The sequence below is a fragment of the Cellulophaga sp. 3_MG-2023 genome (genome assembly GCF_030546975.1).
GTDB lineage: Bacteria > Bacteroidota > Bacteroidia > Flavobacteriales > Flavobacteriaceae > Cellulophaga.
Genome location: NZ_JAUOPS010000001.1, coordinates 865,072 through 922,742, shown reverse-complemented (window position 1 = coordinate 922,742; position 57,671 = coordinate 865,072). Strand labels below are relative to the sequence as shown.

Annotated in this window: 46 protein-coding genes and 1 tRNA gene (2 of these 47 only partly in view); 15 read left to right on the top strand and 32 right to left on the bottom strand. The window is 31.7% G+C overall.

All coding sequences use genetic code 11. The features are described 5' to 3' along the window. Positions 1-693: the 3' portion of a DUF2911 domain-containing protein gene (locus Q4487_RS03820; RefSeq protein WP_100895741.1), read on the top strand. It extends 153 nt beyond the left edge of the window; only the last 693 of its 846 coding nucleotides appear in the window; the start codon falls outside the window, past its left edge; the stop codon is at positions 691-693. Positions 694-767: 74 nt separating this feature from the next. Here Q4487_RS03820 and Q4487_RS03815 read toward each other — a convergent pair whose 3' ends face one another. The 9 genes from Q4487_RS03815 to Q4487_RS03775 form a co-directional block, all read right to left on the bottom strand. Beyond that, on the bottom strand, positions 768-2,477 hold the full coding sequence (locus Q4487_RS03815) for a sodium:solute symporter (RefSeq protein WP_303541612.1): 1,710 nt from the start codon (positions 2,475-2,477) through the stop codon (positions 768-770). Positions 2,478-2,586: 109 nt separating this feature from the next. Beyond that, positions 2,587-5,085, bottom strand: coding sequence for a PIG-L family deacetylase (locus Q4487_RS03810; protein ID WP_303541614.1), 2,499 nt, complete (start codon positions 5,083-5,085; stop codon positions 2,587-2,589). A 124-nt stretch (positions 5,086-5,209) separates the two neighbouring features. Beyond that, complete coding sequence (locus Q4487_RS03805) at positions 5,210-6,250, bottom strand: magnesium and cobalt transport protein CorA (RefSeq protein WP_303541616.1); 1,041 nt, start codon at positions 6,248-6,250, stop codon at positions 5,210-5,212. A gap of 11 nt (positions 6,251-6,261) precedes the next feature. Then, positions 6,262-6,804, bottom strand: a complete 543-nt coding sequence (locus Q4487_RS03800; protein ID WP_303541617.1) for a mechanosensitive ion channel domain-containing protein — start codon at positions 6,802-6,804, stop codon at positions 6,262-6,264. Continuing rightward, entirely contained in the window at positions 6,801-7,736 is a 936-nt protein-coding gene (locus tag Q4487_RS03795) for a septum formation inhibitor Maf (protein ID WP_303541619.1), read from the bottom strand. Before Q4487_RS03795 ends, Q4487_RS03800 begins: the two co-directional genes overlap by 4 nt. Before the next feature lie 34 nt (positions 7,737-7,770). Continuing rightward, positions 7,771-8,361, bottom strand: a complete 591-nt coding sequence (locus Q4487_RS03790; RefSeq protein WP_100895747.1) for a Maf-like protein — start codon at positions 8,359-8,361, stop codon at positions 7,771-7,773. Next, positions 8,362-8,889 carry an HAD family hydrolase gene (locus Q4487_RS03785; protein WP_100895748.1) on the bottom strand — a complete coding sequence of 176 codons (528 nt, stop codon included), beginning with the start codon at positions 8,887-8,889 and terminating at the stop codon, positions 8,362-8,364. It abuts the gene before it with no gap. Beyond that, entirely contained in the window at positions 8,873-9,637 is a 765-nt protein-coding gene (locus tag Q4487_RS03780) for a Rossmann-like and DUF2520 domain-containing protein (protein WP_303541624.1), read from the bottom strand. Before Q4487_RS03780 ends, Q4487_RS03785 begins: the two co-directional genes overlap by 17 nt. Positions 9,638-9,670: 33 nt before the next feature. Next, on the bottom strand, positions 9,671-10,045 hold the full coding sequence (locus tag Q4487_RS03775; RefSeq protein WP_303541626.1) for a hypothetical protein: 375 nt from the start codon (positions 10,043-10,045) through the stop codon (positions 9,671-9,673). Between the two features lie 98 nt (positions 10,046-10,143). Here Q4487_RS03775 and Q4487_RS03770 point away from each other — a divergent pair, with 98 nt between their 5' ends. After that, positions 10,144-10,542, top strand: coding sequence for a group III truncated hemoglobin (locus Q4487_RS03770; RefSeq protein ID WP_303541628.1), 399 nt, complete (start codon positions 10,144-10,146; stop codon positions 10,540-10,542). Positions 10,543-10,652: 110 nt separating this feature from the next. After that, the gene (gene ccsA, locus Q4487_RS03765; RefSeq protein WP_303541629.1) at positions 10,653-13,850 is read left to right on the top strand and encodes a cytochrome c biogenesis protein CcsA; all 3,198 of its coding nucleotides are present in this window, start codon (positions 10,653-10,655) and stop codon (positions 13,848-13,850) included. Between the two features lies 1 nt (position 13,851). Here ccsA and Q4487_RS03760 read toward each other — a convergent pair whose 3' ends face one another. Continuing rightward, on the bottom strand, positions 13,852-14,652 hold the full coding sequence (locus Q4487_RS03760; RefSeq protein WP_303541631.1) for a membrane metalloprotease: 801 nt from the start codon (positions 14,650-14,652) through the stop codon (positions 13,852-13,854). A 138-nt stretch (positions 14,653-14,790) separates the two neighbouring features. On the opposite strand from Q4487_RS03760, the gene Q4487_RS03755 reads away from it, so the two are divergent. Both Q4487_RS03755 and bshB1 read left to right on the top strand, forming a co-directional pair. Continuing rightward, the gene (locus tag Q4487_RS03755) at positions 14,791-15,942 is read left to right on the top strand and encodes a PLP-dependent aspartate aminotransferase family protein (RefSeq protein ID WP_303541632.1); all 1,152 of its coding nucleotides are present in this window, start codon (positions 14,791-14,793) and stop codon (positions 15,940-15,942) included. Between the two features lie 11 nt (positions 15,943-15,953). After that, entirely contained in the window at positions 15,954-16,670 is a 717-nt protein-coding gene (bshB1, locus tag Q4487_RS03750) for a bacillithiol biosynthesis deacetylase BshB1 (protein WP_100895753.1), read from the top strand. Between the two features lie 4 nt (positions 16,671-16,674). On the opposite strand, the gene Q4487_RS03745 is transcribed toward bshB1, so the two are convergent. Further along, a complete protein-coding gene (locus Q4487_RS03745) occupies positions 16,675-18,729 on the bottom strand; it encodes a HAMP domain-containing sensor histidine kinase (RefSeq protein ID WP_303541635.1) in 2,055 nt (684 codons plus the stop codon). Between the two features lie 135 nt (positions 18,730-18,864). After that, positions 18,865-20,931, bottom strand: a complete 2,067-nt coding sequence (locus Q4487_RS03740; RefSeq protein ID WP_100895755.1) for an ATP-binding protein — start codon at positions 20,929-20,931, stop codon at positions 18,865-18,867. A gap of 275 nt (positions 20,932-21,206) precedes the next feature. Here Q4487_RS03740 and Q4487_RS03735 point away from each other — a divergent pair. After that, positions 21,207-21,282: transfer RNA gene (locus Q4487_RS03735), tRNA-His, on the top strand. 124 nt (positions 21,283-21,406) lie between these two features. Here the strand turns inward: Q4487_RS03735 and Q4487_RS03730 are convergent. Continuing rightward, positions 21,407-22,969, bottom strand: coding sequence for a M28 family peptidase (locus tag Q4487_RS03730; protein ID WP_303541637.1), 1,563 nt, complete (start codon positions 22,967-22,969; stop codon positions 21,407-21,409). A 592-nt stretch (positions 22,970-23,561) separates the two neighbouring features. On the opposite strand from Q4487_RS03730, the gene Q4487_RS03725 reads away from it, so the two are divergent. Continuing rightward, complete coding sequence (locus tag Q4487_RS03725; RefSeq protein WP_303541639.1) at positions 23,562-25,499, top strand: hypothetical protein; 1,938 nt, start codon at positions 23,562-23,564, stop codon at positions 25,497-25,499. 73 nt (positions 25,500-25,572) lie between these two features. Here Q4487_RS03725 and Q4487_RS03720 read toward each other — a convergent pair whose 3' ends face one another. Continuing rightward, a complete protein-coding gene (locus Q4487_RS03720; RefSeq protein WP_100895758.1) occupies positions 25,573-26,712 on the bottom strand; it encodes a sodium:calcium antiporter in 1,140 nt (379 codons plus the stop codon). A 150-nt stretch (positions 26,713-26,862) separates the two neighbouring features. Here Q4487_RS03720 and Q4487_RS03715 point away from each other — a divergent pair, with 150 nt between their 5' ends. Continuing rightward, positions 26,863-27,744, top strand: a complete 882-nt coding sequence (locus tag Q4487_RS03715; protein ID WP_303541642.1) for a sterol desaturase family protein — start codon at positions 26,863-26,865, stop codon at positions 27,742-27,744. Between the two features lie 112 nt (positions 27,745-27,856). Here the strand turns inward: Q4487_RS03715 and Q4487_RS03710 are convergent, their stop codons facing one another. From Q4487_RS03710 to Q4487_RS03655, 12 genes are all read right to left on the bottom strand, one after another. Beyond that, positions 27,857-28,795, bottom strand: coding sequence for an L-histidine N(alpha)-methyltransferase (locus tag Q4487_RS03710; RefSeq protein ID WP_303541644.1), 939 nt, complete (start codon positions 28,793-28,795; stop codon positions 27,857-27,859). A gap of 3 nt (positions 28,796-28,798) precedes the next feature. Continuing rightward, a complete protein-coding gene (gene egtB, locus Q4487_RS03705) occupies positions 28,799-29,947 on the bottom strand; it encodes an ergothioneine biosynthesis protein EgtB (RefSeq protein ID WP_303541646.1) in 1,149 nt (382 codons plus the stop codon). After that, positions 29,940-31,160 (bottom strand): bifunctional alpha/beta hydrolase/OsmC family protein, encoded by a 1,221-nt coding sequence (locus Q4487_RS03700; protein WP_303541648.1) that lies wholly within the window; start codon positions 31,158-31,160, stop codon positions 29,940-29,942. The genes egtB and Q4487_RS03700 overlap by 8 nt, the downstream gene beginning before the upstream one ends. A 511-nt stretch (positions 31,161-31,671) precedes the next feature. Beyond that, positions 31,672-31,953, bottom strand: coding sequence for a DUF427 domain-containing protein (locus Q4487_RS03695; protein ID WP_100895762.1), 282 nt, complete (start codon positions 31,951-31,953; stop codon positions 31,672-31,674). Between the two features lie 107 nt (positions 31,954-32,060). Then, positions 32,061-32,795, bottom strand: coding sequence for a flavodoxin family protein (locus Q4487_RS03690; protein ID WP_303541650.1), 735 nt, complete (start codon positions 32,793-32,795; stop codon positions 32,061-32,063). A 29-nt stretch (positions 32,796-32,824) separates the two neighbouring features. Then, entirely contained in the window at positions 32,825-34,387 is a 1,563-nt protein-coding gene (locus Q4487_RS03685; RefSeq protein WP_303541652.1) for a YdiU family protein, read from the bottom strand. Positions 34,388-34,390: 3 nt separating this feature from the next. Further along, positions 34,391-34,666 carry a GNAT family N-acetyltransferase gene (locus Q4487_RS03680; protein ID WP_303541654.1) on the bottom strand — a complete coding sequence of 92 codons (276 nt, stop codon included), beginning with the start codon at positions 34,664-34,666 and terminating at the stop codon, positions 34,391-34,393. 59 nt (positions 34,667-34,725) lie between these two features. Then, positions 34,726-35,277 (bottom strand): peptide-methionine (S)-S-oxide reductase MsrA, encoded by a 552-nt coding sequence (gene msrA / locus Q4487_RS03675; protein WP_100895766.1) that lies wholly within the window; start codon positions 35,275-35,277, stop codon positions 34,726-34,728. Then, the gene (gene msrB / locus Q4487_RS03670; RefSeq protein WP_100895767.1) at positions 35,274-35,735 is read right to left on the bottom strand and encodes a peptide-methionine (R)-S-oxide reductase MsrB; all 462 of its coding nucleotides are present in this window, start codon (positions 35,733-35,735) and stop codon (positions 35,274-35,276) included. The genes msrA and msrB overlap by 4 nt, the downstream gene beginning before the upstream one ends. Positions 35,736-35,897: 162 nt before the next feature. Further along, entirely contained in the window at positions 35,898-36,323 is a 426-nt protein-coding gene (locus tag Q4487_RS03665; protein WP_303541658.1) for a 3D domain-containing protein, read from the bottom strand. A 113-nt stretch (positions 36,324-36,436) separates the two neighbouring features. Next, a complete protein-coding gene (locus Q4487_RS03660) occupies positions 36,437-38,668 on the bottom strand; it encodes a TonB-dependent receptor plug domain-containing protein (RefSeq protein ID WP_303541660.1) in 2,232 nt (743 codons plus the stop codon). 164 nt (positions 38,669-38,832) lie between these two features. Next, positions 38,833-39,264 (bottom strand): hypothetical protein, encoded by a 432-nt coding sequence (locus tag Q4487_RS03655; RefSeq protein ID WP_303541661.1) that lies wholly within the window; start codon positions 39,262-39,264, stop codon positions 38,833-38,835. 187 nt (positions 39,265-39,451) lie between these two features. Between Q4487_RS03655 and Q4487_RS03650 the strand changes: the two genes are divergently transcribed. Beyond that, positions 39,452-39,607, top strand: coding sequence for a hypothetical protein (locus tag Q4487_RS03650; RefSeq protein WP_198519433.1), 156 nt, complete (start codon positions 39,452-39,454; stop codon positions 39,605-39,607). Positions 39,608-39,726: 119 nt separating this feature from the next. Here the strand turns inward: Q4487_RS03650 and Q4487_RS03645 are convergent, their stop codons facing one another. Beyond that, the gene (locus Q4487_RS03645; RefSeq protein ID WP_303541664.1) at positions 39,727-41,283 is read right to left on the bottom strand and encodes an NAD(P)/FAD-dependent oxidoreductase; all 1,557 of its coding nucleotides are present in this window, start codon (positions 41,281-41,283) and stop codon (positions 39,727-39,729) included. 259 nt (positions 41,284-41,542) lie between these two features. Between Q4487_RS03645 and Q4487_RS03640 the strand changes: the two genes are divergently transcribed. The 3 genes from Q4487_RS03640 to Q4487_RS03630 are packed head-to-tail and all read left to right on the top strand — an operon-like array spanning position 41,543 to position 43,606. Beyond that, positions 41,543-42,145: a SatD family protein gene (locus Q4487_RS03640; protein WP_303541665.1), complete on the top strand. Its 603-nt coding sequence runs from the start codon at positions 41,543-41,545 to the stop codon at positions 42,143-42,145. Continuing rightward, positions 42,139-42,858, top strand: coding sequence for a DUF3307 domain-containing protein (locus tag Q4487_RS03635; protein ID WP_303541667.1), 720 nt, complete (start codon positions 42,139-42,141; stop codon positions 42,856-42,858). The genes Q4487_RS03640 and Q4487_RS03635 overlap by 7 nt, the downstream gene beginning before the upstream one ends. Before the next feature lie 7 nt (positions 42,859-42,865). Further along, positions 42,866-43,606 carry a hypothetical protein gene (locus Q4487_RS03630; RefSeq protein ID WP_303541670.1) on the top strand — a complete coding sequence of 247 codons (741 nt, stop codon included), beginning with the start codon at positions 42,866-42,868 and terminating at the stop codon, positions 43,604-43,606. A gap of 149 nt (positions 43,607-43,755) precedes the next feature. Here the strand turns inward: Q4487_RS03630 and Q4487_RS03625 are convergent, their stop codons facing one another. The 5 genes from Q4487_RS03625 to Q4487_RS03605 form a co-directional block, all read right to left on the bottom strand. After that, positions 43,756-44,385 carry a response regulator transcription factor gene (locus Q4487_RS03625; protein ID WP_100895775.1) on the bottom strand — a complete coding sequence of 210 codons (630 nt, stop codon included), beginning with the start codon at positions 44,383-44,385 and terminating at the stop codon, positions 43,756-43,758. Positions 44,386-45,266: 881 nt separating this feature from the next. Continuing rightward, positions 45,267-47,279, bottom strand: a complete 2,013-nt coding sequence (locus Q4487_RS03620; protein ID WP_303541672.1) for a type IX secretion system membrane protein PorP/SprF — start codon at positions 47,277-47,279, stop codon at positions 45,267-45,269. A 109-nt stretch (positions 47,280-47,388) separates the two neighbouring features. Further along, on the bottom strand, positions 47,389-48,606 hold the full coding sequence (locus tag Q4487_RS03615; protein WP_303541674.1) for a cell envelope biogenesis protein OmpA: 1,218 nt from the start codon (positions 48,604-48,606) through the stop codon (positions 47,389-47,391). Between the two features lie 138 nt (positions 48,607-48,744). After that, the gene (locus tag Q4487_RS03610; RefSeq protein WP_100895778.1) at positions 48,745-49,125 is read right to left on the bottom strand and encodes a response regulator; all 381 of its coding nucleotides are present in this window, start codon (positions 49,123-49,125) and stop codon (positions 48,745-48,747) included. A gap of 3 nt (positions 49,126-49,128) precedes the next feature. Then, a complete protein-coding gene (locus tag Q4487_RS03605) occupies positions 49,129-50,580 on the bottom strand; it encodes a sensor histidine kinase (protein WP_303541678.1) in 1,452 nt (483 codons plus the stop codon). A 1,076-nt stretch (positions 50,581-51,656) separates the two neighbouring features. On the opposite strand from Q4487_RS03605, the gene Q4487_RS03600 reads away from it, so the two are divergent. The 3 genes in view from Q4487_RS03600 to Q4487_RS03590 are tightly spaced (at most 57 nt apart) and all read left to right on the top strand, a layout consistent with a single transcriptional unit that may run on beyond the window. Beyond that, positions 51,657-55,268, top strand: coding sequence for a carbohydrate-binding protein (locus tag Q4487_RS03600; RefSeq protein ID WP_303541680.1), 3,612 nt, complete (start codon positions 51,657-51,659; stop codon positions 55,266-55,268). Between the two features lie 57 nt (positions 55,269-55,325). Beyond that, positions 55,326-57,263: a T9SS type A sorting domain-containing protein gene (locus Q4487_RS03595; protein WP_303541682.1), complete on the top strand. Its 1,938-nt coding sequence runs from the start codon at positions 55,326-55,328 to the stop codon at positions 57,261-57,263. A 53-nt stretch (positions 57,264-57,316) separates the two neighbouring features. Beyond that, positions 57,317-57,671, top strand: partial view of a right-handed parallel beta-helix repeat-containing protein gene (locus Q4487_RS03590; protein ID WP_303541684.1) — the beginning only. It continues 2,384 nt past the right edge of the window; the window shows 355 of its 2,739 coding nt (coding positions 1-355); it begins with the start codon at positions 57,317-57,319; the stop codon falls past the right edge of the window.

Genomic DNA, 57,671 nt, shown 5'->3' with positions numbered 1-57,671 from the left:
GGTAGAGAAGTTTTTGGTAATCTAGTACCTTTTTCTAAATTATGGAGAACGGGAGCTAATAAAAATACTGTTATTACATTTAGTAATAATGTAACTATTGGTGGTAAAGAAGTAAAAGCTGGTTCTTACGCTATATTTACTAAGCCAGGAGAAACTTCTTGGGAAGTAATATTTTACGCAGATACAAATAACTGGGGAACACCAAGAGAGTGGGACCAGTCTAAAGTTGCTGCTACAATTAAAGCAGATGTTGTAAAAATGCCAATGAAAATAGAAACTTTTACAATGACTTTTGATGATTTAACTTCTGGTTCTGCTGTATTGGGTATTTTATGGGAAGATGTATATGTAGGTGCTAAATTTGAAGTTCCTACGGATAAAACTGTTTCTGCTGCTATTGCAAAAACTATGAATGGTCCTAGCGCACAAGATTATTATGCAGCTGCTGTATATTACAAAGAATCTGGTAAAGATATTAACCAAGCAAAAACTTGGATGGAAAAAGCTATGAGTATGATGGAGAAACCTGCATTTTACCAATTAAGACAATTATCTTTAATTTACGCTAAAGCAGGAGATAAGAAAAAAGCTATTGAGACAGCTAAAAAATCTTTAGTTGGTTCTAAAGCGGCTGGTAACGCAGACTACGTTAAAATGAATGAAGATTCTTTAAAAGAGTGGGGAGCAAAATAAGCTCTGTTTTTAAAATAGTAAAAGCCCGTAAAACAATTGTTTTACGGGCTTTTTTTATATCGTCTAGTTGTTTGTTATATTTTCATTTCATTTTCGGTTTTCATCATTCTGTCAAAACCTTCTAAAAGCATAGCAATAGATACAACTAAAGCACAGCCAAAAGCATTTAACCATAGGTAAGACATCCAGTCTAACCACCAGCCAATAATTACTATTACTTGAGTTATAATTGCAGCAACAAATACAGCATTACCCTTAACATATTTAAAAAAGAATGCCAGTAAAAATATTCCTAATACATTGCCGTAGAATATAGATCCTATAATGTTTACTAGCTGTATTAAATTATCAAACAAGCTAGCAACACAGGCAATTAAAATGGCTATAATACCCCAAATTAGAGTAAGTACTTTAGAGGCTTTAACGTAGTGTTCTTCTGTTTGTCCTTGTTTAATACTTCTTTTATAAATATCTAAGGCGCTTATGGTGCCTAAAGCATTTAATTCTGATGCAGTAGAAGACATAGCAGCAGATAATATTACCGCTAACAAAAGACCAATAATACCTTGTGGTAGGTAGTTTAGTATAAAATGAATAAAGACATAATCTGTATCATTAGTTTCTACAGAGGCATCTGCTTGTGTAATTAATGTTTTTGCGGCATCTCTGCCTAGTTTTTCTTTAGCATTTAAAGCAATAATTTTGTTTTTAGCATTAGCTTGCGCTGCTGTATTGTTATTGTCTAATGCTTCAGATAATTTGTTTTGTATAATTACTCTTTGTTCTGCAATTACCTTATGTTCTTTTTCTAATAGTTTGTAATCTTCTGCGTAAACAGAATTTTCTACTTTAGAAGTAGCTGCAGGATTAAAGTTTAAAGGTGATGAGTTGTATTGATAAAAAACAAAAACCATTACACCAACCAATAAAATAAAGAATTGCATTGGTATTTTTAAAATACCATTAAAAATTAAGCCAAGTTGACTCTCTCTTACAGATTTACCAGACAAGTAACGCTGTACCTGACTTTGGTCTGTACCAAAGTAAGACATAAACAAGAAAAATCCGCCTGTTAGTCCGCTCCAAACAGTATATCTACTTTGAGTGTCTAAACTAAAATCTAAAATATTTAATTTATCACTTGCACTAGCAACTTTTAAGGCTTTGCTAAACGTAATATCATCTGGTAGGTAATCTAAAATAAAGTAAAATGCAACAAACATTCCCAGCATTATTATAAACATTTGTTGTTTTTGGGTAACACTTACTGCTTTTGTACCACCAGAAACAGTGTATATAATTACCAAAATACCAATTAAAATATTTAATATTCTTAAATCCCAACCAAGTACAGCAGATAATATTATAGACGGAGCATAAATGGTAATACCAGCGGCCAAACCACGCTGAATTAAAAATAAAAATGCTGCTAACGTTCTAGTTTTAACATCAAACCTGTTTTCTAGAAACTCATAAGCTGTATAAACTTTTAATTTGTGGTATAATGGTACAAATACCATGCATATAACCACCATAGCTAAAGGCAAACCAAAGTAAAACTGAACAAAGCCCATACCGTCGTGGTATGCTTGTCCTGGTGTAGATAAAAATGTAATTGCACTGGCTTGTGTAGCCATTACAGAGAGTCCAATTGTCCACCATTTTGACTGGTTTCCTCCTAAAACGTAATCGTTTACATTTTTACTTCCTTTTGTTTTATATACCCCAAAGCCAACAATAAATAATAATGTTCCTATAAGTAAGTACCAATCTATACTAGCCATATTAATTGTAAGTTTTCATTATAATAAAAAATACAATCGCATACATTAAATTTAAAAGTAAGACCCAAGAATATTCCTTTTTCCAAACAAATTTATCTTCCATAGTGTCTTAGTTGTTTTTAGGTAATGATAATAAGTTAGCAAACAATTTGTAAGCACCAGGAACACCGGCAGGTAACTCTCTAAAAAAGCTTATGCCTGTATATACATAGTTTCCTTTGCCGTAAGGAGCAATTAAAAGACTACCTTTTTTAGCATCTTCTCCTTTATCTGCCATAGATAAAATAGGTGTAAACTCTTTTCCCCATTTATTAGGAAAGTATAAGCCGCGTTCTTGTACCCAATTATTAAAGTCAGTAGGTACAATTTTATTAGGAGTATTAACTACAGGATGGTTTTTTGCTAAAATGCTAACCTCTGCAAATTCATTTGTAACCCTATCTCTAGATAGTTCTAAAGAATAAGGAGCAAGGTTATCTAAATCTAAACCTCTACGGCCAGCAGTATTATATTGTATAACTAAGTTGCCTCCGTTTTTTACGTAATCTAATAAAAAGTGTTGTTTAAATTTTAATTGTGTAACAACATTATAAGCTCTAATACCAACAACTATAGCGTCAAAACCTTTTAAAGATTCTGTATTAATATTGTCTGGATCTATGGTAGACACATTGTAGCCTATTTGTGTTAAGCTTTCTGGTATTTTGTCGCCAGCACCAGTAATATAACCAATATTTTTTCCTGTTTTTTTAATGTCTAAACGTACCACTTTAGCTTCAGATGGTAGTAAAACAGACTGTGTTGGGATATGGTCATAAGAAATAACAACCAACTCTTTACTAAGTTTTTTACCGTTAATTGTTACAAATGGTGAAATGGTACTCTGTGCTTCAGTGGCAGGAGGAGTAACAGTAAACATAAATGTTTTTGTATCTCCTCTTTTAGCAATAGTAAAAGATTGTTTTGTATTATTAACTTTCCACCCTTTAGAAAAGCCTAATTCTAATTCTCCTGTAATATCATCTTTTAAAGCTTTTATAGTAACAGGGATTTGCTTAGTAGATCCGTCAGAAAAAATAAAAACCTTGTCCTTTATGCTAACACTAGCTTCTGGCAAAACCTCAAAAGGTCTATATAGTTCACCTTTATCTGGTTTAGAGTAGTGGTAAACAACTGGTTTAGTAATTGTTATTGTGTAGTTGTTAATGCTAAGTTCAAAATCGGCTTTAAAAGCTCTAGGTGTTTCTGGTTTACCTATCAATTTTTTATCAGCAACAGTATACATACCTAAAGAGCCTTTTTCCATTAGCCAATAAGGACTAGTGAAATTTGTATTTGCAGGCACGGCAACATCTAATTCTAGGTTTTCTTTAGTATTATTTTTTAAAGAAACATTAGGAGATAGGGTAGTAGCTGCAACTTTTACAGATTTTAAAGTGATGCTGGTATTACTTCTATTTAAAGCTTCTATAGATACTTTAAAACTGCCAGATGGTGTGCTATTTGTACTATTTGCATTGGCCTCTAGATACAAACCAGTTACAGCAGAAATCATATTTTCTAATTCTTTAGATTTAATATTTTTCCAGTGTGTATCTGTAGATTTTTGTAACAACTTATAAGCTTCTATAAGTTCTGATAAGTGAGAAGAAGGATTTTTAAAATTGAAGTTTTCTTCAACCTTGTTTAATATTTTTCCAATAGCAACACCACCATCTATTCTAGACCACGTAGTATTTATGCCCTCAAAAATATCATCGCCTTTAGGCATATCACCTTTTAAAAGCTCAATATACTCATCTTGGCTTCCTCTTGTAGATATACGACCAAAACCTTGACATAAATGCTGACTACTGGCAAGTGATGCAATCTCGTTATTAGAAACACCTAGCATTGGGTAAAAAACACCAACATCTAACTTCATTAATTTACTTTTATCTGCTTTGTTAAAAGCTTCTTCACTACCATAAAACCACCAAGAAGTGTTAAAAAACATACGTTTTGGTTGCCAGGTTTCTGTTAGTTTTAGTTGTTCTGGGTATGCTTTTGGGTCGTTAACCAAGTCAAAAGCTTCTACACTTAACATTGCAGAGGCAGTATGGTGACCGTGTGTAGTTCCTGGTGTTCTGTGGTTAAATCTGTTTATAATAACATCTGGCTTGTACTGTCTTATAATTTGTACAACATCTGCTAAAACCTCTTTTTTATCCCAAATATCTAATGTTTCATCTGGGTGTTTAGAGTAGCCAAAATCGTTTGCTCTAGAAAAAAATTGTTCTCCACCATCTTTGCTACGTGCACCAAGTAATTCTTGAGTACGTAATACACCTAATTGCTCTCTAATTTCTGGTCCAATTAAATTTTGTCCTCCGTCTCCACGGGTTAAAGACAAGTAAGCAGTTTTAGCTTTTACGTTATTAGATAAATAAGATATTAACCTTGTGTTTTCATCATCTGGATGTGCTGCAATGTACAATGCAGAACCTAAGAAGTTTAACTTTTGTAAAGAATGGTAAATTTCTGCAGATGAACTTTTTTTAGGAGCTTGTGAAAATCCTAAGTTGATGCATAATGCAGAAATTATGCAAGATACCAGTAGTTGGCGCATAAATGTTAATTTTGGTTGATGCTCAAATATAACAAGTTCTACGCTTTAGAATGTCAATTTTAAAGGTTCTTTAACAACGTTTTTAAGCGGGTTATTAACATTTGATGATTTTAAGGAAGAATTGTTAGAACCATTTTTTTCTGTTGATAAAAAATATGGACACCAGAGAAATTAAAACCATTACGCCTAAAAGTATAAAATAACCATATTCCGTATGTAATTCGGGCATATTTTTAAAGTTCATACCGTAAATACCTGCTAAAAAAGTAAGCGGTATAAAAATCACAGAAAATATAGTCAAGGTTTTCATTACCTCGTTTAATCTGTGGTTTTGAATACTAAACATTAAGTTTAAAGAACTCTCTAGTTGACTAAGGTTAAAATCAATTTCATCTCCCATTAAACCAATTTGTTCTTTAATTTCAATAAAATACTTTATGTCAAAGTCAAAACAATCTATATTTTCTAATTGGTTAATAGCATCTTTTATGCTTATAGTCATTCTTTTAATTTGGTTAAGTTGCCTTTTCTTGTTTTCAACTTTAATTGCAAATTCGGGAGTTGGTTTAGTCTCATTTAAGTTATCTAAACCAATATTAGCCTTTGTTAACTTATCATAAGCAATGTAATAATTATCTATAATAGCTTCCATTAGTAAGTAAAACAGGTAATCTGCTCCTTTTTTTCTTATAACACCTAAGTTTTTTTCTATTCGTTCTCTTAAATGTTGAAAATGATCGCCTTCAAGCTCTTGTATACTCCAAACGTAAGTTTCGCCAACAATAAAAACCATTTGTTCAAATTTTGTTTCATTGCTTTCTGCAGAATAATAAGGAGATTTTAAGGTTAAAAAGAAACAATCGTCTAGTTCTATTACTTTATTTCTGTGATTGTTGTCTATAACAAGGTTTATTAAAAACTCATCCATATTGTTGTCCGCAATTATTTTGCGTACAGCTTGTGAATGCTGAAAACCATAAATGTTTAACCAAGAAATAACCGAAGTATCTTTTGTTATAGATATTTCATTTAATTCTTCTCCTTTTAATAAATGACAACTTTCTTTAGAGTAGGTTATTAAAGATGAATTAGCTTTAAATTCTTCAATATTAAAAGTTTTTTTATCAGAATACGGGTTTACTTTACGTCTGTTTTTTCTTTTCATACAATTACTTTTTAAATGTAATCTCCTTCTGTAGTATCGTCGTTATCTTCTTTATTAATAAGTACAACACCTTTTTGTAAAAGTAAATTGTTTGGGTAGGTAAGTAGTTCTCCGTTGTCTTTTTTTAGATAAATATGATAAGCTTTTATGTCTAAAATATCAACTTCCTCAGCAAAATCGCCATCTAATATTTTTATACGATCACCTATTTTAAAAGGGAATGAAAAAAATAAAATTACACCAGCAGTAACATTACTTAAAATAGACCAAGAAGCAAATAGTGCCACACCTAACACAGCAAATACAGATGAAAATATAATGCCTAAATCCTCAAAATTTACCTGCCAAATGTAAACAAGAACTATAAAACTTATTGCCATAAGTAATATGGTAACATATCTAATTATAAGCTTTGTACGTACTTTATTTATGTCGCTAATTCTTCCTATTTTACTAATTGCTTTTGCCGTAACAAAGCGCAATACTATAAAGCCCAAAATACAAATTAAGCTGTTTATTAATTGATTTTGATGTGTGTCTATAAATTCATTCATAATCCTAAGCTATCTCTAAAATGTAAATCTTTATTTCCGTTTTGTTGCCAATAGGCTGTTTGTATTCTTTTATTTAAAGTTGCAGTAGTTGTTAGTGTTTTTTTATTTGACCCAAAACCACTTTTATGTGTTTCTGTAAAACTTTCTATAGTGTGCGGAAAAGCTGTAGAGAACGTTATTGTTAAGTTGCGCTGCAAATCAGGATAATCTAAACTATAAATGGTTACATTATCTTTAGTGGTTTTAGTGACCTTTGCTGGATATGCTTTTAATTTTTTATGAGAAAACCTAATGTATGTAAAAGACGGAATAATTTGTAAATTTCCCGTTGGTAAACTATCTGGGTTAATTCTAATTTTTGCCCAAAGATCGTTCTCTAAAATATTTTTTTCAAGGGTGAAATTTTTATCTCCTTCGCTTTCAAAATAAGAAAAAGAAGAAATCTCAAATTTTTCTTTATTGTTTAGCTGAGAAAATACTTGTCCGCACCATTCTTGTACAGAATTTGTTATTTTTAATGAAGCAGAATTATCACCAACAGGATAAAAAGTGCTAGACATTACAGAATATGGGTAAACACCAGTTAAAAATTTCTTGGTACTATTTAATTTTAAAACAGGAATGTTTGTATTACTAGGTAGATCTGCTTTTACCTGTTTTTTAGCGCTAAAAGGCTCTGTTACAAAAACCAAAACAGCAGAACCTTGTCTTAACTCGCCATACCTAGCTTGTTCTAAATTGTATGATGTTATTTCTGCAGTGCCATTATACCAATATTCTTTAAATTGGTTAGATACTGGTTTTGGCTTTTCTTTTTCTATAATTTTTTTAGGAGTAGTAACAGCTATATCTTGGTTGTGTACTTTTTCTTTACAGGCATTAGACATTAATAGCGTAATTGCTATTATACCCAATTCAGCTAATTTTTTCATAACAAATACATTTTAAGTAAAATTACTTAAAATGTTATGCATTAGCTATAGTTAGCAAAGTTTTATAAACTAAATGCGTAGGTAGGCCAACAACGTTAGGGTAGGAGCCAATAATTTCTTCAATAGCAATTAAGCCAATCCACTCTTGTATACCATAAGCTCCAGCTTTATCTAGTGGTTTGTAGTTTTCTACATAATACGTAATTTCATCCAAGCTAAGCTCTTTAAATTTTACTTTTGTAATATGACTTTCTGTAATTTGCTTATTTTTAGATGTAAAACATACAGATGTAGCTACTTGGTGCCAAGAGTTAGATAGTTTTGTAAGCATAGCAATAGCATCTGCAGTGCTTTTAGGTTTGCCTAGTTGCTCATTATTGTGCCAAACAATAGTATCAGATGTTATTAAAATATCTTTCTCTTGGAGTGATTTTTTAAAAGGTTCTGCTTTTAAAGCAGCTAAATAATCTGTAATTTCTTCAGCTTGTAAATGATTAGGAAAAACCTCTTCAATAGGTCTAACATCAACCTTAAAGTTAATATCTAATTCTTTAAAAAACTGATGCCTTCTTGGGGAACCAGAAGCCAATATAATGTTGTAATCTTTTAATTTTTCAGAAAGCATTTAGTCGTTTTTAGCGCTGTAATTATCATTCCATTTACCTTGTGCTTTTAAAACCTGCTCAATAACATCTCTAGCGCAGCCTTTACCACCATTTTTTTGAGAAATATACTTGCTTACAGCTTTTATTTCAGGTATAGCATCTTGCGGACAAGTAGGCATACCAACTAATTGCATAGGTGGCACGTCTGGCATATCATCACCCATATATAAAACATTTTTTGGGTCTATGTTGTTGGTAGATAAATATTCTTTTATAGGTTCTATTTTTAAGTGAGCGCCTAAATAAATATCCTTTACGCCTAAACCTTTAAATCTAGTGCGTACACCTTCACTAGTGCCACCAGATATTATACAAACATTAAAACCTTTTTGTATAGCAGTTTTAAGGGCGTAACCATCTTTAACATTCATTTTACGTAGTAATTCTCCGTTTTCGGTAATAAGTACATTTCCGTCTGTAAAAACACCGTCTACATCAAAAACAAAAGTGGTAATATTATGTAAGTATTCTTTATAACTTTTTTCCATAAGTGTTGGTAATAGATTTGCTAATAACGCTATATATTTCTTTATGCGTATTGTTTGTTAATTGGGTTAATTGACGTTGCATTGTACCTATGTCATTACGTTTTGCTGGTCCTGTTTGTGCATCGTAAGGAGATAGTTTGTGTAGCTTTGTAACGGTTTCTTGTATTAAGGGTGATAAAATTGAAAAAGGAACCTTGTTTTCTTCACAAATTTCTTGTCCAACTTGGTACATATGATTGCTAAAATTATTGACAAAAACGGCAGCCAAATGTATAGATTTTCTTTGTTCTGATGATATTTTATGCACACTGTTAGAAACACTTTTTGCTAGTTGAAGAAGTAATGTTTCATCAGCATTATTTTCTGCTTCAATACAAATAGGAATTTCTTTAAAATTTACAGTAGCACCTTTGCTAAACGTCTGTAGTGGATAAAAAGATCCTTTTCGGTTTTTATCATTTAAAGCAGCAATAGCAACACTGCCAGATGTATGCACTACTAATTTATTTTCTAAGACTAATTGTGAAGATATATTGGCAATACTATCATCTGTGGTAGAAATAATATAAATATCTGCATTAGGTAAATTGCTAATGTCAGTAGTTGTATTTATACTATTTTTTAAAGGGAGTAATGCTGTTTCTGTACGGTTGTATACCATTACAATAGATACGTTTTTTAGCTCACTAAATGCATTATATAAGTGTGTGCCAATATTCCCTAATCCTAAAATTACTACACTAATCATATTACAAAAGTACAGTTAATCTGTCAAAAAAAATTATTCTTTACAACCAATTGTTATAGCGTGTGTGTGCCCTGCATTTGTACTTGCAGCTATGGTTATAGCATTATTAGTTTTTAAGGTTGCAAAATTTTCTGCTGTAACGGTAAGCATATGCTCGTGTCCTGTAGCGCCAATTAATGGGTATACTTTTGTGGTGCCGCTAATTATATCTTCTTTAGGAATTTCTAAGGTATGATTGTGATTGCCTGTAATAGTAATTTCAGCTCCATTTTCTATGCAATTTCCTTTTGGCCCCTCTTCTGTATCTGCGTCAGAATCATCATCACTAGAACAACTAAAATTTAAGAATGCGGCAGCAACAACAAAGGCAAAATAAATAAACTTTTTTAAAGGTGTAACGCTAATCATAATAATACTTTTTTTGTCTTTTATTAATACTTTGTTGCTTAATTTTGTGACTAATACATTCTTAATTATTTGCTAATGTATTAAATAGAATTTGTAATATGAAAAAACTAGAGCTTACAACTAAAGAGAATGTATATGTATTGGTCTCTGCATTCTATGATAAAATACGAAAGGATGAAACTTTAGGTCCAATTTTTAACGGTATAATTACAGATTGGGACCATCATTTACAACACCTTACTAATTTTTGGAGCAATCAGTTATTTATAGAGCGGGGTACATACAAAGGTAACCCTATTGCCGTGCATAATAAAGTGGATAATTTTACAGGTAATACCATAAACGAAATGCATTTTGGTATTTGGCTTAATCATTGGTTTGCAACTTTAGATGAGCTTTTTGAAGGCGATAATGTAAATATAGCTAAAAACAGGGCTCGTAATATGGGGTCTAACATTCATATTCATATTTTTAATGCTAGACCAAAGACTAGCTAATAAATAGTTAAATATTAGGGTTTCATTAACACATTTATTGTTGTTTTAGGTACAAAAAAACACAAAAAGGGCGTATTTTTGCAAACCAAATTCACATAGTATTATCCAAGATGGTAAATTTAATTAAGAAGTTCTTTTTCTCTACACGTTTAATGTCATTTCTCTTTATTGCTTTTGCAACAGCATTAGCTCTTGGGACATTTATAGAAAGCTGGTATAGCACAGATACAGCAAGGATTTGGATATATAATACCACTTGGTTTGAGGCTATAATGGCCTTTTTTGTAATTAACTTTTTAGGAAACATTTCTAGATATAAATTATTGCGTAAAGAAAAATGGGCAGTATTGTTGTTACACCTTTCTTGGATATTTATAATAATTGGTGCATTTGTAACAAGATACATTAGTTTTGAGGGGATGATGCCTATACGTGAAGGCGAAACTGAAAATGTATTTTATTCTGATAAAACATACATTTCTACTATAGTTTATGGTGAAAAAGACGGAGTAAAAATGCAGAAAAAGCAAGAGTATCCTATTCTTGTAACAGCAGAAGGTTTAAAGTCTAGTTTGCCAATTCATACAAATTTTGATAAAACAGAATACAGTATTAAATATGCTGGTTTTATTGATGGAGCTAAAGAAGGATTAATTATTGGTGAAGAAGGAAAAAACTTTTTAAAAATAGTAGAATCTAGTAGTGGTGGTCGTCACGATCATTATCTAGAAGAAGGTGTTGTACAAAGCATACATAATATTTTATTTGCTTTAAATAAACCAACCAAAGGTGCTATTAATATTTCGGCAACAGACTCTAGTTACACTATACAATCTCCGTTTGAAGGTACTTTTATGCGAATGGCAGATAGGTTACAAGGTGGCGTTAAAAAAGATACGGTACAAAAACTGCAATTACGCTCTTTATATCAAATGGCAGATATGCAGTTTGTAATGCCAGACTCTTTGGTTAAAGGTAAAAACGGAATTATACCTATACCAAAAGAGGAACGTACAAAAAATATGGCAGATGCCTTAATTTTAGATGTTACTGTAAATGGTAAAACTGTACGTAAAAAATTACTAGGGTCTAAAGGTATGATGCAGTTTGCAGATCCTTTTAAAATTGGCGATTTAGAGTTTAGGATGGCTTATGGTTCTAAAATGTACGAATTGCCTTTTGCTATTAAGTTGAATGATTTTATAGCAGAAAAATATCCTGGTACAGAAAAAGGGTATGCGTCTTTTATGAGTAAGGTTACTATTGAAGATGAAAAACCATATGACTATGATATTTTTATGAATCATATTTTAGATCACAAGGGATATCGTTTTTTTCAGGCAGGTTTTGATCCGGATGAACAAGGAACTAAACTCTCTGTTAATCACGACCAATGGGGAACTTGGATTACTTATATTGGTTATTTTATGTTATATGCAGGTTTAATGGGTATTATGTTTTTTGGAAAAACAAGATTTAAAGATTTAGGAGTTTCTTTAGATAAAATTAAAGCTAAAAAAGCAAAGCTTACATCTGTTTTAGTTTTGGGAGCTTTGTTAAGTTTAACATCTCAAAGTATAAATGCACAAGAACATAGTCCGGGAGATGGTCACAACCACGCAGAACTACCAAGTCAAGAGGTTGTAGATTCTATTATTTTAGCAACTGCAGTATCTAAAGAACACGCAGAGGAATTTGGTAAGTTGGTGATACAAGATGAAGGTGGACGTATGAAGCCTATAAACACATTTACATCAGAATTACTGCGTAAATTAAGTTTAAAAGATAAATACTTAGGTTTAACATCAGACCAAGTGTTTTTATCTATGATGACTAATCAGCAATTATGGGCAAATACACACATTATAGCTATAGATAAAAAAGGGCAAAACGATAGTATTCGTAAAATAATTGGAGTTCCAGAAGGACAGCGTTATGCTACTTTAATGGACTTTTTTGATGAAAACCAAAGTTACAAGTTAGATCCTTTTTTAAATGAGGCTACATCTACTAATAATCCTAATAAATTTCAACAAGATTATAAAGATGCAAATATTAGGTTGGGTCTTTTAAATAGAGCTTTAAGCGGAGAAATAGTTAAAATATTTCCGTTATTAAATGTAGATAATAATAAGTGGATATCTGCTTTAGAATATAGAAGTAATAGTGAGCAATTTCCTGCGCAAGATAGTTTATATGGTAACTTTATAAAAAACTCTGTTCCTTACTACGTTATGGCGCTTCAGAAAGCAAAAGGAACAGGGGATTATACCGAGGCTAATAAAATACTATCTGCCTTTAAGCAAAACCAGTTAAATAATGGTAAAGAGGTTTTACCATCAGAAAAAAAAATAGAAATAGAGGTAATTTACAACAAGCTTAACATCTTTAATGTGTTGTATAAGTCTTACGCGGTTGTGGGCTTATTTTTGTTCTTAATTCTTATTTTTCAAATATTTAAAGATCGTAGTGTTTGGCGTGTAGCTATATACTTCTTTAAAGGAACAATATATTTGTTATTCTTATGGCATACAGCAGGTTTAATATTACGTTGGTATATATCTGGACACGCACCTTGGAGTGATGCTTACGAGAGTATTATTTACGTTGCTTGGGCTACATTAGGTATGGGATTATTATTTGCACGTAAAAGTAACTTAACAATGGCTGCAGCTACGTTTGTTACAGCTATGCTATTATGGATTGCACACCAAAATTGGGTAGACCCTTCAATATCTAACCTTGTGCCTGTTTTAGATAGTTATTGGTTAATGATACACGTTGCTGTAATTGTTGGTAGTTATGGGCCATTAACCGTTGGTATGATTCTAGGTGTTACATCATTAATACTTATAATTCTAACAAACAAAAAAAACAAGGAACGTATGGACCTTAGCTTAAAAGAGTTAACTATAATTAACGAGCTTGTTTTAACCACAGGGCTAGTAATGCTTACAATAGGAAACTTTTTAGGAGGTATGTGGGCCAATGAAAGTTGGGGACGTTATTGGGGCTGGGATCCAAAAGAAACTTGGGCTTTGGTATCTATTATGATTTATGCTTTTGTTGTGCATATGAGAATTGTACCTGGTTTACGTAGTAAGTGGTTGTTTAACTTTGCAAGTATTGTTGCTTTTGCAAGTATTATGATGACGTATTTTGGAGTAAACTTTTACTTAGCAGGTTTGCATAGTTATGCTAGTGGAGCGCAAGTTATTACCCCTATGTTTATATGGTATACAGCAGCAGGTGTTGTGGTACTTGGTTTAATAAGTTACTGGAGATATAAAGTAAACTATTCTAAATAGTTTACTTTCCGCCATTGGCTTTTAGGTCTGCAATACATTGTGGATCTAACGTTGGTATTTGTCCTCCTGTAATAGAGTTTAAAAGTCCTTCCCCTGTTTCTGCAGTCCAGTACATTAAGCAATTATCTACATCACAATGCTTACCGTGTGCTATGTCTTGGTGGTCTGTTTGCATTTCAGATCCAACATTAACTAAACCAAGTAAGTGTCCAAATTCGTGATTTAAAACGGTAGTAGATAATACTGTTCTGCTTGGTGCTAGTGGTTTGTTACTGAAATTTTTTACAGTGTTTTCAAAAATAGCAAAAGATGTGTTTTGGTAGGCAATTCCTAAAACAGAGCCATTTTCTGTATTTCCGGCATATTTTGCATCTAAATAAATACCAAAAACAGCAATTTTATCATTTGTATTATACTGAGTACGCAAGTTTTTTTCCATAGCAATAATATCATCAACCGTGTAAGCAGATTTTGCGGGTACAGTAATTTCTTCAAGTCGAATTTCCCAACCTTTAGATTTATTTAATCGTTCTGTAACAAAAGTTTTAAAATTTTCTACAGTTTCATCTGTAGGTTTATAATCTTTTACGTAGAATATTTCAAAAACAGTAGATTTATATTTGTCATTAGCCAGTAAATCGTTTGCTGAGTCACCTACATTTTTTCTATTTCTGTCTTTCATTTCTTCAGTAATAACTTCGTTGTTATTATCAGTAGATGATGCGTCAGATTCGCTTTCTATAGAGCAAGCGCTAAATAAGCTAATTATTAAAAGGAAATAAACAGTTGTTTTAAGGTTCATTATGTTGTTATTTATTCAAATTATAATAGTGTTGTTAAATTTATATACGTCTAATAATGCCAAATAGTTTTGTTAGGTTGTTTAGGTTCTAAATTTGTAACTTTGGTAGAGCAACTAAATAACACTAAAACTAAAAAAATGAAGCAATCTAAAGCAGGGTTAAACACAATATGCACACATACAGGAGAGGTAGAAGATAAACAGTTTAAAGGCGCTGTATCTCCTTTATATATGAGTTCTTCCTATGCTTTTGAAGGCGTAGATGTTAAGCGTTACCCAAGGTATTTTAATACACCAAACCAAGAGGCTCTTTGCAAAAAGGTAGCTGCATTAGAACATACAGAAGCCGGATTAATTTTTGGAAGTGGAATGGCAGCTGTAAGTACATCTTTATTGGCTTTTTTGCACGCTGGAGACCACGTTGTACTACAAAAAACATTATATGGTGGCACGTATAACTTAATACAAGAAGAGTTTGCTAAGTTTGGAATAGAATACTCTTTAACAGAGGGTTTAAAGGCTGAAGATTTTGAAGCTAAAATAAAAGAAAATACAAAGGTTGTTTATATTGAAACACCATCTAATCCTTTGCTTACGATTACAGATTTAAAGGCGGTTGCAAATTTGGCTAAAAAGCACAATTTAGTATCTATGATAGATAATACTTTTGCAAGTCCTGTAAACCAAAACCCAATAGATTTTGGAATAGATATAGTTATACACAGTGCTACAAAATATATGGGAGGACATTCTGATATTTGTGCAGGTGCTGTTGCATCTTCAGCAGAATATATAGATAAGATTTTTCAATTAGCAAAGAATTTTGGAGGTAGCTTAAGTGATTATACAGTTTGGTTGTTAGAACGTAGTATGAAAACGATGGGAATTAGAGTAAAAGCTCAGAATGAAAATGCACAAAAAATGGCAGAATATTTACATCAAAATAAAGATGTAAAAGTTGTGTATTATCCTGGTTTAGAGTCGCATCCAGACCACGAACTAGCAAAGTCACAAATGAAAGGTTTTGGAGGTATGTTATCTTTTGAGCTTAAGGACGACATAAATGCTATGAACTTTCAAAATGCATTAGAACTTATAAAACCATCTATGAGTTTGGCAGGGGTAGAGAGTACTGTTTTGTCGCCAACGCAAACATCTCATTCTTTATTAAGTGCAGAAGAAAGAGAAAAACAAGGTATTAAGGATGGTTTAATTCGTTTTTCTGTTGGTATAGAAGAAGTAGAAGATTTAATAGCTGATATAGAACAAGCATTAGCTAAGGTAAAATAGATTAGAATAAAATGAAGTTAGATATATTAGTTTTTGGGGCGCACCCAGATGATGCAGAGCTGGGAGCAGGAGCTACAATAGCAAAAGAAATTGCAAATGGTAAAAAAGTTGGTATTGTAGATTTAACACGAGGTGAATTAGGTACTAGAGGAACAGCACAAACTAGAGATGAGGAGGCTACAGAAGCTGCTAAAATTTTAGGTGTTTCTGTTAGAGAAAATTTAGCTTTTAAAGATGGTTTTTTTGTAAACGATAAGGCGCACCAATTAGAAGTAATTAAAATGGTACGTAAATACCAGCCAGAAATTGTATTATGTAATGCTATTGATGATAGGCATATAGACCACGGTAAAGGGAGTAAACTTGTTAGTGATGCTTGTTTTTTAAGCGGGTTGTTAAAAATAGAAACAACAATAAATGGAGAAGCTCAGGAAAAATGGAGGCCTAAAAACGTTTATCATTATATACAGTGGAAAAATATAGAGCCAGATTTTGTGGTAGATGTTACGGGCTTTATAGATACCAAAGTAAAGTCTGTTTTAGCATACAAAACTCAGTTTTACGATACAAATAGTAATGCACCACAAACACCTATTACGAGTCAGAATTTTTTACAAAGTGTAACTTATAGAGCTCAAGATTTAGGGCGTTTAATAGGGGTGGACCACGCAGAAGGTTTTACAGTAGAGCGCTTTGTAGCTGTAAATAGTTTGGATGACTTAATTTAAGGGATTAAATCTCTTCTTTTGGTAATTCAAAATAAAATGTACTACCAATACCTAAGGTGCTTTCTATCCAGATTGTGCCTTTGTTATTGGTGATCATTTCTTTACACAAGGGAAGTCCTAGTCCTGTACCTTTTTCATTATTGGTACCATAAGACACTGCTATTGCACTTTCGTTGGTAAATAGCTCTTCAATTAATTCTGGTTTAATTCCTATGCCAGAATCTTTTACGCTAACAATCCAGGTGTTTTCAGTTTCTTTAGCGTTTAAAACTATGTTGCCATCTGTTTTAGTAAACTTTATAGCGTTACTAAGTAGATTGCGTATAACAACACTCATTTGGTTTTTATCTGCCCAAACAATAGCGTTTGCAGGTATGTTATTTGTGATACTAATGTTTTTATTTTCAGCGAGCTCAGCTAATAAGTTAATATTGTTTTGAGTAAGGTTGTTTATTTTGGCTTTTGAAGGAGAAGTAGAGCCGCCGTTCATTTGTGTTCTACTCCAAGATAACAGATTTGTTAGCGTAAAAAATAAAGCATCAACATCACTCTTTAGTTTTGGTATAAAACGTATAAAATCTTCTGCTTCTACATCTTTAGAAACAAACATATCTAAAAGGCTTTGTAAAGCAGCAATAGGATTTCTAAGATCGTGACCAATAATAGAAAATAGTTTATCTTTTGTTTTATTTATGTTTTCTAATTCGTTCTCTCTCTTTTTTAATATTTCGGTTTGCTCTATAAGCTGGTTGTATAATTTTTTTCTAGTATTAGCCTGTATTTTTATAAGTAGTAAAATAAAACTTAATACAACTAAAGCAGCAATTGCTATATAAAGGTAATTTTGATGTTTGTCTATTTCTTTTTTAGCATCTGCCTCTGTATCTCTTTTTTGCCTTTCGTATTCTGTTCTTGTTTTAAATGCACCTAAGCTGTTGCTGTTTTCTCTTCTTAATATAGAATCAGAAGTTTTTTTAAACAATTCCAGACTTTCTAATGCTAAATCTGTTTTATTATTTTGTTTGTGTATTTGGTAAAGTGTTTCGTAAGATTCCTCTAGTTCTTCTAGTAGTTTAAATCTTGTTCCTATTTCAATAGCTTTGTTAACGGCAGTTTCAGCTTTGTTCATCTGCTTTAGACTTAAGTAAGCTTTAGCTTTTGCGTTCTCTAAAGACATTACAGTTCTATCGTCTGTTAATTCTTTTAAAATATTTTCACTAATACTTAGCCATTTTAAAGCTAACTCCGGCTGTTTTTGTTCAATTAATATTCTTCCTTTATTTATATAGCAATAAGATAGCCATTCTTTATCCCCTTTTTTTTCAAAAGTGGCAATACTATTATCTATATATTTAGTGGCTAAGTCTAATTCATTTACTCTTATGTAAATGTCAGACATGTTGGCGTATGTTTCTGCAATGTATATAGGGTTACCTATTTCTTTGTTTAGCTTGTCTACTTCTTTATATAAGGCAATACTTTGTTTGTAGTCTTTTTGGGAAGCATATAAACTAGCGGTGTTATCTTTTATGAAAGATAAAAGTACTTTTTCATCGTTTTCTAGAGCTAAATCTGCACCTTTTAAATAAGCTTTTAAAGCTTCTCCATTTTTTCCAATATATGCATATTCGGAACCAAGTTGATTAGATAAACTAATTTGACCATCTATATAATCAATTTTCTCTGCTATGTTTAAAGCTTCTGTAATTTGTTTTATGGCTAAATCAAAGTCTCCTTGGTAAGAGTTGTAGTATGCAAAATGAGATAAAGCATCTGTTTTACCTTTGCTGTAGTTTATAGTTTCACTTAGTTTGTATACTCTGTCTGATATAGCTTTTAAGCTATCTACGTTTTCATACCTGTAATAACTAGCTAAAGATGTAAGTAAATCTATGTAGTTTTGTTTGTCTTCTTTAGTTTTTAATTTTTCAGATGCATTTTCTACTAATGCTCTAATACTGTCTATTTTAGATTGAGAATTTGCAGATAGCACAGAAAAGCATACAAGTGTAAGTGTAATTATTTTTTTAAGTAAATTACTTTGTAAACTATTGTTCATGTGACAGTGAAAAATGTATAAAAATGCCTAGCAATATATTGATAACGAACTAGTTTAACAAGTTTTTAAGTTAAAAAATATGGTATAACTAGTAAATGTAATCCTGTATTATGAATTTAAAAATTTTAGTATTAATTATAGTGTGTATTGATAATTGTCTTCTCCCTTTGGAACAGTAAAATAAAATATAGTTCCTTTTCCTAATTTACTTTTTGCCCATAAATTACCTCCATTATTTTCTACCATTTCTTTACTTAAAGAGATGCCCAAGCCTGTTCCTTTTTCATTATCAGTGCCAAAGGTAGTGTGACTTTGGTTTGGGGTAAATACTTTACTTAAGTCTTCCTCACTCATCCCTATGCCAGTATCTTTTATGGTAACTTCAATAAATTGATATTTTTCTTGTGCGTCTATTGTTATTTTTCCTCCTTTAGGAGTAAACTTAAGTGCATTGCTAATTATGTTTCTAATAACAATATCTATTTGGTTTGGATCAGAAAATATCATAGTATTCTCTGGAATTTCATTTACTAACGTAATAGATTTCTTTTTAGCAGTTTCGCCTAATAAATTTATGTTGTTCTCTGCTAAAGTATTTAATTCTGCTAATGTAGTGTTGGTAGTTGCACCATTCATCTGTGTTTGTCCCCATGATAGTAAGTTGTTTAATGTAAAAGATATATGATCTACATCTTTTATAAGTTTAGGAACAAAGTCTCTAAACTCTGTTATGGCCAAATCGCCAGACTTCATCATTTTTAAAACATCTAATAATGCACCTATTGGGCCTCTTAAATCATGTGCAATAATAGAGAATAATTTATCTTTTGTTTCATTAATCTCTTGCAGTTCTTCTTCTCTGTTTTCTAAAACAACTTGCTTTAATTGCAACTCTGTATTAAGCTTTTTATGAGCTTTTCTACTTTTAGACATCATATAGGTTATAATACCCCATATTATTAAAATAGAGATGCCTATGTAAATAGCACTCCTAATTCTTGCATTCTCCAGTTTATCTACAACTTCTTTAGTTTCTTTTAGTTTATCTCTCTCAATTTTTGTTTGAAGCATTAATAAACTACGCTTGTTCTCTTTTCTGGATAAAGAATCTGTTACTTTTTTATATAGTTCATGAAAAAACAATGATTTTTCAAAGTCTTTTTTGTTTTTATTTATTTTATATAAGATGTCAGAAGCGCTTTCTATGTTTTTAATAGAGTTAAGTTCTTTTGCGTTATTGTAAGCTGTAAGTGCGTATAATTCTGCTGTATCTGTATTTTTGTTGCCAAAATGTGCATACGCTAAACCGCTAAGTAAATTTAGCTTGTCTCTGTTGTTTTTTATTTGGTCATATAAATGAAAGCTTTGGTCATACCAACGTATAGCCCATGTGTATTTTTTTTGTTTTAAGTAAATGTCTCCCTTTACTCTATAGGCCTTTGCTATCCATCTAATATTATTGTATTCTTCAAAAATGCTAATACTCTTATTAATGTTAAACATAGCATTATTAATGTTGCCTATTTCACTTTGTAAATAAGCATAATTACATAGCGTTTTTGCAGAGTAAAAATCATCCTTAATAATAAGGTTTAGTTTTATAGATTTTTCTAAGAACAATAATGCTTGTTTGTAATCTTTTTGAGCAGAGTAGAGGTTGGCAATATTTTCGTTCATTACAGAAAGCATTCTGTTGTTATTGCTTTTTTCTGCTAATTCTACTCCCTCTAAATATATTGCCAAAGAATTGGCGTAGTTGCCAAAATAATAATAAGACTTTGCAAAATTATTCATTATAGACAATTGTAAATTACTGTCTGTTGTCTTTTTGCTTTCTTCTAGAGCTTTTATATATAATGTATTTGCTTTTTCACTATTACCGGCATCAGAATAGTAATTGGCTGTTTGTAAAAGAGCATTGCTTATACCATAACTGTACTCTAATTCTTCGCTAAGTTTTAAAGACTCATTAGCTAAAATTAGTAAACTGTCAGAATTATAAAAACGAAGTCTCTCTGCTTTGTTTATTAAGGCATTTACATAAATTGTGTCTTTTTTAACCAAGTCACTACTAATAGTAGGAGTATTGACACCATTTGCTTTTGTAATACAGCAGAATAATAGTGTACAAAGTAAAGACAGTAGATAATACGGCCTTCTTATATTTAAACAATACACTTTATATTGTGATTTTATAACCATTAATTTTATTGCTATTCTGTATTTGTAACTAAAACGTGAATTTAATAGTAAGCATATGCATTGGCTAATTAATGTTGTGAAATAACATATTTTGTGTGTTTGAACTGCTTTTTTGTACTTGTTAACGACTGCCGAAAAATAATAAACAGGGGCTAAACTACGATAAATATTGATAATTAGTACGTTACAATCTATTTTTTAAATATATTAAAATATGATGCAAAATATTTTGATAGATAAAATAAAAAAAATTATCTTTGCATCCGCTTACAAATGGTGGATGTAGCTCAGCTGGTTAGAGTATCGGTTTGTGGTACCGAGGGTCGCCGGTTCGAACCCGGTCTTCCACCCAAAAGCAAAGCCTTATCAATTTTGATAAGGCTTTTTTGATTTTAATAGATGAATAATAAATAAAAAACCCTTTACTAATTATTTAGTAAAGGGTTTACTTGTTTTAAAAAGCTAGGTTTTTAATCTATTCTGTAGGTTTATCTACAACTAGTTTGTTTGCTCTGTTAGCAATTTCCCATGCTGTGTAAAAAACTAATCTAGTTCTGTTCTCTAATAGATCGTAGTTAATCTTATCTGGAGTATCAGATGGTTGATGATAATCATCATGAGTACCGTTAAAATAGAAAATAATAGGGATGTTGTTTTTAGCAAAGTTGTAGTGATCACTTCTGTAGTAAAAACGGTTAGGATCATTTTCATCATTATAAGTATAATCTAAAACAACATTGGTGTATTTTTTATTTACTTCTTCAGATAAGTTGTGCAATTCTGTACTTAATTTATCAGATCCAATAAGGTAAATATAGTTTCTGTCTCCTTCACGCTTAGGGTCAATTCTACCAACCATATCAATATTTAAATCAGCAACAGTATTTTCTAAAGGAAAAATTGGATCTACATCTGTATAGTGCTGAGAACCTAATAGACCTTTTTCTTCACCAGTAACGTGTAAAAATACAACAGAACGTTTTGGTCCGTTACCATCTAATTCAGCCTTTCTAAAAGCTTCAGCAATTTCTAGTAATGCAACAGTACCAGAACCATCATCATCAGCACCATTATTAACTTGTCCGTCTGCAGATACACCAATGTGGTCTAAGTGAGAAGATATAACAAGGTATTCATCTGGTTTCTCAGAACCTTTAATGTAAGCAACTACATTTTCAGACTTTACATCTTTATTGCCGCTTTTTAAATCTACATTTAAAGTAGTGTTAACAACTTTAGGTGTGTTATCTGTAGCAATGTTTTTAACAATGGCGTTTGCTAATTTAGAATTAACTAAAATTGTTGCAAACTTATTAGGTGTTGCAGGTTTAGGAGAAATTCTTTCTCTACCGCTTTTTTTCATTTGAGCAAAATATTGCTGGTATCTTGGGTAGTTGTTTTCGTCGTAAAAAATAATACCTACTGCACCTTTTTCTTTTGCAGTTTCAACTCTTTTTGCTAATGCTTCAGAAGGGTTGTTCCAAGAAGATTTTTCTTTAGAACCAGACAATACATAAGTACCATCATCATTTTTAGGTTCTCCTACTTTGGCTACAATAATTTTATCTGTAACGTCTAAGTTTTTATAGTCAGAGTAGTTTTCTTCTTCTATACCAAAACCTACATATACAACATTAGTGTAGTCTCCAGAAGCAGCAGTAGTAGCAACATAATCCTCTCCTAATTTGTATTCCGTTCCGTTTATGCTAAGAGAACCTGTAGGTAGTTTAGATATCTCTAAAGGAACATCTTGAAAGTAGTTACCATCTGCTTTAGCTGGTTTAATACCTAAACCTATATATTCTTTTTTAATGTATTCTATTGCCTTTTTTTGTCCAGGTTTTCCTGTCTCACGGCCTTCAAATTCATCAGAAGCATAAGTGTATAAGTGTGTTTTTAATTCAGCTTCGGTAATAGTGTTACCATAAGTTTCTGGATTAGCTTCCACAGCATTTTCCGTTTTCTTTTCGCCTGTAGTTTTCTGAGTCGAATTACAGCTTACAGCCAAAGCTAAGGCCATAAATGCTAGTTTTTTCATATTTGGATTTTTAATTGTTCTTGTATTTTGAAAAGTACTAAAAAATGGGCAATTATAAGTTATGCTTTAGGTTGTTTGTTAACATTTTAATAACAATGCTCTTTTGTTGTGTTTTTGCAAGTGTAGGTTGTTTTTACGTATGTTATTGTTAGTTTTATAATTAAATTTATAGCAATAATGTGTTTTGTTTATTCTGTTACAGTCTTTTTTTAAAGGCTTTACAGTGGTTTTAATGGTTATTTAAGTCTTTGTTAGATAACTTCTTGTTTTTTTATTAATATTTCAGCTTTTGTATTAACCTTTAGTTAATAAAATTACTTCTGTTGCAATATTTTAATGTATTTTGTGTTATTTAACATATTAAATAGTAAGTATTTATACCTTTAATAAAAGTTAGATTATTGCCACTGCTTTTAGGTGCATGACTAATTATTTGATTAAAATTTTACTAAGCAATAATACATATTGTAGTTGTTTTAAAATGGAAGAGATTATGTTGGGGTTTACAGCAGGTGTAAAATAATTGATATTATTAATGTTAGAATAAAAAATAAAAACAACCCATAACAAAACCTCTAACCAACCTTTCTTTATGAAGAATTCTTTTTCTGAACGCTTAAACTACAAGGCAGAACGCTTTTTAAGCAAAGGAGGCTCATCAATCTTTAAGAGTCTTTTAATTATATTTATCGTTGTATTTGTATTTCTGGTAGGACTGCGATTATTACTTATAAATCTTTTTCCTAGTCTAGATTATACAGGAAACATTTTTAGAGATATTTGGGTTACTTTTTTAGAAATGACAGATCCTGGTAATATGAATCAGGATAATGATGCACCAACTTTTTTAAAGGTTTTAACGGTTTTATCTGGCTTAACTGGTGTTATTTTGCTGTCTATGCTTATTGGTTTTATTACAACTGCCTTAGATACAATGTTGTATGATTTTAGAAAAGGTAGGGGTAAGGTTATAGAAAGTAACCACACTATTATTTTAGGATGGAATGAGCGTGTAGTAGATGTTATAAGAGAATTGATTTTAGCTAATGAGAGCGAGTCTAAAGCGTCTGTTGTTATTTTATCTAACACAGATAAAGAAGAAATGGATAACTTAATTACTAAGCGTTTGCCAGATATGATGACGACAGAGGTAATTACAACTCAAGGAGATTATGCCAATATTAACGAACTAAAACGTATTAATTTACACTCGGCTAGGTCTATTATAATACTTGCTGGTTGTTCTGAAAGTGCAACTTTAAGTAAAAAGAAAGCTAGTGATGTACAATCTGTTAAATCTATCTTGGCAATTACAGCCTGTCAAAATGGTAAAAACGAGTTGCCAATTATTGCAGAGATTTTTACCAAAGAAAAAAGAGATATTATAAGCTTTTTTGAAGATGATAATATTATTGCTATTGATAGCTGGAATATTATGGGTAAGCTTCTGATACAGACATCTTTAACAAGTGGCTTGGATTCTGTTTATAAAGAGATTTTATCTTTTGATGGCTGTGAAATATACTTTTATGAAGATGATTGGAATAAGGTGTCTTTTGGAGAATTAAGTTATTATTTAAAAGACGGTATTCCGTTGGGTATTTACTCAGAGGAAGAAGGTTTGGTGCTTAGGCCTCCAGTAGATAAAGTACTAAACAATGGAGATTCTGTTGTAATTTTAGCAGAAGATGATTCTACAATATCTTTTGAGGGGAAGCAATACTTTTTTCCTAATAGAGATAAAAAAATTATTGATGTTTGTTTAGAGCAGAAGAAAAAACGAATTTTAATCTTAGGTTGGCATAAAGTGGCCGAAGTTTTTATAGAGGAGGCTACGGATTACTTATTAGAAGGTTCAGATTTTGATATTTTGTTTGATGAACCTACGGATGAATTAACGCAGATAGTTACAGAAATTAAAGGTTTATATCCAGATTTTAATATCAATTTGCATAATTCTAATCCTTTAGATCTACATAAGCTTGAAGAAATTAATCCAGAGGGTTATGATACTGTTGTAATATTGTCTCAGAGTATGGAAGAGCAATCTGCAGATAAAATAGATTCTGATACCCTAATTATTTTACTGTTACTACGTAAACTAGTACAAAGCGCAGACGGACTACATATAATTACTCAGGTTTTAAATTCTGAAAATCAAGAAATAATTACACAAACAAATGTAGATGATTTTATAATTAGTAATAAGCTAATTACAATGATATTAGCGCAATTAAGTGAAGAGGCTTTAATGAAGACTTTTTACGATGATATTTTCTCTGAAGATGGAAGTGAAATTTATGTAAAACCAGCAACACTTTATTTTGATACTTTTCCGCAGAAAATAACTTTTGCAGATGCTATTTTTTGTGCACAACAGAGAGATGAAATTTGTCTAGGAATTAGAAAAGGTAATTTAAGCAAAAGCTTAGAAAATAATTTTGGTATTACTTTAAACTTATCTAAAGACACAGAAATAGAATTATTAGAAGATGATTTTTTAATTGTATTATCTGAAGACGAGCTGTAAAATAGTGACTTTAAAACATTAAAAAGGAGTTTATTTTACAAAATAAACTCCTTTTTTTATATGATACATTATCTTAAATAATACTCGTAAACCAGTGTGATATATGAGATAGACCATTAGAAACTTCATTAATTAAAGGAATGTCATAGCTTAAACCTTTGCCAACAGAATATATTACAAATAACACATAAAGTAGTAATAGTAACTTTGCGTGTATTCCTTTTATGCCTTTTTTAGAAAGTATAAATATAAAAAATACAATTACGGTTAGTATTAAAAGTAGCACTCGCAATTGCCCTATGTTTTCAATAGTGTCTGCACTCATTTCTATAGGTCCGTATATTAATGTAAACAAGAATAAAGGAAAACCCAAAGCAAAGCAAACATCAAATATGTTACTACCTAAAGCATTAGCAACAGCGTCATCATAATTACCTTTCATTGCATCTTTGTAAGATATAATAGTGTCTGGTACACTTGTAGCAGCAGATGCTAAAACAACAGAAACAAAGTAAATAGGCATACCAGTTGCAGCACCAAATTCCTGGCAAGCTTCTACCAGCCAAAAACAAGCTAATCCTATAAATAAAACGGAAACAATTAGTAATCCAATAGCTTTTACTTGGTTTATTTTAGAATCTCCAAGAACAACAGTAGCTAAATCACCTTTAAATAAGGCAACGGCTCTGTTGCCGCCATCAGCCTCTTCTTCGTAGTCGTTTTCTACTTCACCTGGTCCTTGACTAAGTAGCATATAGCCAACGTAAACAAAGTAAAGTGCCATTAAAATTAAACCGTGGATCCAATTTAAAGATGTACCGCTAATTACAAATATTAAAGCTAACTCTGCTAAAATTAATGCTATACCATCTCTGTATATTACTTTTTTAGAAACTTCTATTTTGGAAGTTATCTTTTTTCCTATTACAACTAAAATTACAACCGCAGGTATAATCATTGCATTAAAAACAGCGCTACCAGCTGTTGTGCCAATACCACCAGAAAACCCGTCTTTATCTTTTAATACAAACAAAAAAAACAGTGTAGTAAATAATTCTGGTAAGCTGCTGCCTATAGCGTTTATAGTGGCGCCTTTTATACCTTCTTTCATGTTTCTGCCTAGGTAATTAGATGCCATTTCAAAGCCATCACAGGCTCTCCAAATTATAATACAGGTTATTAATATGAGTCCTAGTGAAGTTAAAATTGCCATAAATAGTTTGTTGGTTTTGGGTAAATTTAAATAAATAAAATAGAAAATGTTTAAAAATATTATTGGGTGGCATCAAATGCAATTAATATGTAACATTTGTTACGTTCTATTTGTTAGAAAATATAGATATTTACGACTCTTAATTATAGTATGACAAAATATTTAGATGCTTTTATTAGTGCTTTTTCAGGTTCTTTAAGTTGGACCTGGAAGTCTATAATTTTTGATGTGCCTTGGTACACCAACTATTTTTGGGGATTATTACTTATTTCCTTAGTTGTTTGGAGTTTAGAAATTGTATTTCCTTGGCGTAAAAATCAGTCTATATTTAGAAAAGATTTTTGGTTAGATTTTTTCTATATGTTTTTTAATTTCTTTGTTTTTTCTATAGTTATTAGTGGTTTTTACAAAGTGTTAGAGTTATTGTTTAACTCTAGTGGTATTACAATTAAAAGCTTAGCTATTGTAGATGTGTCTAAGTTGCATATGGCTTGGCAATTATTAATTTTCTTTATAGTTTTAGACTTTGTGCAGTGGTTTACACACGTATTGTTGCATAAATTTCCTGTATTGTGGAACTTTCATAAAGTGCACCATAGTGTTAAAGAAATGGGTTTTGCTGCTCATTTACGTTACCATTGGATGGAAAACGTATTGTATAAGCCATTAAAAACCTTTGGTGTTTTAATTTTAGGTGGTTTTGAGCCAGAACAAGCATATATAGTTCACTTTTTTGCAATAACCATAGGGCATTTTAATCATTCTAACATAAAAATTACGTGGGGACCATTAAAATATATATTTAATAATCCGGTAATGCACCTATATCATCATGCGTACACAATACCAGAAGGTTCTTATGGTGTTAATTTTGGAATTAGTTTAAGTCTTTGGGATTATATTTTTAAAACAAACTACATACCAGAAGATAGTGGTACAATACGTTTAGGTTTTAAGGGTGATGAGCATTTTCCTGAAGGGTTTGTAAAGCAGAATTTATACGGTTTTACAAAAGATAAAAATGTAGAGTAGTGTTTATTGATTTTTATAGTTTAATTAAATTGTAATTGTCTATAAAAAACCTTTTTCACATAAACTGTGGTATGTAAAAAAGGTTTTGTGTGTGTCTTAGTTACTCTTTAAATTACTTAACCCAAAGGCTGTCTGTAAAATAATGTTTACAATCTAAAAAGTTTGTAGCAAGAGTGTAACCTGTTTTTGTGGCTAAATCTTCAATCTCATTAAGGTCGTATTTTTTAGATAACTCTGTCCAAATAAGCTCGTTCTGATTAAAATTAATCACTTTATCTAACTTTTTAAGGTAAACCTGTTGTTTTTTAAGGCTTACAATATAACTTTTTACTTCTCCGTTTGTTGGGTTGTAATGGCAATAAAAATCAAAATCATCAATTTTAAAATCGGCCTCTAACTCTCTGTTAATACGCAGTAATAGGTTAAGGTTAAAACGTTTTGTAATTCCGTCTTTGTCAAAATACGCATTGTGTATGGTAATAGGGTTCTTTTTTAGATCTATGCCAATTAGTAACTTATCCTTAGGCTTCATATTCTTATTAAAAAGCTGTAGTAGCTCTGTAGCTTCATCATAGGCATAATTACCAATGTTACTTCCTAAAAATAGCAGTAAACTTGGTGTAGTGTCTTGTTTAAGCTCTTTAAGCATTTTAAAATAGTCGCCAATTTTAGGTTTAATAGATACACTTGGTAAGCGTTCTTTTAGTTTTTGGGTAAGCATATCTATTGCTTCTTTGCTGATATCTATTGGTATGTAGTGAAAAGCAATGTTGTTTTTCTCTAAATATTCTAATAGTTTAAAAGTTTTAAACCCGTCGCCAGCACCAAACTCTATAATGTTAAACGGTACGTTAAACTCTAGCGCATCAACAATTTGTTTTGCTTGAAGCGATAAAATCTCAAATTCACTATCTGTTAAATAGTATGATTGCATATGCATAATTTCCTGAAAAATTCTGCTACCTGCATCATCGTAAAAGTATTTAGAAGAAAGGTGTTTTTTTGGCGTGCTTAGGCCGTCTAATATATCTTTATCAAAAGTATAATCCATAATTTATTGTGCAAGTCTTATTCCAGAAAATAACCAACGCATATCTGGCTGAAAAAAGTTTCTGTATGTTTTTCTACTGTGGTTCTCTTGTGTTGCTATAGAGGCTCCTCTAAGCACGTGTTGGTTAATCATAAACTTACCATTATACTCACCTAAAGCACCTGGAGCTTTAGAAAAGTTAGGGTAAGGCAAATAGGCACTATTGGTCCATTCCCAAAGCTGACCGTAGTTTAGGTGTTCTGCAGCAACTTCCCACTCAAATTCCGTAGGTAAGCGCATTTGTTTCCATTCTGCATAGGCATAAGCTTCGTACATACTAATGTGTGTAACCGGTTTATTTAGTTCTACGGGTTTAAAACCGTCCAGAGTATAGTAGTGCCAAACACCTTTAACTTTGTGCCAGTATAAAGGAGCAGTAATGTTGTTTTTGGTAATAAAATCCCAGCCTTCTGCGTGCCAAAGGTTAAAATTGGTGTAGCTACCAGCTTCTATAAATGCAATATACTCTGCATTAGTAGTTAAGTTGTTGCTAATTTTAAAATTATGAATATAAGTTTTGTGAACACCTAATTCATTGTCAAAACTAAAACCAGAAGTGTTGTGTCCTATTTGGTATACGCCTTCTTTTATGTTAATAAACTCTTGTTTTTGTGTAATATCATTTAGTATAATATTGTTTTTAAGAGTAGGGAAGGTGGGCTGATTACCAAAAATGTATTTAATATCATAATAAAACAACTCTTGGTGTTGCTGCTCGTGGTTTATACCTAGTTCTATAATCTCTATGGCTTCTTTTGGTGGGTTAGCATCTAAAAAGGCGCTCATTTTGTTATCTACATAGTCTCTATAAGTATAAACTTCGTCTACAGTTGGCCTAGTCATTAATCCTCTATTAGGACGTAAAACACGTTCGCCAGCATTGTTATAGTAGCTATTAAAAAGATATGCAAAATCGTCATTATAAACGGTATATTCTGGGCTAAATTCTTTTAAAACAAACTGCTCAAAAAACCAAGTGGTATGTGCTAAATGCCATTTAGGTGGCGACACAAATTCTGTTGGTTGAACAGAGTAATCTTCAGTTTTTAGGCCTTTACATATGTCTGTAAATTTGTTACGAGTATTTAGGTATGCGTCTTTTATATTAGTCATTTACTATGGTTGTATCTATAATAATATCACTTTGTAATGTTCTGTGAACAGGGCATTTAGAGGCTATCTCTTTAAGTCTTTGTTTTTGTACTTCATCTAGGTTGCCTATAAACTTTAATTTTTTAGAAAGATGGTCATATTTAGTTGGTTTATCAACATCTAGCATTAAATCTGCACTGTGTTTTTTTGCATACGTAATATAAACAAAAACTTCTTGTAAATCCCATTTTTTGCGCTGCGCATACATTTTTAAAGTCATTACGGTGCAAGCAGCTAAACCTGCACTTAGAAAATCGTAAGGAGACGGACCAAAATCATCACCTATATCTTCTGGTTCATCTGCAATTAAAGTATGTTTTTTGGTTTGTATTGTTGTGGTAAAATTGTCTTCTAGTAAGTTAAGGTGTCCAACCAATTGTTCACCATCTGTAGAGAGCATCTTATTCTCTTTAGGCTCAAAATAACGCTGTACCCAAGTACCAATTACATTACCAGCATAAACACTATCTTTTGGGTTGGTAAGTAGGTGGTCTGCTTGGTCTAAACTTACAAAGCTTTTAGGGTGGTGTGCGGTTAAATAAAGCTCCTGAGCGTTGTCTACACCAACTATGGTATCTATAGGTGAGTGCAGTATTAAAATAGGTTTACGCAGCTCTTTCGTGATTTTAGGTAAATCGGTTTTGCTAAAATCTTCAGCAAATTCTTTATTTATTTTAAATGGCCTGCCCCCAATATTAACTTCAACAGCACCTTTTTCTGGTATACTACCAACATCGTGAGTAAATAAATGTGTTACGTGGCTAGCTGTAGAAGGTGCGCCAATGGTAGCAACTGCCTTAATATTATCTAGTTTTGATGCTGCTACAATAACGGCTGCCCCACCAAGTGAGTGTCCAACCAGTAGGGAGGGAGCATCATAATGTTCTTTTAAGTAATTATTTACGGCAATAAGGTCTTCTACGTTGGCAGAAAAATGACTGTCTGCAAATTCTCCTTCACTACGTCCAAGCCCAGTGAAATCAAACCTAAGAACACCAAAACCGTGACTAGTTAAAGATTTACTAATGTTTTTTACTGCTGTTAATGTGCTACTACAAGTAAAACAATGAGCAAAAATGGCAAAATAGTTTGGTTTTTGGTTTGCAGGCAGCTCTAAATATCCTTGTAGCTGTAATCCATTTTTATTTTTTATATGTAATCTAGTGCTCTTCATAAGTTAGTTTTGATGTGTTAACGTGCTTAGAAAACTTGTTTAGTAACAGTTGTACTTTATGTGTAATGTGTGTTTTGTAAAAGGGTTTATTAGTTTTTTTTGATAGTAATTTTTAAACTTTTTTTTGATGGTTAAAAGGTTAAAAATGTGTAAACTTTTGTGATAATTTCATTTTCAAATTCAGGTTGTAAATCGTTTACAGTGGTTTTAATTTAGTGATGGAAAACACATATAATTCCGATCGGTATTTTTTATAAAACACATATTTTTTAATGTTTTGTATGATTTTTAAAAATTTGTTATCCAGTACTTTAAATGTTTTAATTTGAATATAAAGTTTAATAATGAATACTTGAGGTAAATTTGTATTTTATCCTATTGAAGAAATAAAACTTTGTTGGACACTCTGCACCCCAATGAACAATTTATAAACAGCTTTTGTGCACAAATGGCATCTGCCATCTAATGCAGTTATATAAAGTTGTTTTTCTATCATTCTAAACTAAAAAAACTATTCTACAACTTCTACACCTTTCCAAAAAGCAACATAACCTTCTATTGGTTTTGCCATTTTTGACACCTCTGGGTAATGCCAAGCAGCATCTTTATTTTCCTTACCATCTACAGAAAGGCTATAGTAATGGGCTTTTCCTTTCCAAGGACATGTAGTATGTGTAGTTGATGCTGTAAAAAACTCTTGCTTAATGCTCTCTTTAGGAAAATAATGATTGTTTTCTATTACTATAGTATCGTTACTCTCTGCGATAACAGTGTTGTTCCAAATTGCTTTCATAAATGTGGTTTTTAATTTATTTGTTATTATTGGTTATTTTGTCGGAAAAAAGGGTTTAAAATTACAGTGCAACTATGGTGTTGCTTAGCAGTTAATTAGCTGTTTTGTTAGCGGTATTCGGGGTTTTCAAAGCTCCACTTTTTGCCATTATCCCAGCCTTCACGAGAATTACCATAACTTGGGTAACCACCTTGTTCTTTCAGCATTTTTGCTAAATGCATAAGGTTGTAGGTCATAAAAGTGGTATTTCTGTTGGTAAAGTCAGACTGCAAGCCAACAGGGGTGTCTAGTTTTTCTCCTTTCCACTCGGTGTCTCCGTAGCTAGGTCCTGGGCCAACCTCACCAATCCAACCAGCATCTGCTTGTGGTGGTATAGAATATCCAATGTGCTGTAAAGAGTATAAAATACCCATTGCGCAGTGCTTAACACCATCTTCGTTGCCTGTTATGATTGTGCCACCAACTTTTCCGTAAAACAAATACTGTCCCTTTTCATTTGTCATACCACTCATAGCATATAGTCTTTCAATAAGTTTTTGAGCAATAGAAGACTTTTCACCTAACCAAATTGGAGTCCCCATTATAAGGATATCTGCGTCTATAATTTTTTTAAATAGTTCTGGCCATTCATCTTTTTCCCAGCCATGTTCTGTCATATCTGGATAAACACCACTAGCAACATCGTGATCTACAAGTCGTAATTGATCTACAGTTACATTCTCTTTGCGCATGATTTGCTTAGAAACCTCCATAAGTTTAGAAGTATGACTTTCTGATGGTGATTTTTTTAGCGTACAGTTAATGTACATTGCCTTTAAATTACTAAAATCTGTTTTTTGCATAGGATCTGTTTTTTAGTTTTGACCAGATATTAAGAGCTACAGGATAGCATAGAACAACCTACTTTGTTTTTTGCCCAATCTGGTCTTTTGGCAAACCACTTTTGATGTTCTGGTTGTTCTTTGTACGGATTTTTTAATAGCTGATATAACTCATCTAACACACTATAATTTCCGTTATCAGCTGCGTCAATTGCTAATTGAGCCATATAGTTGCGTAATACGTACTTAGGGTTGGTTAAATTCATCTTTACTTTACGTTCAGAATCTATAGTTTTTTCTAACTTTAACCTGCTCGCATATGCTGTAAACCAATTAATCCAATGTGCTTTGATGTCATCTGTAAGTGCAGTAGGAGTATACAAAGCTTCTTTAAGCTGTTTTAGAGCGTCTTTAGGAGCTTCTGTGTTAAATGCAGTTAAGTTTCTATAAAAGATGGTCATATCGGTCTCTAAACGCTGCAAATTAGCTTCTAACTCTTCAATTAGTTTAAAGTCGGAATCAAATTCAGAATACAAACCAATTTTAGAACGCATCATTTTTAAAGAAGCTTTATCATAACCAAGTTTGTAATTGTCTAAAATGGCTTCTAGGGGAGCGGCCTCATTAACCAACGGAAACAAAGCATTTGCCAATTGAAAAAGATTCCATAACCCAACATTAGGTTGATTGTTGTAACGGTAACGCCTATTTTCGGCGTCTGTAGTATTTGGTGTCCAGTCCGGATTATAATCGTCTAACCAGCCATAAGGACCATAATCTATAGTTAAACCTAAGATAGACATATTATCTGTGTTCATAACACCGTGCACAAAACCTACACGTTGCCAATGCACAATCATATCTAACGTACGTTCTGCAACTTCTTTAAAAAATGCAATGTATGTTTCTTTAGATGGGTTGCCTAAATGCGAAAAATGATTTTTAATAGTGTAGTCTACTAAGGTAGTTAGTGTAGAAATATCTTCTCTTGCTGCCAATAATTGAAAATTTCCAAAGCGTAAAAAACTTGGCGCAACTCTGGTAACAATAGCTCCTTTTTCATAAGCAGCATTACCATTGTACAACATATCTCTTAATACACTATCTCCTGTAAGCGCTAAAGAGAGGGCTCTTGTAGTTGGCACACCTAAATGGTACATAGCTTCGCTACACAAATACTCTCGTACAGATGATCGCAATACAGCTAGACCATCTGCTGTTCTAGAATACGGAGTTTCTCCTGCTCCTTTAAGCTGTAAAGCCCATATTTTATTATTGTGTTCTACCTCAGCAAGGTTAATAGCTCTACCATCTCCTAATTGTCCGGCCCAATTGCCAAATTGGTGTCCGCCATAACACATAGCATACGGTTTAGTGTCTGCCATAACGCTATTACCTGTAAACACGTTTAAAAACTCTTTACTAGCACTATCTTTTTTAGTTAGCCCAAGAGTTTGCAACATATCATCAGACACGTGTATTAACTGTGGATTAGCTGTTTGTTTAGGAGTAACATAAGAGAAACACGCATTAGAAACCTGTCTTCTAGAGTTTTCTAAAATAGGATCTGCGGGTAATTGTGATGTAAATCTATTTTTTAAGTTAAATTTCATTACTTAAGCTTGATCAATTATAGTATTCCACTTATCACTTCTTTTGGCAATAGCTTTTACATAGCCACAAACAGCTACAGCTTTGTACCCTTGTGCAGTAAGTAGCTCAAAAGTTTGTTCTACTAATACTTTACCAACGCCTTTTCCTCTTAAACTAGGAGGTACTTCAGAATAGACCAAATACATTTTGCCATCTTTAAGTTTGTAATCTACAAATGCAGTGGCACCTTCTACATCCATAGTAAATTTTTGATTTTCTTTATTGTGTATAATTTTCATTCTTTTTAAAATTTAAAATACCTGCAAGTCATAAAGAATTACAGGTATTGTATGTTGTATTAAGCTGTTACGCTTTTTAATTTATCTGCGTGCATTTGTCGTAGTTTAGCTAATTTAGGATCTATAACTACCGTACAATAGCCCATTGTTTTATTGTTTTTATAAAAACTTTGGTGGTCTTCTTCGGCATCATAAAAAACACCTATGGGACTAAGTTCTGTTACAATAGGGTCTGCGTAATACGGAGCCATTTCTGCTAAAACAACCTCAGCAACCTCTTTTTGCATTTGGCTATGGTAATAAATTACAGATCTGTACTGTGTGCCAGCATCTGCACCTTGTCTGTTTAATGTAGTAGGGTTGTGGGTGGTCATAAATATAACCAGTAAATCTTGGTATGATATTTCTGCGGCATTGTAGGTAACCTGTACCACCTCTGCGTGCCCAGTTAAGCCAGAGCATATTTCTCTGTATGTTGGTCTACCAGGCGCAATACCACCTGTATATCCAGAAACTACCTTTTCTACACCTTTAACTTCATTAAAAACTGCTTCTGTACACCAAAAGCATCCTCCACCAACAGTTAACGTTTCTAATTTTCTATTCTTCATTCTTGTATTTCCTTTCTATTTTGTAATTGTAAAGCTTCTGAGTTTATGCAGTAGCGTAAACCACTAGGTTCTGGTCCGTCTGGAAAAATATGACCTAAGTGAGCATTGCATGTATTGCATAAAACTTCTACTCGTATCATTCCAAAACTACTATCTTTTACATATTTAATAGCATTTTCTTTAATGGGTTGTGTAAAACTAGGCCAACCAGAGTTAGACTTAAACTTAATGTCTGAGTTAAACAATGGCGTATTGCAACAAACACAATTATAGTTACCGTTTACAAAAGAACTACATAAAGCACCTGTGTGTGCTGGTTCGGTTCCTTTTTTACGTGTAATTCTGTATTGTTCTGGTGTTAACAACTGTTTCCACTCACTTTCCGACTTTTCAACTTTAAAATCTGGCTCTAAATTGCCTTTTACAGCAAAATGAATTACATTTTTCCAAGTTAGCATAAACCAATTTCCTTTCTACTTTACAATTGTTATGATACTGTTATATTACTTGTGTGTTTTGTCGTACTAAAAGCAAATTCCTATCAAATTAAAATAAAGAAGAAATTATGTTACAACACGTAAAACAGCAATAGTTTTAAAGATAAGAAGAACTAAATAGACTTAAGGCGTATTTAAGCTATCTTTAAGAGTTTTGTACTGTATATTAATTTTTTTAACTCCGTATTCTATCGCTTTTTCTACATCTACGCCCATATAAATGTCTATGCGGTTGCGCCATTTAGAGTGCATTTTATCTTTAACTAAAAATATACCACTAAAACCTTCTAATTTAACTTTGGTATCTCTTTTTAATCCCAATTGCAGTAAATCTTTAGAAACGGCTATGTATTTATCGCCAGGAGAAAGACTGTCTCCCCAAGCAGCAATAGTTGGTTGCAAAGATGTTTGGTAAGCTAAAGAATTATATGCTGTGGCTTTAACACTTAGAGTTTTCCAAACATACGGATACTCTTTCTTATTTAAATTTGTTTTGGAACAAGAAGAGACTATTATGCAGCATAAAATAAAAGCAAGTTTCTTAATCATTAAACTAAATATACTATAAATTTTATAAAAGAGGTATAACTACTTTAGGTTGATAAAAAAGTAAACCCACAACAAAAGCTGTGGGTTTACTAAGTGTAATAAAAATACCGTTTTTAAAAAGTTACGGAAACTTTGGCTTTTAAAAAGAAAGGAGTACCAGGTGTAAAGTGAATTTCATCTACAGGGCTATCCTCATTAAACAATCTTGTTTCTGTGGCAAACTGACTCTCATTCCACTCTGTGTCAAACAAGTTCTCTATAATAATTCCGTAGCTCCAGTTTTTAGTATTGTAGCTTAGGTTAAAATCTGATAAAAAGTAACCATCTGCAACAATAGAGTTGTCTTCATTGGCAGGTCTGTCTTTTACATACCTGTAATTTAGTCCGCCAGAAAACTTACCAACATTTTTAAAAGTTAAACCACCAGCAGCAGTTAATGAAGGTGCTAATGGTATGTAATCTTCACCATCTGCTTCTTCTGTGCTTCTGGCGTAGGCATAATTAGCGTCACTATAAAAATACAGGTTAGGAGTTATATTATATCTAAAACCTAAGTCTACACCATAACGTTGTGTTTTACCACTAGGTTCTACAACACCAGCATCACCAACATATACAAACTCTTGTTCTAGGAATAAGCTCCATAGAGCAGCGTTAATAACTAGTTTTGATGATGGTTTAAGAATTACACCCAAATCATTACCGTAAGCAGCAGGTAATATTTCTTTACCATTGTTAGCTGTAACCACACGCGTGTCGTTAGAATGAAAACCAATACCAGATTTTAAAAATAACTGTACGCTAGGAGAAGCAGCATAAATAAAATTTAACTTAGGACTAACAAAAACCTTGTCTTCACTTAAACTAGTATAAGCTGTTTGTAGCTTGTCTATATAATCGTTTTTAAAATAATCTAAACGTAGGCCAGGATTAATTGTCCACTTATTTTTCTTGTAGGTAGCGTTTAAAAAGCTATACATATTTACTTCATCAATATCACCTAAAGCGTACGTTTCTAAAGTGGTTTGTCTGTTTGCTGTGTGTGATAGTTCTACATCATTAACATCATCATACCTAAAGCCAGCACCAGCTTCTAACTTTAATTGCGAATTGTCTTTATCAAAATGAAAATGATGAGCATAAACAGATTCGGCTCCAAAAATACTACGAGACTCTTTTTGTTTTATTTGATCTCCGTTAACAGGATCATCTAAAAAGAAAGTAAAATTAGAAAACAGCTCAAAATCGTACTTAGATACAAACGCCTTAGAGGTAAGAGATTCGTGCTCGTTAAATTGTTTGGTATGATTAAACCATAGGTTAGATCTACTAGTTTTACCACCTTCAGTATCGTCTATTGCACCAAACCTGCCAATTAAACCTTGGTCTACTGCACGTTGTGGTATTTGACCAGAAGCATCCCATTTACTTTGAAAATGACTAGCCGTAATAGTAAACTCTTGATCTTTGTAATTATTAAAGTTATAGCGCCCCATTAAGTTTATTCTATTAAAATTCTGAGGAGAATCAAAAACACCATCTGTAAGTACAAGCTCAGATGCTAAATACATATTACTTTGTTCTTCATCTAATAACTTAAGCATACTTACAGCACGTAAGCTATTAAATTGTCCGGCTTCTACAGAAAGTAAGTTTTTGTCTAACTTCTTTTTAGTTTTTAGGTTTACAAACCCAGCAGTGTTAAAATTACCTACGTTGGCATAGTAAGGACCTTTGCCAAAATCTATATTATCTACCGTTTCTGGTATAATAAAGTGCATATCTGCATATCCTTGTCCGTGTGCATGAGACACCATATTTACAGGTAAACCATCTACGCTTATGGCAACATCTGTACCATGATCAATATCAAAACCACGTAAAAATATTTGTTCTGCTTTACCGCCACCAGCGTGCTGACCAATAATTAGCCCAGGAACTTTACGTAAAATTTCTTGTGAAGACTTTACTGGGTTGGTTTTAACATCTACATTTAAAAACGTACTAAGGGAGTTTACTTTAGATACTAAAACCACTTGATCTAAAGAGACAGCGCTTTCTGTTAAGTTTACTTTTATAGTTGTGTTTAAATGTTCTTCAGTAATTGTAATTTGTTTTGTAGCATACCCAAGGTTGTAAAAGAAAACAACATCGTTTAAAGAGACATCATTTAACTTAAAAAAACCAGAGGTGTTAGAGTAGGTGTAATTACCAGTTGTTTGGTTGTACACACTAACACCCTGTATAGGTGTATTGTTGTTAGACATTACAGTACCTTTTAGTTCGTGTGCTTGTATACTGCCAATGGTTGCCAAGAGCAGTAGTATTGTTATAATATATTTCATTTATTGTAGTTTGTTGTAAGCGGTATCCTGTATAGAACTATAACACAGTTTTACACTTAGATACCAGAATTGCAAACGCATAGTATAGCCATAGGTTTGTTAAAACCTATAGTAGCTGGCGTTTCTTATATAAATAATTGTTTTTCTGCTTTATATAAGCAGTATTAAGCTAGTGCGCTTTTAGGAGGTTTTTCTACAATTGCTATATAGCCTTTTGCAGTTTTATTTGTACTAGTGTATATATAGTTAATGGTTAGTGTAGTGTTATTTTTAATGTTGTATGCATATGTGTCTGCAATATGCTTGTCTATTTTAATTTCTTGTACAAGACTATCATTAGAGTCGTTTTCTGGTGCGCCAAACAGGTCATTAAAAAAGGTTATAATTTGATGCTCATGATGTATGGCGTGAGAGTGACTATGTGCTTTTGTTGAGGTATGGCTGTGCGAGTGTGTTGTAACTGTATTTTGTGCTTCTATTGCGTGAGAAATAGCGTGTAAACCATCTTTAATTTGGTGTTGCAACGGATGTAGCACGTACAACAAGCTAATGCTTATTGCTATAATTTGTACTAAAAGTTGCTTAATATTTGCCATTTTTTGCTTTAAAACACTATGTTATTGTTCTGTATTTAAGTGTTATTTTTGCAGCTACCAAAGCTATAAAAACTTATGCACTCTTGCCATACTAACGAGATAATTTGAGGTAGGGTTTTAAAAAAAGTAAAAAAAATATAAGTTTTTATTTTTGGTATATGTAAAAGTGTTTAAAATTTAGCTAGTTATGGCAAAAAAAGGAAGAGAAAAAAATACATTAAATAAGGCAAAGCACACAAAGCTAATGGCCAGAAAAATTAATAAAAAGAAAAAAGAAGAGGCACTGCGTAAAGAACGCCTTAAAGCTATTATTAAAAAAGCACAACAAGAGAAAGAAAGTTAGGGAATACTGAGTAAAACGCATTAAGTCTTATGTTGTGGCATTGTTTATTTAAAAACAATGTAATATTATAATAGCCTAAAGCTTATTGCTAAAGGCTAGTTTTAGACACTATAAATAAATTATATTTTTGCAACAGCAGCTTCTGCACATCTTTCGCCATCCATAGCTGCAGAAATTATACCACCTGCATAACCACCACCTTCTCCGCAAGGGAACAAGCCCTTTATCTCTGGGTGTTCTAATTTTTCTGTTCTTGGAATATTAACAGGAGATGAGGTTCTAGATTCTACACCAATTATATTAGCTTCAGAGGTGTAATAGCCGTTCATTTTATCTCCAAATGCTTTAAATCCGCCTCTTAAGCGACTGCCAATTAGTTTTGGAAATAGAGAGTGCATAGGAGCAGACTTTAATCCTGGTTGGTATGATGTTTCATTTAGTGTTGTAGATAATTTTCCTTCTACAAAATCTGTTAATCGCTGTGCAGGTGCAACCTGGCTTCTTCCACCAGCGGTAAAAGCAAGTTTTTCTAAATCTTTTTGATATTCTAGCCCTTTTAAAACACCAAATTTATTGTATTTGGGAATATCTTCATCAACATTAATTTCTACAACAATACCAGAGTTTGCATATAAATTATTTCGTTTAGATGGCGACATACCATTTACCACAACCTCTCCCGGAGCTGTTGCTGCAGGTACTATAAATCCGCCAGGGCACATACAAAAAGAGTATACACCTCTGCCTTTTACCTGTTCTACAAGGCTATATGCAGCAGCAGGCAATAACTCATCTCTTTGTCCGCTGCAATGGTATTGTATGCTGTCTATTATGTGTTGTGGGTGTTCTACACGTACACCCATTGCAAAAGATTTTGCTTGTAGTGCAATTTCTTTTTTATGTAGTAAATAGTAAATATCTCTGGCTGAGTGCCCTGTAGCAAGAATTACACTATTTACAGGCATTTCATCACCATTTTCTAAGATAATGGCTTTTAAAGTATTGTTTTGTATATCAAAATCTACCACTTTAGTATCAAAATGTACTTCGCCACCATATTTTATAATGTTTTCTCTAATATTTTGTACAAGTTTAGGTAGTTTGTTGGTACCTATATGTGGGTGTGCATCTACCAAAATTTGGTCTGTTGCTCCGTGATACACTAGATTTTCAAAAATTCTACGTACATCACCACGCTTAAGACTACGAGTGTATAGTTTACCGTCAGAGTATGTGCCGGCACCACCTTCTCCAAAGCAATAGTTAGAGTCTTCATTTACAATGTGCTCTTGGTTAATGGCTTTTAAATCTCTTCGTCTGTCTTGTACATTTTTACCACGCTCTAAAACAATAGGTTTGTAACCTAGCTCTATACAACGTAGTGCGGCATACATACCTGCAGGACCAAAACCAATAATATGAACTTCTTTGGCGTTAGAAACATCTTTATAGTCAAATGTATAATTACTGCTTTCTGGAGCAGGTTCTTTTATGTAAACAGATACTTTATAATTAAAGTAAATGGTAGGCTTACGTGCATCTATAGACTTACGATCTACTTTTACGGCCGTAATTTCTGATGTTGGAATGCCTAAATATTTTGCAGCTTTTTTAGTTAGAATCCCTTTTATAGGTTCTTCTTTTAATGTTGTTCTAAGCTGAATGTTTCTTACCATACCGCAAAAGTACCATTTTAAAAGAATTTCTCTTTTTTTGTTTTTGAATTATTTTAGGTTGATGATGTAATTCCGTTTTCAATTTATAATAATTGCTATTTTTGTAAACTTAGTATTGTTAAAATAGTTGTTTTTAGATTCGTAGTTTTTTTGAGAAAACCAATTTATATGTCTAAAATCATATATTTTAAATTATATGTTATATAGCATATAATTGTGTTTATATGTTAAATAGCATATATTTGATGAAAAATAAAAAATGATAGCAGTTATAACAGGTGATATTATTAATTCTAGGACAGAGGATGTAGCTGTTTGGTTGCCAGTACTTAAGTCAGAATTACAAAAAATAGGTACAGACCCTAATGATTGGGAAATATACAGAGGAGACAGTTTTCAATTAAAAACAACACCAAAGTTGGCGTTAAAAGTAGCTTTTAAACTAAAAACGGCACTAAAGCAGTTTAAAACATTAGATGTTAGAATGGCAATAGGGATAGGAGAAGAGAGCTATATTGCAGATAAGGTTACAGAAGCAAATGGTAGTGCTTATGTAAATTCTGGCGAGTGTTTTGAAGAGTTAAAAAAGCAAACTTTAGCAATTAAAACTCCTTGGAAAGATTTTAATGTAGTTTTAAATTTAGTGTTAGATGTGTTAGAGCTGACTGTTAATAATTGGACGCCAAATTACGCGCTTTTAATAAAAGAAAGCTTAGAGGATACAACTGTAACACAAAAAGAGTTGGCAGAAAAACTAGATAAAAAACAAAGTAACATAAGTACTAGTTTAAAAAAAGCTGGCTTTGATGAGATTTTAAAAATATTAGATTACTATAACACACAAATAGAAAAACTATGTTAGTATTTACCTTAAAGTTGCTTTTAGCTCATATTTTAGGCGATTTTGTGTTGCAACCCAATAGTTGGATAAAAGACAAGCAAGAAAAGAAACAAAAATCTGTATACCTTTATTTGCACATACTTGTACATTTAATTGCTTTACTTGTAATTTTTGAGTTTAACTTAACCTACTTTTTAGGAATAGGAACAATTATAATTACTCATTATTTAATAGACTTAGCAAAACTTATATTACAGAATGATGCCAATGCAAGAGTGTTATTTTTTTTAGATCAAGCATTGCACTTGGTAATATTAGTATTGGTAGCTACTACTTATACAGATTATAGTTTAGACCTTACTTATTTAACTACTCCTAATGTAATTTTATTTTTAATAGCTATTTTTTTGCTTACAAATGTGTCTTCTATTTTAATGAAAGTTATAATTTCTAAATGGAAATTAGAGGACGATACTAAAAAATCACTAAAAAATGCAGGTGCTTACATAGGTGTGTTAGAGCGCTTGTTTATTTTTATGTTTATTGTTTTGGGGCAATGGAGTGGAATAGGGTTTTTACTAACAGCTAAATCTGTTTTTAGGTTTGGAGATTTATCTAAAGCAAATGATCGTAAGTTAACAGAATACATATTAATAGGAACTTTAATAAGCTTTGGGTTGGCTATTTTAATAGCTTTGGGATATAATTATATAATAGAACAATTACCTAAATAGTATTGTTATGAAGTTAGAGAACGAAAAAACATCGCCTTCTAAAATGCAAAAAATGTTACATTTAAATTATGATAGGGATGATGATATTTGGCTAACTAATACTCAGACTTTACGTAAATTAATAGGTGTTTTAGGCATTATATTACCTGTGCTATTATTTGGTTTTTTATGGCTTACAACAGAGCATCCAAGCACATTAGAATCTATTAGTCATTATTACTATACACGTGCAAACCCTATTTTTATTATAGTTGTAAGTATTATGGCTATATTTTTAATGGTATATAAAGGCAGAGAGCCTATAGATTTTTATGTCTCTTTTATAGCAGGGCTTTTTGCAATTTTATTACTACTGTTTCCTACAGATAATATAGCGGTTACGTGTTGTGATGCAGATGCAGCATATAGTGTAACATATATAGAAGATAGTGTTTGGCGTGTACGTTTTCATTACATAGCAGCAGCTATATTTTTGCTAAGTCTTAACTATATGTCGCTCTTTATTTTTACAAGATCTAACAAACCAAAGGCAGAACGCACTAAAGAGAAAAAGCAGCGCAATACAATTTATAAAATAAGCGGAATATTAATGTTGTCTGCATTAACTGTAATAGTGCTAGGTTTATTAAAAGTAATACCAGAAGATGTGTATTACCAAAACCACATTACTTTTTGGATGGAGACCGTTGCTATAGAGTGTTTTGGAATAGCTTGGTTAGTAAAAGGAGAAACTATTTTTACTGATTAAAAGTATAAAACCCCTGAAAAAATCAACAATTTCAAGGGTCTTATGGTAAAATATGGACAATCTACATAAATAGCCTAGACTATTTAAATTTTAGCATAAGCAAATAGCATAAGTAGGTTTTTGTATGTTTTTGCTTTGCTTGTGTGCTTTTAAGCACAATCTAACTGTCTTAGCCTGTCCAATGCTTCAGACTTAGAATTTACATTAAGTTTTAAGTATATGTTTTGAATATGAAAGTTTACTGCACTTGCAGTAACAAATAATTTTTCTGCTATTGTTTTGTACGTAGCTCCTTCAAACAATAAATCTATAATTTCGTTTTCTCTTTTAGAAAACTCACTAAAAGATTTACGCTGAAACATAGATATTACTTGCTTAGCAATATCATTACTAAGTGCAGCGCCATCAACTTTAATAGAGTTTAAGGCATCATAAAGCCTCATTTCTGTAAGTGGTTTGGTTAGGTAACCATTTGCTCCGTTTTTAAAAGCTTTTTTAATTAGCGTAAAATCATTTTGTTCACTAACAATTATAATTTTAGCATTTATTGCTTTCTTTTTAAATTTAATAAGTACGTCTATACCACCTAATTCTTCTTCAGGAATATCTGTAATAATAATATCTGGTGATACAGTTGTAGAAGATCTTAAAGCTTCTTTTGCAGAACCATATATACCAATTAGGTTATAGTCTGAGTATAACTCAAAATAGTGCTTGTACGTTTTTTTAAACAGTGGATCGTTATCTATTACAATAACATTTAAATTTTTAGTTTGCATAAGTTGGGGGTTTTTGCATACTTAAAAGCATGCAGGTTAAGTTTATAAGTGAAATTTGGGGTAGTATTTATTTTAAAATAGGCCATAGAAATCCATTCTTAACTATTTTTTACAATAATTAAGTACTATTTAATAGATAAATATTATACTTAAAATTAAAAGGGTAGGGGTTACTCTTTTTTTTTAATTTTAGCTACAATACTATATAAATAATAGTTTTCTAGACAGTCAAAAAAAAATTAAATACTGAGATTAAAATACCGTTTACAGCGTAGGTGATCATTTTTTTGTAGGGGTAAAAATGACTGCTGATTGCAGTTTTTGTAGGCTTGTTTTTGGTTACTTTTTAAAGTGTAAAAAAGTGTCATATAATTTGGGTTTTTCGGGGGTTAAAGAAACCTTTTTACAAGCTTCTAAATTTAATTTTTAGAGTAGATAAATATTATATTTTAATTGATTTAAGCTTTTTCCTAACGTTCATTTTTATAGAAAAAGCTTTATTTATTAAATAGGTTCTATACTATTTATCTGTATCTCTATACTAAAGATATGACTTTTGCGTTATCTGGCAAAATTTAAAAGTAAGTAAAATCGTATTTAAAAATACTTAAACTGCATTTCAACGTCACTTTTGTGCTTTTGAGCGTTTATCAGGAAAGGGCTAATCGATAAAGTGTTAAAAAATTAACAGCTTATTTAGAATAATTCTAAAGTATGTTTATTAGATGAAATACACTTTTTTGTAAAAAAAAATAGTCCAAAAGACAAGTATAAGAACGTTATATACTTTGTCTTTTAGGACTACCCGCAACCCCCGATGCGTAATTTTCACTTATAAAATAACCCAATTTTTCCTCTTGGGAGAGGCAACTTATATTGTATTAATCTTCATATATATTTGAAGCTGTAGCAGTTGAAGCAGAATATGTAGGTTTGTCTACCTTTAATATCCATTTTTCATCCTGGTATTTACCGTTTAGGTTAGATGCGTATGCATCTTCAGCATCTTGCATATAACTGTAGTCTGCTAAGTATACATAGTAAAGATCATTTTCTTTATTATAAAATTGCTTAGCATCTATATTTTCTTTTTTAAGTTTAGCCATAAAAGCATCTAAGTACTTTTTTGTTTTATACACATTTGCAATAACGTAGAAGCCAGACTTAACACCATCCATATCTGATTGGTTTACTACTTTTAAAGGAATCTTCTTAAATTTTTTGTTCTCTGTTGTTGCAGCAACTTTTTTATCTGCATCTAACTTATAAGTAACCTTTTTAGTTGTTGTAGCTGCTACAGCGCTGTTAGGTACTGTGTTTACTTCTTGTGCTGTAGTTTGTAGGTTTTGTTTAATATCGTTTCTTAAAATACGTACTATAGACTCAAACTTTTTTTCTAAATCTCTGCTTCTAGCATTTTCAATAGAATCTTGTCTTAAAATAAGTTCATCTAAAATTAATCTGTTTTCATAAGCTAAAGAGTTTACGTCTGTTTGTACAGTTGTTTGCTCTGTAACAGCTCTAGATTTAGAAGCTCTTTTATTTTTACGGTTGTCTTTTTTCTTTTTGCTATTTAATGTAACACTTTGCGACTCAAAGTTTTTTACAATTGAATTAAACTTATCTTGTACTTTGTTTTTTGGAGTATTTGTAGTGCTAGCGTATGTGTTTATGTTGCTATTGTTAGTAGTGTTACTTTTAGGAGTATTGTCTTGCTCTCTTTTTAAGCTATTTTGCTTTGTTATTAATGCTAATATTTCATTTTCTCTTTTTTTGCTAGAAATAGCCATTCTGGTAGCATCTTTACCGCTTTCTAATGCTACAATTCTTTCTTTATCTCTTTTTTGATCTTCCATAAGAGCTAAAATTTGCTCTTCATAATTTCTTATAATATTGTCTACTTTACGGTCTTGTGATTCTTGCTTATCATTAGTAGCAAATGCAGGACCGTTGTTTTTAAATGTATATGCTAAAGACAACTCATGGTTCCACCCTAAATCTGTTTCGTTGTTCATTATATCTTTTTCTAGCAAATAACCTAAAGACATTTTATTGTTTAAGTTAAATCCTAACCCCATAGATACTCCGTGTTCGTTGTCTATTGTAGATTGTAACCATCCGTACTTAGGTAAATCTAATAACATAGAACCTATATAAGATATATTTCCGTTTTCGTTTTTACCCACTTGTACAAGAGGCATAAACCTTGCTTCTGCAAATAAACCTCTAGTAGCATTAAATGGTTGTGTGTATTGTAAAGATGCCTTTACACTTTTATCATTAAAGTTAGTAGAAAAAGCATTTGTTGTTTGGTTATATCTTACTAAATCTTTAGCGTAAATACCAACATCAAATCTACCAACAGATAGTGTAATAGCAGGTTGTATAGCCAATTTACTCTCTTTTTTAGCATCTATTAACTGTAAATCGTTATTGTCTGCTACAATTCTGTTTTTATCTAATCCCTCGTTAAAATAAGTAACATTAGCGCCAAATGTAAGCATACTCTTTTCACCTAGTTGTACAGCAGTTGCATAATTTGCATTAAAGCCAAACTCTTGTACAACACCAGCCCACTGACTGTAAATACCAATACCAAAAGCGGCATTGTCGTTAATTTTACTACTAAAACCTACAAAATAGTTTTGTACGTTATCATCAAAAGTTGCGTACTGGTTTCTATGCAAAATGTTTAAGTAAGATTTATTTTCTCTTACCAATGAAAAGGTAGGATTTATTAAAAATCTATTAAAAAACATTTGATTGTGGTACGAATTGCTTGAACTATTTTCTGAAACAGTAGCTTCTTGTGCAGTTACTGTTTGTAAGCCTAATACAATACATATTAAAGCTAGTAAATAGATTTTGTTAGATGATGAAACTTGACTTTTCATAGTAGTAAAAATTACGGTTATTTTTGGGGTGAAAGTGATAAGTACTTTTTTTTACTTAAGTACTGTAAAAGAATTATAAACTAAGGGGGTGGTTTATAATACTTGGTTCTTAATCTTCAAAAACAGATGTTGAATAGTTTATTGATGATTCATCATTAACAGCCTCTAAAGAGTTAAAATCTCTTTTGTTACTGTTGGTATAAGTAAAGGCTACTTTTTCTACATTACCTTGTCCTCGGTTAGACATTACATAGCCCATTCCGTTTTTAGATCTTAAGTCTAAAGAAAAATCATCCTTGTCGCTGTTAATTTTACTACCTAAGTTTGCAGCAATACCAACTTTACGTTGTCCAACTTCTACCATATATATATCTAGTCCGCCATATCCTTTATGTCCGTTAGATGCAAAAAATAAAGAGTTTCCGTTTACTACTTTAGGATACAAGTCGTTTTTTTCTGTGTTTACTTTTTTTCCTAAGTTTTTAGCAACTCCAAATTCTCCTTTTGAGTTAATAGAAGCTACATATATATCAAACTTACCAAAAGTACCAGGCATATTAGAAGCAAAAAATAAACGTTTACCATCTTCAGAAACAGTAGGGTGCATTGCAGAGTAGTTTTTAGGTGCTAAAGCAATTTCTTTTACGTTTTTCCATTTTCCGTTAACATTTTCAGCTCTATATATTTTATGAACTATTTCTTTTTTAGAAAAAATTCCGGTAGCTGGCTTCACATAAACACCTTTACTAAAGTAAGCTGTTTTACCATCTGCAGTTACTGCAACTGGTGTTTTGTATGCGTTGTGTTTATCTTTAATTTCTTCTAAGTAATTATTTTGCTGAGATACTGTTTCTAAAGAAGAATTACCTCTTGGGTTAAAACTATACTCGCCATATTTACCAGCATAAGTAGTATTGTTTTTTTGCTTTGTAGTTTTATAATCACTAGCAACAGCTTTCATCCAATCTTTATTGTCACTAGCATTGTCTGTAGTGCTTACACCAACTTTTTTAAGTGCAAATTGGTAACGTTCTTGGTAGCTATTGTTAAGCATTTTATCTTTGCTAACATCTTTTAGTTTCTTGTACCAAAAAATAGCTGTTTTGTATTTTTTTACTAAAAAGTTAGCGTTACCAAGATCTTCGTAAATCTCTTTGTCTGCGTAACCTAAGTTTTTAAGTTGTTTGTAGTTGTCAATTCTTTTTTGAACTTCTACGGTTGTAGTTTTTGAAGAGTTATGAGCAACTGATTTTTGTGCTGATAACGAATAGCAAAAGAAAGTAGATATACATACTATTGCTGCTTTGTGGGTTATTAAATTTTTCATAAGATAAGGGGTTATATTATTCTTACATCAAAGATCTAGAATTAACCCGTTACTTATACTAGTAAATATTCATAGGTTTTTGTAAAAAAGGCTCATTTCATCGATTAAAATCATTTTTTATATGCTGAAATGCACTTTTTAAAGCTTTTCGACTAGTTTTCCACATATAATTTCAAACTCAGCCTTTAACTGATTTTCATCAATAGGTTTACGAATTATGTGCATTGGGTTTGTTTTATTTGCTCTTTCTATTGTAGATGCATCAGAGTTACCAGTTATAAAAACAAATGGTATTTGATAATCTTTATTTATTACCTCTGCAACTTCAATACCGTCTTTATCTCCGCTTAATCCTATATCTAATAATATAATGTCTGGTGAAAAAAAGCGTAAGGCAGACATAGCCTCGTTACTATTACTTGCTGTTCTAACAATATTATTGTCTATACCTTCTATAATGCTCTCTATAAACATTTGGATAATCATATTATCCTCTACTATGAGTACTTTTAATGCCATAATTTATGATGTTTGTTCTATTTCTTGAAATGTGATGATGTAATTTGTTCCTTTTTTAGAGTTGTCTTTTTCTATGTTACCTCTAAGTTGTAGGGCTAGCTTGTGTATAAGTTTTAAACCCAGTGATTTTGTGTTTCTAAAATTTATACTTTTTGGAAATCCTTTTCCGTTATCTCCTATTAATAGTAAAAAATTTGGGTACACCAGTTTTTTTACTTCAATACTTAAAGTACCCTCTTCTGTATTTGTAAAGCCGTACTTTAATGAATTTGTAATTATCTCGTTAATCATTAAACCTAATGGTACAGAGGTATCAATATTTAAAAATAAATCTGTTGCTTTAACGTCTAATTTTATGTTTGTGTTATTGCCTTTCATAGAAATTAGCATTGTGTTTGCTAATTGGCTCATATACTCACCATAATTAATTCTACTTAAGTCATTAGAACGGTATAACATTTCATGAATAATAGCCATTGAGTTTATTCTATATTGGCTATACCTAAATAAAGCTCTAGTTTCTTCGTCTTTAATAAAGCTAGACTGCAGGCTTAATAAGCTAGTTATAACCTGTAAATTATTTTTTACTCTATGGTGTATTTCTTTTAAAAGTGTATCTCTTTCTGATAATCTAGACTCTACTGTATGGTTTAATTGAGATATATTTTCGTTTTTAATGTATAGGCTATATACAATAATTAAAAAAATGAGCAATCCTAAGTTAAGTAAAGTAGCATTCTTATAGGTCTCAAACTCAAACAGAGCAATTTTTTCTTTGGTGTTATTGGTTTTGTGTGTTGTATATATGGTCCAATTGTGGTTGCCCTCTAAGCTTAATTGTTTTGTAAAAAATAAATTATTACCATTTTCATCTTTTTTATTAAAGTCTACGTCATCTTTTTTATATAATTTTTTACTGTCTCCATAGAATATTTCACCTTTTGCATTTAAAATGGTTAGATTATAATTATCTAAGTTTTTAAACCAGTTTTTTGCATTTAAGTTTAAACCAACAATTCCTTGTAATTTTTTATTAGCATATACTGGTGTAAAAAATCGTATAGTTGGCCTGTATGGTTTTTCAATTTGTTTTTTTTCTACATTAAGATCTAAATGAGAAACATAAACTTCGTTTTTATGTAACTGTATAGCTTCTTTAAAGTAATACCTGTTAGATTTATCTTGAAATTTTTCAGATGAAGTTAAAGAGTCTATATCTACACGTATAACTTCTATACCTTTAGTGTTAATTAATCTAGCCTGAAAATAATTTGAGTCTACATCAATAAAACTTTTTAATTTTTTTTCAATTTCTAAGATAGATACGTTATTTTCTAAATCTAATTTTACTAATTGACTAATAAATAATACGTTTTTTCTACTAATATTATATAATTCATTTAGTTTTGATTCTGATTCTACTAGCTTGTTGGTAGATTTAATACTCTCTACCAAAACTATATTTTTTGTGTACGACTGTACTTGATTATATGAAACGTTCCATATAATCACAGAAATTATCAAGAATAGTACTACAGATATGAGTATGAGTTTTTTGCCCATAGTATAGGTGGAAAAAAGGGGGTTAAAGGTTTGTAACTTTTAAATGGTACTATAAAGCTACAAAATACTTCTTGTTTATGTAGTATTTTTAACACCTAAAATTTCAACTATTTTGTTACAATAGTATAGAAAGCAGGCATTTAATTATAGACTGTATCTTTTTATGTATGGTTGGTAAATACTAATTTGTTCTTTTTTCACCTAAATGTTAAAGACTTCTTAATTAGTTATTTGATATTTGTATTGTTTATGTTTTTATGAACTTTTATATTTATTATTTATCTGTAAGTTTGCTTATTTATTACAGATTATTCTTTTAATAATATAGTCTTATCTTACATAAAATGTAGTTATGTATTGTATTATAGAATAGCTTAATCCTTTTGTTTTAAATTAATTAAATTAATTAAATTATGTAGTATTTATTTTTATTTCTTTATAAGAAATTACTTACCTTTGAATTCCCCAAGCATTTTACAAACTTAATTATTTACGATATGAAGAAAATTGTACTCAAATTCTACTTTATTGCTAAAAACAAGTTTTTGGCTTGTAACTCTTTCTATAATAACTATTTAAAATTTAGTCATTCTTTATTAGGCTGTACAGCTTAAAGTTTTGTTTTATAAAAAACATATAGTGTGTAATTATACAATATAGCTGCTTTTTAGATTATAGTTAATACTCTAACAGGTTATATTATTAGTTGTAGCTGTGCTTTTTTTATGAAAACAGACTTTTGCTTTTACATAAAAATATAATAAATCTTATGACTACTTACTAAAGTTTTTTAAACAAAAAAGTATAGACATTAGAAAGTTCCTTGTGCGTAAATTTTATAATTTATCTTCAAGGGCAATAGGACTGGTATGTCTATTCTTATCTGTTAAAAACAAAGTCAAAATCTTTTATTTAGGTCATAAGTAATTTATTATCAATTAATTAATTCTTAATTTAATTTTACTACTATGAAATTATTAAAACCTTTTTTATTAGTTACATGCTTGTTTGTAAGCGTGTTTTTAAAGGCTCAAACTCCAGACGGAGAACTAAAACGATGGCACAAATTATCGTTAACATTTAATGGGCCAAGTACAACAGAGACCTCTAATCCAAATCCATTTTCAGATTACAGGTTAGACGTTACATTTACACACATAAGCAGTAGCAGAAGTTATACTGTGCCTGGTTATTTTGCAGCTTGTGGTGATGCAGAAAACACAGGTTGTAGCTCTGGTAATAAATGGAGAGTAAATTTTGCTCCGGATGATATTGGAGCTTGGAACTGGACAGCTGTTTTTAAGTCAGGATCAAATGTAGCTATTAATGGTGGTGGCTCTAATGCAGGATTTATGAATGGTGCAACCGGAACCTTTAACATTGCAGAATCTGATAAATCTGGTAAAGATTTTAGAAGAAAAAACCTAGGTAGGCTACAGTATGTGGGAGAACACTATTTAAAACATACTGGTACTAACCCTAATAAACCAAATGGTCCTTGGTTTTTAAAAGTAGGCGCAGATTCTCCAGAAAATAGGTTTCACTACGTAGATTTTGATGGTACACCTGGTAACACAGCAGGTGGTAACAAAAGTAAAACTTGGCAAGCACATACTAGAGATTATGTAGCTACAGATGCTAGTGCTTATACCTGGAACGGTGGTAAAGGAAAAGGTTTGCTAGGTTCTATTAATTACTTATCTGGTCAGGGAGCAAATGTGATATCTTTTTTAACATGGGCAGCTGGTGGTGATGATGGAGCTGTTTTTCCTCATATACTAAAAGTTTCATCAAGCGATTATTCTAGTACGGGTAAATCTGGACAATGGAATAAATTACATAAAGATAGGTTTGATGTATCTAAACTTGCCCAGTGGGAGAAAGTGATGGAATACGCTGATAAAAAAGGAATGTATCTGCATTTTAAAACAATGGAAACAGAGAATTGTGAAAAAATGGATGGTCACACTTTTGGTAGAGAAAGAAAACTGTATTACCGCGAGTTAATTGCTAGATTTGGTCACCATTTGGCATTAAACTGGAACTTATCTGAAGAAACGACACTTAAAGATGAAGTTGTAAAATCTACAGTTAATTACATAAAAAATCTAGATCCGTATAAGCACCATATTGTATTACACACATATCCAGGACAACAAGACCAAAGATACAATCCGTTAATTGGTAACAAATCTAACCTTACAGGTGTATCTGTACAAACAAGTCAAAATAACGTACATAAAGATATACGTAGATGGGTAATAAACTCAAGAAATGCTGGTAGAAAATGGGTGGTAGCAAATGATGAGCAAGGTAGTGCAACACAAGGTATTATGGTGTCTGACAAGCAGGTTAGAGAAAAAGTGCTTTGGGCAACATTTTTAGCTGGTGGTGCTGGTGTAGAGTATTACAGTGGTTACACTAGTGATGATGGAGATCTTAATGGTCAAGATCATAGAAAAAGAGGAGCTAAATATAAAGAAGGAAGCTATGCTCTTAACTTTTTTAATGAAAACCTTTTATCTGGTATAACAAAAATGGTTTCTGATGATGGTATTACTGCAGATAGTAAAGATTATGTTTTTGCTGAAGAAGGAAAAACATATGCTATTTACAGACCAAACGGAGGAAGCACATCTTTAAGCTTACCTAGTGGTAACAATAAATATAATGTGCAATGGTTTAACCCTAGAGCAGGAGGTAATTTAACAGCTAAAACTACTTTGGGTTCTAATTTAGTAGCTCCAGATAATAATGACTGGGTTGCTTTAGTTACAAGTAAAAATGACGACGGTAATGCAGGTGGTTGTACTAATAACCTAGCAGCAACACTAGCTCAAGATGCTTATTTGCAAGGAACAACAAGGTTTAATAACGGCGATTTAAGAGTTGAGAGTGGTAAAAGACTGGCTTACTTACAATTTACCGTACCAGCAACAACTAAAACGGTTACAAGTGCAAAACTAGAGTTAACAGTTTCTAGTGATGGTGGTAATGGCTTAATAGAGGTTTTTAAAGGTAGTGCAAACAGTTGGTCAGAGGCTAACTTGTCTAATTCTAACAAACCATCAGAAGGTGTTAAATTAGGATCATTAAATACCAATTACAGTGTTGGTAATACATACACTTGGAACCTATCTAACGTAACACCAGGACAAACTATTTCTTTAATTGTAAAGCAAACTGGTGGTAATGATGTTTCTTTTTCTTCAAAAGAAGGAGTGGCTTCTCCAAGACTTATTTTAAATATTGAGTGTGATGAAGTTAGTAGTGCAGTTGATACTTCTATTTCTTTACCAGGAGTTTTAGAAGCAGAAAGTTTTACAGATCAATTAGGTATTGAAGTAGAAAACACATCTGATGTTGGTGGAGGAAAAAACATTGGATATGTAGAAAGTGGTGATTTTACCAGCTACAAAGTAAGTGTAGCAGAAGCAGGTGTTTATAAAGTGCAGGCTAAAGTAGCAACAAAAACTACAGGAGGTAAAATTAAGATTAATGCAGATGGTACCAGTGTTGGTGAACTAACAGTTGCAAACACAGGAGGCTGGCAAACTTGGCAAACGGTAAGCACAACTGTTAATTTAGAAGCAGGTGAGCAAACACTTCAATTAAATTTTACAGGTGGTTCTGGTTATTTATTTAATGTAAATAAGCTAATTTTTGAAGAAGATGTTATTACTGTAGAGCCTGGCAATGATTGTGTTGCTGTAGAAAAAAATGGAGTAGTAGCAGTAGAAGCAGAACATTTTCATAGTCAGTCTAAAGATGGTGATAGAAAATGGTATACTTTTAATGAAACTACAACAGGTACTCCAACTCCAGATCCAGATGCAAACCACTATAACGGAGCAAGTGGTAATGGGTATTTAGAAATTTTACCAGATACAAGGGTAACTCACAGTGATCCTCTTAATGCTCAGAGTTTCTCTAATCAACCAGGAAAAATAGCAATAGTAGATTACAAAGTTAAGTTTACTAGTCCAGGAAAGTATTTTGTATGGGTAAGAGCTCATTCTACAGGATCTGAAGATAATGGTGTACACGTTGGTATTAATGGTACTTGGCCAGCTTCAGGACAAAAAATGCAATGGTGTTCTGGTAAACAACAATGGACTTGGGAAAGCAAACAACGTACAAATGCAAATCATTGTGGAGAACCACAAAAAATATTTATTGATGTACCAAGTGCAGGAGTGCATACAATTTCTTTTTCAATGAGAGAGGATGGGTTTGAGATGGATAAGTTTGTGCTTTCTAAGACGTATACTAAACCTGTTGGGTCTGGACCAGAAGAAGTTTTAGAGGGCTGTTCTAGTTCTAGTTCTAGAAGTGCTGCTGTTACTTTAAAAGTTATGAGTAGTGAGGTTAAAGTTTTTCCTAACCCTGCACAAGATTATATAACTGTTTCTGGTGTTACTACTGGAGAACAAATTATTGTATATGATTTTACAGGCAATGTAGTACTTAAAAAAGTAGCTAGTACTACAGCTGAAACCTTAGATGTATCAACCTTAAAATCGGGTAAATATATAATTAAAACTCAAGGAGAAAAAGGCATTCATTTTTTAAAAAAATAATTAACCTATAGCTATTTGGGAGTATATCCCAAATAGCTTTTTTAAAAATTAAAAATTATGAAAACTTCTCTTTTTAAACAAGTTTGTAATGTTGTTAGCTGCTTAGTTTTTTTATTATTAATAGGTCAAAAAGTAAGTGCTCAATTAAAAGTAGGTGATCCAGGAGTAACGTTTGATGCTAGTAAGTATGATAACCGTTACCCTCAAATGAAAGAATGGCAAAAAGCCGGTGTTAGAGGTGGTATTCCGTTTTTAAAAGATGTAAAAATTGTAAAAACACTTACAAACGGAGCAAATAGTGACGCTATTAATAGTGCTATAAATGATGCATCTAAACAAAGTGGGTTAGTAGCAGTTTTACTTAAAAATGGAACTTATACTATTAATAAGCGAATTAAAATGAAATCTAATGTCTCTTTAATAGGAGAAAGCAGAGATAATGTAAAGTGTATTATAAAAATGAACAGTGGTGATGCTTTTAGTTTTTATAAGGTTCGTAAAAGTGGTATTTACACACTAACTATACAAGGTAGTTGGGGAAAACCAAAATACGACTGGAACTATAGTTTGGATGCTAATGATGAGCTAAAAAGTAACAATAATATCTCTGTTAAATTTAATGACTCTGAAGATTGTTGGTTAGATAAAGTTAACATTTTAAATTCTGCTAGAGATCCTGTTAGAGTACCAGCAAATCATATAACGTTAAGAGATTTAAATGTTGATGGTGCGCATAAAAAAGCAGGTGGCGCACAAGGATATTTTTTTATTCAAGGTGCATATAACTTAATTACGGGTTGTAAGGTTACACATTTAAGACATATTTCTTTACAAGGAGGTAATGTAGAGTACAATGTGGTTTATGATAATGATTTTAGACAAGAGGTAAGTTTCCATAGCGGAGATAAAGGCAATAATTTAATAGAGAATAATAAAATTACTTTGCCTTTTGATATGCCAAATTCTAAAGCAGATACACCTAATGCGGTTTATAATAATAGTAATGAACCTAACTATTATGCTATTATGGGACCTTGGTCTAGTCAGCATCAAAACTCAGAAAAGCCTAATTTTATTTTTAAAAATAACTGTTTAGAAAAAAACCATAATAATGCTAAGCCTTGGTCTAATCCTAGTTTATTATATAAGGGACCTAGACAAGTAAAGCCATCTAATCCTGCTACTAATTTCCCTGCATTATCTGCAAGTTTAACACCTAAGGGAGGTACATTGTATCCTATAATTTTGAGTAAAAATACAGGAGGCTCTAATGCTTGTAATAGTACAGTAACGGTTGCTGGGGCTAATGATGCATACTTACAGCAATCAGCTAAATATAATACTAATGAGTTAAGAGTAGAGGGCAATGAACGAGTTAGTTACTTGCAGTTTAAAATACCTGCTAATTCTGCATCTATTGTAAATGCTAAGTTGCAATTAACTGTGTCTACAGATAGTGGTAGTGGCCGTATTGATGTTTTAAAAGGTAAATCTAATAGTTGGACAGAAGATAATTTGTCTACAACAAACAAACCTTTACAAGGTGCTAAATTAGGTACATTAACAACTACTTATGCAAAGGGTGAAACTTATAGTTGGACACTAACGGAATTACAACCAGGAGAAACTTTAACCTTAGTTGTAAAACAAGTTAGTGGTAACGATGTTTCTTTTTGGTCTAAAGAAGGTGTAAAACCACCAAAATTAGAGCTAAAGTTAAGTTGTAATTCAGCTGCTTCTAAAAGAATACTAAGTTTAAAGGCAAAAGAACTTACATCTTCTATAAAAGTATATCCTAATCCTGCGCAAAATTATGTAACAGTTTCTAATATAAAATCAGGTCAGGAGCTTATTATATATGATTTTTCAGGAAATGTAGTATTTAAAAAAGTAGCTAATAGTTCTGCAGAAACCTTAGATACTTCTGGTTTAAAACAAGGAAAATATATAATTTCAATTCAAGGAAAAAAAGGCATTCAATTTATAAAAAAATAATAATCAAAAGCCGCTTAGCTATTATAGTTAAGCGGCTTTTTAATACTCTTACTATGATATTAAATAAACAAAAAATAAAAGCATATTTGTTCTGTGCTTTTCTATTATTAAGCGCACTATCTGTAGTTGCACAAAAAAACTATTACGTTAGTGCTTCTGGTAACGATGCTAACAACGGAACATCTGAAGCATCTGCATGGAAAACAATAAATAAAGTAAATAACTCAAAAAACAATATTAACGCAGGTGATATTATCAATTTTAATAAAGGAGACGTTTTTTATGGTTCTTTGGATTTGAAAGGAAAAAAAGGATCATCTGGTAAATCTATTGTGTTAAAGGCGTATGGTTCTGGCGCAAAACCAGTAATTAGAGCAACAAAAAGGGTTAATAACTGGACACGCCACA

Coding starts and splice junctions, on each gene's coding strand:
- Q4487_RS03775 (WP_303541626.1), bottom strand. CDS start 10,045: ATGATTAGCGTTACACCTTTAAAAAAGTTTATTTATTTTGCCTTTGTT.
- Q4487_RS03650 (WP_198519433.1), top strand. CDS start 39,452: ATGGCAAAAAAAGGAAGAGAAAAAAATACATTAAATAAGGCAAAGCAC.
- Q4487_RS03785 (WP_100895748.1), bottom strand. CDS start 8,889: ATGGAAAAAAGTTATAAAGAATACTTACATAATATTACCACTTTTGTT.
- ccsA (WP_303541629.1), top strand. CDS start 10,653: ATGGTAAATTTAATTAAGAAGTTCTTTTTCTCTACACGTTTAATGTCA.
- Q4487_RS03695 (WP_100895762.1), bottom strand. CDS start 31,953: ATGAAAGCAATTTGGAACAACACTGTTATCGCAGAGAGTAACGATACT.
- Q4487_RS03625 (WP_100895775.1), bottom strand. CDS start 44,385: ATGCAAACTAAAAATTTAAATGTTATTGTAATAGATAACGATCCACTG.
- Q4487_RS03715 (WP_303541642.1), top strand. CDS start 26,863: ATGACAAAATATTTAGATGCTTTTATTAGTGCTTTTTCAGGTTCTTTA.
- Q4487_RS03660 (WP_303541660.1), bottom strand. CDS start 38,668: ATGAAATATATTATAACAATACTACTGCTCTTGGCAACCATTGGCAGT.
- Q4487_RS03790 (WP_100895747.1), bottom strand. CDS start 8,361: ATGCTTTCTGAAAAATTAAAAGATTACAACATTATATTGGCTTCTGGT.
- Q4487_RS03745 (WP_303541635.1), bottom strand. CDS start 18,729: ATGAACAATAGTTTACAAAGTAATTTACTTAAAAAAATAATTACACTT.
- Q4487_RS03780 (WP_303541624.1), bottom strand. CDS start 9,637: ATGATTAGTGTAGTAATTTTAGGATTAGGGAATATTGGCACACACTTA.
- Q4487_RS03730 (WP_303541637.1), bottom strand. CDS start 22,969: ATGAAAAAACTAGCATTTATGGCCTTAGCTTTGGCTGTAAGCTGTAAT.
- Q4487_RS03595 (WP_303541682.1), top strand. CDS start 55,326: ATGAAAACTTCTCTTTTTAAACAAGTTTGTAATGTTGTTAGCTGCTTA.
- Q4487_RS03810 (WP_303541614.1), bottom strand. CDS start 5,085: ATGCGCCAACTACTGGTATCTTGCATAATTTCTGCATTATGCATCAAC.
- Q4487_RS03685 (WP_303541652.1), bottom strand. CDS start 34,387: ATGAAATTTAACTTAAAAAATAGATTTACATCACAATTACCCGCAGAT.
- Q4487_RS03620 (WP_303541672.1), bottom strand. CDS start 47,279: ATGAAAAGTCAAGTTTCATCATCTAACAAAATCTATTTACTAGCTTTA.
- Q4487_RS03640 (WP_303541665.1), top strand. CDS start 41,543: ATGATAGCAGTTATAACAGGTGATATTATTAATTCTAGGACAGAGGAT.
- Q4487_RS03770 (WP_303541628.1), top strand. CDS start 10,144: ATGAAAAAACTAGAGCTTACAACTAAAGAGAATGTATATGTATTGGTC.
- Q4487_RS03805 (WP_303541616.1), bottom strand. CDS start 6,250: ATGAAAAGAAAAAACAGACGTAAAGTAAACCCGTATTCTGATAAAAAA.
- Q4487_RS03740 (WP_100895755.1), bottom strand. CDS start 20,931: ATGGTTATAAAATCACAATATAAAGTGTATTGTTTAAATATAAGAAGG.
- Q4487_RS03610 (WP_100895778.1), bottom strand. CDS start 49,125: ATGGCATTAAAAGTACTCATAGTAGAGGATAATATGATTATCCAAATG.
- Q4487_RS03630 (WP_303541670.1), top strand. CDS start 42,866: ATGAAGTTAGAGAACGAAAAAACATCGCCTTCTAAAATGCAAAAAATG.
- Q4487_RS03680 (WP_303541654.1), bottom strand. CDS start 34,666: ATGAAAATTATACACAATAAAGAAAATCAAAAATTTACTATGGATGTA.
- msrA (WP_100895766.1), bottom strand. CDS start 35,277: ATGAAGAATAGAAAATTAGAAACGTTAACTGTTGGTGGAGGATGCTTT.
- Q4487_RS03615 (WP_303541674.1), bottom strand. CDS start 48,606: ATGAAAAATTTAATAACCCACAAAGCAGCAATAGTATGTATATCTACT.
- Q4487_RS03710 (WP_303541644.1), bottom strand. CDS start 28,795: ATGGATTATACTTTTGATAAAGATATATTAGACGGCCTAAGCACGCCA.
- Q4487_RS03655 (WP_303541661.1), bottom strand. CDS start 39,264: ATGGCAAATATTAAGCAACTTTTAGTACAAATTATAGCAATAAGCATT.
- bshB1 (WP_100895753.1), top strand. CDS start 15,954: ATGAAGTTAGATATATTAGTTTTTGGGGCGCACCCAGATGATGCAGAG.
- Q4487_RS03600 (WP_303541680.1), top strand. CDS start 51,657: ATGAAATTATTAAAACCTTTTTTATTAGTTACATGCTTGTTTGTAAGC.
- Q4487_RS03665 (WP_303541658.1), bottom strand. CDS start 36,323: ATGATTAAGAAACTTGCTTTTATTTTATGCTGCATAATAGTCTCTTCT.
- Q4487_RS03690 (WP_303541650.1), bottom strand. CDS start 32,795: ATGCAAAAAACAGATTTTAGTAATTTAAAGGCAATGTACATTAACTGT.
- Q4487_RS03755 (WP_303541632.1), top strand. CDS start 14,791: ATGAAGCAATCTAAAGCAGGGTTAAACACAATATGCACACATACAGGA.
- Q4487_RS03795 (WP_303541619.1), bottom strand. CDS start 7,736: ATGAAAAAATTAGCTGAATTGGGTATAATAGCAATTACGCTATTAATG.
- Q4487_RS03815 (WP_303541612.1), bottom strand. CDS start 2,477: ATGGCTAGTATAGATTGGTACTTACTTATAGGAACATTATTATTTATT.
- Q4487_RS03760 (WP_303541631.1), bottom strand. CDS start 14,652: ATGAACCTTAAAACAACTGTTTATTTCCTTTTAATAATTAGCTTATTT.
- Q4487_RS03635 (WP_303541667.1), top strand. CDS start 42,139: ATGTTAGTATTTACCTTAAAGTTGCTTTTAGCTCATATTTTAGGCGAT.
- Q4487_RS03700 (WP_303541648.1), bottom strand. CDS start 31,160: ATGAAGAGCACTAGATTACATATAAAAAATAAAAATGGATTACAGCTA.
- Q4487_RS03720 (WP_100895758.1), bottom strand. CDS start 26,712: ATGGCAATTTTAACTTCACTAGGACTCATATTAATAACCTGTATTATA.
- egtB (WP_303541646.1), bottom strand. CDS start 29,947: ATGACTAATATAAAAGACGCATACCTAAATACTCGTAACAAATTTACA.
- msrB (WP_100895767.1), bottom strand. CDS start 35,735: ATGCTAACTTGGAAAAATGTAATTCATTTTGCTGTAAAAGGCAATTTA.
- Q4487_RS03725 (WP_303541639.1), top strand. CDS start 23,562: ATGAAGAATTCTTTTTCTGAACGCTTAAACTACAAGGCAGAACGCTTT.
- Q4487_RS03800 (WP_303541617.1), bottom strand. CDS start 6,804: ATGAATGAATTTATAGACACACATCAAAATCAATTAATAAACAGCTTA.
- Q4487_RS03645 (WP_303541664.1), bottom strand. CDS start 41,283: ATGGTAAGAAACATTCAGCTTAGAACAACATTAAAAGAAGAACCTATA.